The following is a 57,671-nucleotide window of genomic DNA, read 5'->3' as shown; positions in this document are numbered from 1 at the left end:
GCTGACCGGCGAGCTGAAAAAGGATCTGCAGGAATACGGCCAGACCCGCCACGGCAATCCGCTGCATGCGCTCAAGGACAAACGCGTGTTGCTGCTGGCGCTGTTCTATCTGCCGGTGACCCTGAGCATTTATGGCCTTGGCCTGTGGCTGCCGACCCTGATCAAACAGTTCGGCGGCAGCGATCTGGTGACCGGTTTCGTGTCGTCGGTGCCATACATCTTCGGCATCGTCGGCCTGTTGATCGTGCCACGCAGTTCCGACCGCATGAATGATCGCTACGGGCATCTGGCGGTGCTCTATGTGCTGGGCGCCATCGGCCTGTTCCTCAGTGCCTGGCTTTCGTTGCCGGTGGCGCAATTGGCGGCGTTGTGTCTGGTGGCGTTCGCGCTGTTTTCCTGCACGGCGGTGTTCTGGACCTTGCCAGGGCGCTTCTTCGCCGGTGCCAGTGCGGCGGCGGGTATTGCCTTGATCAACTCGGTGGGCAACCTCGGCGGCTACATCGGCCCGTTCGTGATCGGCGCGTTGAAGGAATACACCGGCAACCTCGCTTCGGGCCTGTACTTCCTGTCCGGGGTGATGGTGTTCGGGCTGGTTCTGACGGGCATCGTCTATCGCTTGCTGGAGCGCAAACACGTATTGCCGGTTGATCAGTTCGCCGCCAGTGCTCGCGGTGCGACCCGCACCTGATATCGATCCAGGATTTGTCTTAACAGGAGAACATCATGCATCTGGTTCAATTCGAATTGAGTAACGGCGAGCGCCGCGTCGGGGTGGTCGAGGACGGTCTGGTGCGTGAAGTGCAGGATGCGCGCACGGTGCGCGATCTGGCACTGGCGGCGATCGAGGCTGGCGGCACGCTGGCGCAACAGGTGCAGACCCTCGGTCTCGGCATCAGCCACGATTACGCCGAGCTGTTGGCCAAGCTGCGCATCCTGCCGCCGCTGGATCACCCGGACCCAGCGCACCTGCTGGTCAGCGGCACCGGCCTCACGCACCTCGGTAGCGCGTCGGCCCGAGACAAGATGCACCAACAGGCCGGCGACGAAGCGGCGATGACCGACACCATGCGCATCTTCAAGTGGGGCGTGGAGGGTGGCAAACCGGCGGCGGGGCAGGCCGGGGTGCAACCGGAATGGTTCTACAAGGGTGACGGCAGCATCGTTGTGCGCCCCGGTCAGCCGTTCCCGCTACCGCCATTTGCCGAAGACGCCGGCGAGGAGCCTGAGATGGCCGGCCTCTACATCATCGGTCACGACGGCAAGCCGTATCGCCTCGGTTTCGCGGTGGGCAACGAGTTCTCCGATCACGTCATGGAGCGCAAGAACTACCTGTACCTGGCCCACTCGAAATTGCGCAGTTGCAGCTACGGCCCGGAGCTGCGCGTGGGTGAATTGCCGCAGCACCTGGCCGGTACCAGCCGCATCCTGCGCGACGGCGAAGTGCTGTGGCAGAACGAGTTCCTCAGCGGCGAGGCCAACATGTGCCACAGCCTGGCGAACCTTGAATACCACCACTTCAAGTACAGCCAGTTCCTGCATCCCGGTGACGTGCATATCCACTTTTTCGGCACGGCGACCCTGTCGTTCGCCGATGGCATCCGCACTCAGCCGGGCGATGTGTTCGAGATCAGCCAGGCCGAATTCGGCGCGCCGCTGGTCAATGGCATCGCCCCGGTTGAAGCCGTTTTCCAACCGGACAGCATCGGCACCCTTTAAGGAGATCCCATGACTCAGATTCTCGGTCACAACTACATCGGCGGGCGTCGCAGCGCGGCGGGCAACGTCAAGCTGCAAAGCGTCGACGCCACCTCGGGCGAAACACTGCCCCACGATTTCATTCAGGCTACGGAAGGGGAAGTGGATGCGGCCGCCAAAGCGGCTGCTGCTGCGTATCCCGCCTATCGCAGCCTGAGCGCCGAACGCCGCGCGCAGTTTCTCGATGCGATTGCCGATGAGCTGGATGCGCTGGGCGATGATTTCGTCGCCGTGGTTTGTCGCGAAACAGCGTTGCCTGCCGGGCGGATTCAGGGTGAACGCGGACGCACCAGTGGCCAGATGCGGCTGTTCGCCAAAGTGCTGCGACGCGGTGATTTTTACGGTGCGCGCATCGACCTGCCGCTGCCGGATCGTCAGCCGCTGCCGCGCCCCGATCTGCGTCAATACCGCATCGGCCTCGGGCCTGTGGCGGTGTTCGGTGCCAGTAACTTTCCGCTGGCATTCTCCACCGCAGGCGGCGACACCGCGTCGGCGCTGGCCGCCGGCTGCCCGGTGGTGTTCAAGGCTCACAGCGGCCACATGGCCACGGCCGAACTTGTGGCCGATGCGGTGATTCGGGCGGCAGAAAAAACCGCGATGCCGGCCGGTGTGTTCAACATGATCTACGGCGGCGGAGTCGGCGAGTGGCTGGTCAAGCATCCGGCGATTCAGGCCGTGGGCTTCACTGGTTCGCTGCGAGGTGGACGGGCACTGTGTGACATGGCCGCAGCGCGTGCGCAACCGATCCCGGTGTTCGCCGAGATGTCGAGCATCAACCCGGTAATCGTTCTGCCCCAGGCCCTGACAGTTCGTTCGGAAACTGTTGCCCGTGATCTGACCGCGTCGGTGGTGCAGGGCTGCGGTCAGTTCTGTACCAACCCGGGTTTGGTGATCGGCATTCGCTCGCCGCAGTTCACGGCATTCATTGAGCAGGTCGCGGCGTTGATCGGCGACCAACCGACGCAAACGATGCTCAATGCCGGCACCCTCGGCAGCTACGGCAAAGGTCTGGAAAAACTGTTGGCGCATGCCGGCATCGAGCATCTGGCCGGTAATCCGCAGCAGGGCAGTCAGGCGCGGCCGCAGCTGTTCAAGGCTGATGCCAGCCTGTTGATCGACGGCGATGAAGTGCTTCAGGAAGAAGTGTTCGGCCCGACCACAGTGATCGTTGAAGTGGCGGATCAGGCGCAACTGAGCGCGGCGCTGCACGGCCTGCATGGACAACTCACCGCGACGATCATCGGCGAGCCGGCGGACTTCGTGCAGTTCCCGGAACTGACGCCGTTGCTGGAACAGAAGGTCGGGCGGATCCTGCTCAACGGTTACCCGACCGGTGTCGAAGTGTGTGACTCGATGGTCCACGGCGGGCCGTATCCGGCGACGTCCGATGCTCGCGGCACCTCGGTCGGCACCCTGGCGATCGACCGTTTCCTACGCCCGGTGTGCTTCCAGAACTATCCCGACAGCCTGCTGCCGGAACCGCTGAAAAATGCCAACCCGCTGCGCATTCAGCGGCTGGTGGATGGCAAACCCTCGCGCGAGGCTCTCTAAGCCGGGCCGTCGGGCCTTGTGTGGGCAAGCTCCCCTAAGGCCCGGCGGTCACATTGAGCTATCATTGCCACTTTCCCCCTGAAAGACATGATTGCCATGACTGCCGTAACCGACACCCTTCTCAACGCCCTCGAACACTGCGGTATGGTCGAAATCGACGGCCTGCACGCCTTCGAATTCGCCCTCGATGAAGACGACAATCTGCACATCGAGTGCATCGATGGCCGAACGGCCAGGCATTGGGAGTTCACGCCGGCTCAGGTTGAAGCGGCGACGTTTGACCAGGACCTGCAGAGCTGGTTGATCGTCGGTTTTGCCAGCGACACCAAAACCGTCGGCGAACACCGTCTGATCTGCCTCGGCGATGTACTCAGCAGCGCCGACGACGAGGATGAAGCCGAATGAACATGCGTAAATTCTGGCCATTGTTGATTGCCGGCAGCGTCGGTGCGATGGGCCTTTCCAGCGCGTCAGCCGAGAGCTTCCAGTTGCTGGTCGGCTCCTACACCGCCGGCACCAGCCAGGGCCTCTACCGGATGAACTTCGACAGCGCCACCGGCCAGATCGATGCCAAGCCGCTGCAAGTGATCAAGAGCGAAAACCCGTCGTGGCTGACCCTGTCCAAGGATCAGCACCGGGTGTTCGTGGTCAATGAAAACGGCCCTGGCCAGAAAGACCCGGTCGGTCGCGTCAGCAGCTATTCCATCGATCCGAAAACTCATGCGCTGACCCTGATCAATCAGGTCCAGAGCCTGGGCAACGAGCCGACCCATTCGAGCCTCAGCGGCGACGCCAGCCATCTGTTCGTCAGCAACTATTCCGTGGTCGAAGATCCGGGCGGCACCCTCGCGGTGTTGCCGGTCGGCAGCGACGGCAAACTCAAACCGGTGGTGCAGATGAGCGCTCACCCGGCGAGTCGGGTCAACCCTGAACGTCAGGCCTCGAACCATGTGCACTCGACGATTTCCTCGCCGGACGGTCGTTATGTGTTCTCCAACGACCTGGGCGCAGACAAAGTCTTTGTCTACCAATTCGACCCGAAAGCCAATCCGGACCTGCCGCTGACCCCGGCGAAAACCGCTTCGGTGCAACTGCCAGCGGGTAGCGGGCCGCGTCATCTGCTGTTCAGCGCTGACGGCAAGCATGCCTGGCTGACCATGGAAATGAGCGCGCAGGTTGCGGTGTTCGACTACAACGACGGCGTGCTGACCCAGACGCAAATGGTCGACCTGGCGGCCGGCCAGCCGACCTCGGACAAAGCCGCTGCGGCGCTGCACGCGTCTGCCGATGGCAAATTCCTCTACGTCAGCAACCGTGGCACCGCCAATCAGCTGCTGGTGTTCGCCATCGACCCGGCCACCGGCCAGCTCAAGGAGCTGCAACGGCGTTCGGTGGAAGGCGATCACCCGCGCGAGTTCAGCCTCGATCCGAGCGGTAAATTCCTGCTGATCGCCAACCAGAAGAGCAACCAGATTGTTGTGGTTGAACGCGACGGCAAGACCGGTCTGCTCGGCAAAACCGTGCAAAAACTGCCGATGGACGCCCCGAGCGACCTCAAGTTTCTGCTGCGTCAATAAGCCGCAGGCCCCGGTCTACGGGGCCTGAAGCTTTGTATTAATCCTGCTGATAACAGGTAATGGTGCAAAGCATTTCAAGCGAGCGACCCTCGAGCGTTAAGTTTGCTTCACGGCCCAACCGGGCAAGCAAGCCAACCGAACACGAGGGTTACCGCCATGAACTTCAATCTCTTCTCGATCATCGCCGCTTCCGCCATCTCCGCCACCGTTGCTCTGCCAGCCAGCGCCAACGTTGAAATCAGCGACAAAAAATCCCACACCCAGAGCTACACCCAGAAATACCTGCAACAGAGCGCCAACTTCTACGCCGCCCTGGATCACAAAGCTCAACACTGAAATTTCCGTCACGTCCTGGAACTGCCCAAGGCTGCGATCCTTTGATCTTGTTTATCAAAAGCAAAATCAAAAGATCGCAGCCTTGGGCAGTTTTTTGCGTGCGCACCGACAGGTAATAGGTATTTTCAAACGGCGGGATAGACCGGCTAAATAATCAACGAAGCTGATGGTTACTATGCCAAACCCTGAGTGGTTACCCCGGCTTTTTTGATTGATTCTGTGGGCGTCGAAACATTGTCCACGGAGCACACATCATGGCCAGTTCAATCATCACTTCCGCCAAACGCGGCGCCTACCTGGCCATCGGTCTGTACCTGGTCATGGTGCTGTTCGTCAGCCTCTCGTCCCAATCGCAGCACAGCTTCGATACACCGATCCAGATCGCGCATCCCGGCGTCCAGTTCGAACTCCGCTCGCAAAGCGCAGCGGTGGATTCAGTTGAACTCGCGGGAGCCGTCGGAGCATGAAAGGCTACAGATTCTGGATCATCGCCGGTCTGGCGATCATGACCAACGGCACGTCTCTTCTGGGATTCGGTCAGGGCTCGGTCGGCGGTCTGGCCCGGGCCATAGAGGCCAACCACACCATCGCCCACAACATCGAACGCGCCAATGCGTTGGGGCTGCTGGCCGGCAATCCACCCGTGAAAACCTCGGCCGAGTTCTTCGGGCCGTTCGAGGTGGATTGCTCGGCGATAGGGATGTGCGAAGTGTTGGCGTAAGCGCTTACTTTTTCATGATGGCGGTGAACAGATCTGATTCCAGGAACCGCTGCAACCAACCCTGCAACCGCACGTAAGGTGTCTGAGCAAACCATTCGCGATCGACATGGGCGAACTGGCGAACGAAGGGCAGCAGCGCGATATCGGCCAGGCAAGGATGATCGCTCAACAAGTAGTCGCGGCCTTCGAGCAACTCATCCAGCTTCTGCAGGAACAACGCACCTTCGGCGCGATAAACCTCCATCGGTTGTTCCGGATAACGCTCGGCGTACTTGTAGCGATTCAGGTGCACCTTGAACACTTGATCGTTGGTTTCGATCAACTCGGCAATCCGTGAGTCCCCACCCAGCAACCAGCCCTGCGGATCGTTCTGCGCCAGTGCCCAGCGCATGATCTCCAGACTCTCATCGATTACCTGACCCTCCGCATCCAGCACCGGCACCGTGCCCTTGGGCGAGATCGCCAGCATCTCGGCCGGTTTGGCCTTGAGGCTGACTTCGACGATCTCCACCGGCACGCCCGAATAACGCAGGGCCATCCGCGCGCGCATCGCATACGGGCAGCGGCGGAACGAATACAGCGTGTTCATTTCACCTCCAGTGTGCTCAAACCATTGCCCTGGCGCTGTACCTGAATCTGCACCGGAATCCGCTCATGCATTTCCTGCACGTGGGAAATCACCGCGACCTTGCGGCCCTGCGCCTGCAAGCCGTCGAGGGCGTCCATCGCCAGTTGCAGGGATTCCGGATCGAGGCTGCCGAAGCCTTCGTCGATGAACAGCGATTCGATTTTCAGCGTGCTCGACGCCATCGAGGCCAGGCCCAGTGCAAGCGCCAGCGACACCAGGAAGGTTTCGCCGCCGGACAGCGAATGCACCGAACGCAGTTCGTCGCCCATTTCGGTGTCCATCACCAGCAGGCCGAGCATGCTGCCGCCACGTTTCAGGCGATAGCGCTTGACCAGTTGCCGCAGCTGCACGTTGGCGTGATGCACCAGCAGGTCGAGGTTGTAGGCCTGGGCGATCTTGCGGAAGGTGTCACCGGTGGCCGAGCCGATCAAGGCATTGAGTCGCGCCCAGCGCTGATACTCGGCATAGGCGTCGGCGATCTGCTGCGACAGCGCGGAATTGGCGTTTTGCCGGCGCTGATCTTCGACTTGCTCGGCACGCAGCTCGGCGCAGAGCTGTTCGCTCGCGCTGCACTGGTTCTGTACGTCGGCGAGGGCGACAGTGAGTTGTTCGGCTTCGAGGTTGCCGTTGTGCTGCGCCTGATGTTCGAGCAACTGGCGATCACGTTCCTGCAACAGCACTTTGGCGTGTTCCAGGGCTTTTTCGTTGCGCTGCAAACGCTCGCGCAACTCGCCGACCTGCGCGTCGTCGACCCGCAACAGATCTTCGAGGCCGCCGTCATCCAGTTCCGGATGGCGAGCACGCCAGTCGGCAATCTTGCCGGCCAGATCGCGCTCTTCGGTTTCCAGCGCCTGCCAACGCTCCTGCTGCGCTTTGAGTTCGGCGGCGATTTGCACGAGTTGCGTGTGCACGCCTTGCAGTGCCTGAGTCGTGGTGGATTTGGCGTTGCGTGCCTGTTCTACCGCCAGTTCAAGCTGCTGCTGCCAGTGTTCGGCGCAGTTGTGATCGCCCAGCAATTGCGTCAGTTTCTCTTGGCTGGCCTGTTGCTGAGCGGTCAGCGCGTTGAGTTGCTGTTCAGCGTTTTGCAGTTGCTGCACGCGGCTTTGCTGACGATCCTGTTCCTTCTCAAGCGTCTGCTGGCGTTGTTGTTGCTCAGCCAGTTCTTCCTTTTGCTGATCGACTTGCGCCAGTCGCTCGGCGATCTGCCGGTCAAGCTGCATGAAGGTCGCGGCCGGCTCGGCGCGCAGGGCTTCGTGAGTCTCGGAGGGCAGCAGCGTGGCGAAGGCTGCGAGCTCTTCGTCCAGACGCTGCCGGTCAGCGCTCAGCTCGCGCTGTTGATTGCTCAGGTGCTGCGCCGCTTGCTGGTGTGCGGTTTCGGCGTGACGCAATTGCTGGGTCAGGCGCGCCGCATCCTGTTGCAAGGTGAGCAGGGCCGCCTGACGCTGTTCGTCCTGGGTGATGCTCTGGTTCAGTTGATCGTTCTGGCGAGCGAGCCAGGCAGCGCGTTTGTCGCTGTCCTGATTCAGCAACTGAGCTGCCAGCGGATGAGCCTCGATGCTCGGCGTCAGCGTTTGCTGTTGTGCCGCCAGTTGTTCCTGCTGTTGCAGCAACTCTTTCTGTTGGGCAATCACACCACCGACGTTGGTACGCAGCTCGCTGAGTTTTTCCTTCAGTTGATCGACCGCTTGCTGCGCGCTGGCCTGCTCGCTTTCATCGTGACGACCGAGGCTTTGCAGCAGAGCTTCCGGCTGGTGATAGGGGTGTTCGTTGCTGCCGCAAACCGGGCACGGCTGGTCGTCCTGCAATTGCGCACGCAGCTCTTCGACACTGGCACTGCGGGCCAGGCGCTGGCGTTCGAGCAGTTCGCGGGTGACGTTAAGGGTTTGTTCGGCAACGGTCAGTTCGGATTTGGTTTTCACCCCGTCCTGGGTCAGGCGCTCGCGCTCCTGTTGCGCATCGAGCTGACGCTGTTGCAGCTCGGCACCACGTTTGTCCAGATCCTGCTGACTGGCCCAAAGGCGTGTCAGGTCTTCGACGGCGCGCAGTTGCTTGCGGTTGTCCTGCAACAGCGTGCCGAGGATGCCGATCTGCTCGGCGACGGCGTCCGGCTCGGCGCCGGCCTCCTTGAACAGCACTTCAAGCTGCTGCTTTTGCGTGGCCAGCTCTTCGGTGGCGCGGGCGGCGTTCTGTTCGAGATTCGCCAGTTCGCTCTCGCCCTTGTTCAACCGGTTGCCGATCAGCATCAGTTGCTGCAAGCGGTCGCGGTAGGCATTCCAGGCTTCGCTCAACGGTGCCAGATGAGCACTTTGCTCAAGATCGGTGGCAATACGTTGCAAGCGTTCGGCGACCATTTTCTGTTGGTCGAGCAGGGTCTGGATTGCGCTCTGGCCCTGAGTGCAGGCCTGTTCGGCGCTCTGCTTCGCTTCGGCGCCGGAGGCGACTTCCCTGGCGAGGCGGGCGAGGGTGCTTTGTTCATCGAAGGCCTGACGCAACAGCGGCGCGCTTTCGCTCTGTTGCGTCTGTGCCTGGGTCAGGGCGATTTGTGCGGCACTGAGGTCTTGCTCAAGTTGAGTCTGGCGTTCAGTCAGCTCGCCTTGTTGCTGGGTGTGTGCGCTGATTTGCGCCGCCAATGGCGTCAGTAGTGAATCGATCTCAGCCTTGCGGGCGAACTGATGCCGTTGCGGGGCGAGTTGTTCCAGACGTGTCAATCGCAGGCGTTCGCCGGCCAGCGTTTCGCGCTCGTGTTCGGCGCTCTGCAGTTGCTCGGCGGCCGCCTGCTGCGCGTCCTGCAACAGGTGCAGATCCTTGAGCCAGGTGTGTTGTTGCTCAAGCTGTTTGAGCTGGGCCTGCTGCAACTTCAGTTGCTGCTGGGCGGCGTTGAAGCGTTCGTCGAGTTCGGCGCGAGCCTCGGGCGGCAGCGGGGTCACGCCGGTGGCTTGATCCTGCAACTGTTTGTGGGCTTCGCGCGCCTCTTTGGTCTTGTCGAATGCGCGCCGGCCGAGGCGGGTGTAGAGCGCCGTATCGGTGAGTTTTTCCAGCAGTTCGCTGCGGTCGTTGTCATCGGCCTTGAGGAACGCACTGAACTCGCTCTGGGCCAGCAGCACGGCGCGGGTGAACTGTTCGAAATTCAGGCCCAGTGCTGCTTCGAGCTGAACCTTGTATTCGCCTTTCTGGCTGGCGAGCAGTTGATCCTGATCGATGTCGCGCAGGCTCTGACGGCTGGCCTGCAACTTGCCGCCGGCCTTTTCCCGGGCGCGGTTGGCTTCCCAGCGAGCGCGATAACGGCGGCCATCGACGCCGACAAAATCCACTTCGGCAAAACCTTCACCCGTGCCGCGCCGCAGCAGTGTGCGTGGGTCGCCAGTGGCGATTTCGCCGTCGGCGTCCGGCACCTTGGCGTCACGGCTGGTGTTGTTCAAACGCGGCACAGAGCCAAACAACGCCAGGCACAGGGCATCGAGCAAGGTACTTTTGCCGGCACCGGTCGGGCCGGTGATGGCGAACAGACCGGCGCTGGCCAGCGGTTCGGCGGTGAAGTCGATCTCGAACGGGCCGGCCAGCGAAGCAAGGTTCTTCAAACGAATGGCGAGAATCTTCATGGCTGCTCGCCCTCCATTTGTACGTCTTGCAGCAGTTCGGCGAAGTCCTTGAGGGTTTGCTCATCGACCTCGTTGCCGTAATTGTCGAGCCAGGCGCGGCTGAACAATTCCTGCGGGGTGAGTTGGTCCAGTTCGATCAGCGCGCTGCTGTCTTCTGTGCCGTCAGCGCCACGGTTGCCCGCGTACTCCGCCGCGATCCGCACCAGTCGCACGGCTTTGCCTTGCAGGGCGCTTTCGACTTGATGGCGCAAGTCTGGCTGTGGCTCATCGAGTCGGACTCGGACTTCCAGCCACGGCTGGCGCTGGGTTTCGGCCAGCAGGTCGATGTTCGGCAGGTCGGCCAGTTGCAGCAGGATTTCCGCCAACGGCGCAGGGCCGAGACGTTGCAGATTGACGGAGCGGGGAATCAGCATTGACTCGACGCTGACCAGGGTTTCGCCGTCCAGAACGACGTCGAGCACCTGATGCTGATAACTGATTTCCGAAAACGACAACGGGATCGGCGAGCCGCTGTAGCGAATCCGTTCTTCACCGTTGACCTTCTGCGGCTTGTGCAAATGACCGAGGGCGACATAGCTGATGCTCGACCCGAACAGGCTGGCCGGCAGGGCTTCGGCGTTGCCGATGATCAGACTGCGTTCGGAGTCTTCCGACACCGACCCACCGGCCATGTGCGCATGACTGATGGCGACCAGTGCCTGGCCCGACTGGCGCTTGGCGTTGGCCGCTTCGATCAGCCATTCATGCACCTGGCCAATACCGCGCAGATAGTTGTCACCCAGATGCGCGCCGGTCACTTCGGCAGGCCGCAGGAACGGCAGCGCGAGGCACCACGCGGCGATCTCGCCGGACGCATTCGGCAGCGGCAGCAACAAGCGTTCCGCATCGAGCTGGCCGTCGTCGAGCCACAATACCCGACCCAACGCATGGGTGCGCAAACGCCGCATCAAGGGCGCGGGCAACTCGATCCGCGAGCCGGAATCGTGGTTGCCGGCGATCATCACGATAGTCAGCAACGGCTGCTGCTCGTGGGCGCTGACGATGAAGTCGTAGAGGCGTTCCTGGGCTTTGACCGGCGGGTTCACCGTGTCGAAGATGTCGCCGGCGATCAGCAGCACGTCCGGCTGCACCAGCTTCAATTGGCGCAGCAGCCACTCGAGGAAGCATGCATGCTCGAAATCGCGCTCCTGGCCGTGCAGGTTTTGCCCAAGGTGCCAGTCGGAGGTGTGAAACAGACGCAAGGCAAACTCCGCAACAGAAATAGATGATGGCCGCGTGCAATGGAATGGCGGCTGGAAAGAGAGGGAGTTTACTGGCAAAAGGTCTGGAATGCAGAAAGGGCAGACAAATCGCAGACGCGGGCCGCTCAGACTTCAGCGGCCAACGTCTGCGATGTGTACAGCCTGCCTCGGGGTAGCGGGTTTCGTCGGGCGATTGTGCTTGAACGGTTATTTGCGCAGTAGCACGGCGCCTGCCAGCGAGGCCGCGAGGGCAAGCACGGCCCCCGCCAGAAATGCCATGGAATAGCCGCTGCTCAATGCCTCAAGCGGCGCCAGACCGCTCTCCACAAGATGGTCACGATGGTATGCGGCGAGGCTGCTGATGAAGGCCAGGCCTAACGCGCCTCCCATCATGAAGGATGTATTGACGATGCCCGAGGCGAGACCCGACTCGCTGGGGGGGGCATCGTTCATGGCGGCGACGAGGACCGGATTGAAAGCCATCCCTGCACCCAATCCGAGCAAGAGCATCCCAGGCAAGACGTCCATCAGAAAATCACCGTTGACCGGTGCTCGCGACAGCAGGAGCAGCCCTGCTGCGGCCAGAGCGAGACCCACTACCAACGGGGGCTTGATACCGTAGCGGATGATCAGTCGGGAGGACAGGCTCAACGAACACACGGCCATCACGAGGTTGGCGGGCAAAAACGCCAATCCTACTTCGAGCGGGCTATAGCCCAATACCTGCTGCAGGTACAGAGCGCAAAGAAAAAACCAGGCGAACATCGACGTTGCCCACAGCACGCCGATCAGATTGGCCGTGCTCAGGTTTCGCAGCCGGAACAGCCGTAGCGGCACCAGCGGTTCTTTCACGCGAGTCTCTATGACCAGGAACAGCACGAAGGACAAGGCCGCCAGCGCCAGTAACCCGAGGGTTTGCACAGATCCCCAGCCAACGTGATTGCCATTCATGATCGAATACACCGCCAGCATCAGTGCGGCGATGATGGTGATGGCGCCGCCGACATCGAGCGAAGCTCTGCTGATGTTTTCGGCTGGCGGCAGCAACCTCAGGGTTAAGCCAAGGACGATAACGCCCAAAGGCAGATTGACCAGGAAAATCGAGTGCCAGTCATAAGTGTTGGTCAGCACGCCGCCCAGTAATACGCCGATGCTGCCGCCGCCGGCACACACAAAGCTGTAGGCGCCGATGGCTTTCGCGCGCTCGATCGGGTCGGTGAACAAATGAATGATCAGTGACAGCGCCGTGGCTGTGACCAATGCACCACCGAGGCCCTGAAAACCCCGTGCCGCCACCAGTGTCCATTGCGTCGAGGCCATGCCGCAGGCCAGCGATGCCAGAGTGAAGACCGTGACCCCGGTAATAAACAGATTGCGCTGTCCGTACAAGTCGCCCAGACGACCGCCCAGCAACAGGAAACCGCCGAACGTCAGCAAGTACGCATTGACGATCCAGGCCAGCGAAACATCGCTGAAGCCCAGTTGCAATTTTATCGAGGGTAACGCGACGTTAACGATGGTGGTGTCGAGCACAATCATCAACGTGGCCAGGCAAATAATCATTAAGGCTTGCCAGCGTTTCTCGCGATAAGCCTCCTGCGCAAGGCTCAAGGGAAGTGAGCGAGTGCTTATATCATCCATAAAAAATATCCATGTAATAAGTTGCTTGAGTAAACGATCCCGGAAGTGCCGTATTTATGGGGCGAAGTAGGATTTCAGTGAAGGTTTTTTCACGCCGTCGGCACGATATTTAAACAGGTATCACGGGCGCAAAATGTGATTTCGCAGTGAATGTAGCCCAATATTTGATATTTGCAAGTCGGGTTGCTTCATTCGCTTTTGGTGATGTAGGCTCTTCGTCAATAGTTGATGGCAGTGCCGCAGTCGAGTATCAGTTGTTTGTCGTAACATATTGTATTTGTGTATGTTTTTAGAGTTTATGGACTGGGCGTTTAATTAAGCGCCGAAATAGTGGCCGGGAGGGCCGATATACAATGCACAGGCTCGCAAGTTGCTATGAAGAGCTTATATTCGAGCGCATCGAGAATAATCGGGCCGATCCCGGTTGCATGCTGTCATATGGCTTCTTGCTTCATGGCGATATAGTGGCAACTGTGTTGAGTGATGCACTGAGTACTTTGATGCGTCGCCATTATCCGGTGGCTTTGAGTACATTCGTGAGAAGAGCCTACGGTGTTCATGTTTATCCGGCTGCCATGCCGGAAAACGTCCTGGAATATGTAGAAAGTCCTCCCCTGAGTGATACGGGTGTTGTCTGCAATCTGGCCGCTTCGCTCCCGGACAACCGACTGTTTCGCTTCACGCTGACCCGGCATTCGGAGCATCTCCACCATCTGCGTTTGACGTTCAGCCATCTGATCTTCGATGGGCAGTGCTATCGGATATTTTGCACCCTGCTGTCCCGCCTTTACGGACAAACGCATGTGCAGTCCGAATCGGTCTCTGAGATTCAAAGTCCGCGCAGTCGTGCAGGTGAGGCGGTGCCCCCAGAGTCGGTCGACTCTCTGGCGTTCTGGAAAGATCGGCTGAGCCGGTATCCACTGGGTCAGGCACTGCCATTCCTCAAGGCGGGGCATCGCGGCGAATCGTCTTTTGTGACGGTGAAGCGCTCGCTGAACGGCCCGAACTATGCGGCGCTCCGGAACGTTGTCGTCGAATCTAACAGTACGTTGTTCAGGTTGATCGTGGCTGCGACGGCCATCACCGTTGCGCGTTACAGCAATGATCAGGATCTTGACGGGGTCAGCATTGCGCACACCCTCGACACTCGGCAAGAGCCCACAGTGCCAGGGTGCTTCACCAGCCTTGTGCCCCTGTGGATTCCCCATCATCCGGATTGGTCGCCTCGCCAGTACCTCAACCATGTGGATCAGGAGCGTCGAGCTGTCAGGCCGCATCAGCAACTGGCGCCGCAGCGGTTGTTGGGCCTGGCTGAGGAACGGCTCAACCGCAATCGTCCGGTCTTGAACGTTGTGGTCAATCAGTCAGAAGGGCTGTTGCCCAGTGTCTGCCCTGAGCTGGAAGCGCTCAGGGTCGAACTGGTTGAACGGCCGACCACCGGCGGGCCCTACGACCTGGCGGTGAATTTCCATCACGAGGCTGATGAACTGGCCCTCAGTGTCGATATGCCTCGCAGTCTTGCCACGCCAGCGCTGGTCAACGAGTGGGCCGATAATCTGCTGCAAGTGTTGAATCGATTTGTCAGTGATGGCGACACCGCGATCGATGCCATCGATTTCAGCCAGCCTCTGCGGCCGGCTGTCTGTGGTGATGTGCAGGCATTGACCGAGGCCGACAGCGTGGTCGCACGCTTTCAAGAGCAGGTGCAACGGCGTCCGGAAAAAATCGCCGTTCAGGCGCCGCAACAGGTGCTGACGTACGCACAAATGTTCGATCAGGCGCAGCATCTGGCCCGACAGATTCAGGCGCTCGTGCAGGAAGACTCCCTGCGGTACGGTATCGGTCTGATGCTGGGACGCTCTTCGTGGCTACCGGTGTCGATGCTTGCTGCACTGAATCTGCAGGTGCCGTTTATTCCGCTGGACAGCGCGTTGCCGGCACAGCGACTGGACGCCGTCCTCACGACAACGCGAATGGCCGTGGTGCTCAGTGACGGACAGGCCGATGTTGCCGGCCTGCGTGCCCGTCATCCAGACGTGCGGGTGATCGAGCTGCCTTGCACTGCCGCGATATCGCCACGTGACAGTCAGGAACCGCTGCGGCAAATGGGTTGTGATCAGGCCTACATTCTGTTCACTTCGGGTTCGACCGGTGTGCCCAAGGGGGTCGCCCCGACCCGAGACAATCTGGCGAATTTTCTCTTGGCCATGACGTTCGAGCCGGGGTTCTGTGAGGACGATCATTTCCTGGCATTGACGCCCATCAGTTTCGATATCTCGATTCTCGAACTGCTGTTGCCACTGGTCGTCGGCGCCACACTGGAAATTGTAGAGGATAAGGTCCGGCGCTCGGCACCCGCTCTCTCGCAGTACATCAATGAGTCTGCGGCCACGGTTGTCCAGGCCACGCCGGCGTCCTGGCGTTTGCTCAAGAATGCTCGCTGGTCCTGCCCCCGCCCGTTGACGATTGTCTGCGGCGGCGAAGCGCTGACGCCTGATATCGCTCGGTTCCTGCTGCGCGACAGGCACCTGTTGTACAACGTGTATGGCCCTACAGAGGCTACGATCTGGGCGTCTTGCGCACGAATTGACGATCCGCAGGTGATTCACCTCGGTCGCCCGCTACTGAACAATCGTTTCTACGTCGTTGACGAGCATTTACAAACCGTCGCCAGTGGCCAGGCCGGGGAGCTGCTGATCAGTGGCGCCAACGTCGCGCCAGGTTATTTGAATGTCGATAGCCAAAGCGCATTCATCGATGTACCCGGTATACAGGGCAAGGTCTACCGTACCGGGGACCGGGTCAGGCATTTCGGCGAGGGCCAGCTGACCTATTTGGGGCGTGCCGACAGTCAGCTCAAACTCAACGGCCATCGAATCGAAATTGAAGAAATCAATGTGCGTCTCGCCGCACTGCTCGGGCCGATGGAGGTGTTCACCGTCGTGCGCACGGGTACTGTTCCCCACTTATGCAGTTTTTATTGGTCGGGGCAGGGCGATGCCGTGGATGAGTCGAGCGTCCTGTCGGAACTGAAGAAAGCCCTGCCGCTTTACATGATTCCGTCTGCCTTGTTGCCCCTGGAAGCGATCCCGCTGACCTCGAGTGGCAAGGTCGATTTGCGCCGTCTGGCCAGCGAGCCGCTGATGCAACTGAGCGCCAAAGCCATTGGCGCGAGCACACCCTTGGCAACTCCGGAGCCCGCAGTTGTGGCGTTTGCGGACAGCGAGGCCAGTGTTCGCGCAATTATCCTGTCGTGTTTGGGGGTGGACGTTCATGACCGCCACTTACCTCTGGGCTGGCTGGGGTTGAACTCGATTTCCTACAATCTGCTGTCTCAGGCGCTGTCCGATGAGCTCGGCGTGCGCATTGCCCCGCATCGCTTCTATGCACTCAACACGCTGGCGGCCATCAGCGCAGAACTGTCGAATCGTTCGCCGCTCGACGCTGATGCCGACAGCCAGCAGGCGCAGGCGAAACCGCAACCGGACTCTTCGACGGAGCAGGACGGGCAGGTCGCGATCATCGGGTATTCCGTGCTGATGCCGGAAGATCTTGAAGCCCCCGCGTTCTGGCAGGCGTTGCTGGACAATCGAAACCTGATCTCCAGTACCTTGCGTCCCGGTTTCACCGCGCCTTTGCAGGGCGGCTTTCTGAAGAACATCAAGACGTTCGATGCCCGACTGTTTTCCATCTCGCCGCTGGAAGCCAATTACATGGATCCGCGTCAGCGACTGCTTTTGCAGACGACCTGGCGTACGCTCGAAGACGCCGGCTATGCGCCGCAAACCCTGGCCGGCACTCGAACCGGTTGCTACATTGCAGGCACGGGCGCCGACTACGCGACCCTGCAAGCGAAGTTTTCGACGCCATCCAACCCGTACACGCTGCCCGGCAACTCGTTGAGTATTCTGGCCAATCGCCTGTCGAGTTTCTTTGATTGGCGCGGTCCGTCGTTCACCCTTGATACCGCCTGCTCGGGTTCATTGAGTGCACTGGTCAAGGCGTGTCAGGATCTGGCTTCGGGCGTGTGCGACGTCGCTCTTGCGGGTGGTATCAACCTGATTGCCGATGAGCAGATTTCCCTGGGGCTGCAGGCCGGCAACTTCATGTCGCCACGCTTTCGTTGTGCCAGTTTCGATGAGTCTGCTGATGGCTACGTCCGTGCAGAAGGTGTCGGCTGCTTCTTGCTCAAACCCTTGCGTCAGGCGCAACAGGATGGCGATGCCATTCATGGCGTTATCCTGGCGCATGGCGAAAATCATGGCGGCCGGGCCAACTCCCTGACGGCACCCAACCCGGCCGCTCAAGCGGCACTGTTGACACGCGTCTACAGTCCTGCGCTTGCCGCGCAAGTCAGCTACATCGAGACCCACGGCACTGGCACGCTGCTGGGCGATCCTATCGAAATCGATGCGCTCAAGAGTGCGTGGCGCGAACTGTGTCCGAACCAGCCGCCGCAATCGGTCTGGCTAGGGGCGGTGAAATCCAATATCGGTCATCTGGAACCAGCCGCCGGAGCTGCCTCGCTGGCCAAAGTGCTGCTGGCCATGCAGCACGGCACGCTGACGGCAAACCATCATTTCAATCGTCTGAATCCACTGATCGATCTTGAGCAGTCACCGTTCTCGATCCTCAGTCAGACACGGCCATGGCCATCGCCGCAGGTTGCGGGTATCAGCTCTTTCGGTTTCGGGGGGGCCAATGCTCACCTGGTGGTCGGCCAGGCGCCTCGCCGTGAGCCTTGTGCCAATCTTCACGCCAGTTATCTGGTGACGTTGTCGGCGGCGAGCGACAAAGCCTTGCAAGCCATGCGGGAACAGCTCGGAGACTTTTTGTATCGCACGACGCAGTCCGATCCTTCGCTGCTTGGCCTGGAGCAGGTCGCTTACACATGCAATAACGGTCGTGCTCAGGCGGAGTACCGATTGGCTTGGGTGGCCAGCAGCCTTGCCGATCTGGTGCAGCAGATGGCACTGCCGTCGGCCTCATGGCGCGCCACCGCGCAAGCCAATGAGAACATTGCTGCCTCGCTGCCGGCAGATCTGCCTCGGCATGAAAGGTTGTCCGCCCTGCGTGAGTGCTTCTTGCAGGGTGAGACACTGGATTGGGCAAGCGTGCATCAGGGCGAAAGCGGCCAGCGGGTACACCTGCCGACGTATCGCTTCGACGAGCGCGAGTACTGGTTTGACCAGGTCCGACCTCAGCGTGCCGCACAGGGATCGCTCGGATGATGGGGGCGGGTATTTTTGCACCGTTCATTCAGCAGATTGGCAATCACAGAGCGACGCTCTGTGTGCCGCCTCATCATCCGTGTTTTTCCGATCATCAGGTGCGATCGTTGCCGGTGTTGCCCGGTGTGAGCTACCTGGAACTGGTCCTGAACACCGCGACGATGCTCTTTCCGCACTTCAGGGCAAACACGCTTGAGGACTGCCTGTGGCTCAGACCGTTTCTTGGCAACGTCGCGTCGCCTCGGCTCAATATCGAGTTCACGCCTGCCGGCAATCAGCGCCTGACATTTACTGTTGCTGACCAGGATCACACCTATGCCCTCGGCTGCCTTTGCAGCGAGACCGCCGTCACGCAAGTGCCTGCGCAGGGGCAGCGCATTCGCGAGCAACTGGTACTGAACTCAAGTCGCCATTTCGACCATCAGCAGGTGTACGCAGAGTTCAGTGGCATGGGCATCGATTACGGCCCGTTCTTCAAAAAGATCAGCCATGTGTGCATCCATGAACAACAGTCGCTGGCGTTGCTTTCAAGGCAGGCCGGCGCCGGGTTCTGTTTCAGTAATCTGCTGGACTGCGCGTTTCAATCGGGCATGGCGATTTCCATCGGTATCGAGCGGGGCAGCCTGATGCCGTTCTCGCTGGGCACGCTGGTACTGCATGCGCCCATCGACTTCAGTCACACGAATGAATACTGGGTCACTACCCAGAAACATACTGAGTTCCGAACCGATATCTGTGTGCTCAGCCATGACGGCAGACCACTGATTTCGGTTCGCGACCTGGGCGTCAAGCCGTCTCTTCTGTAAAGCGCAGATCATATTCATATGGAGGTGAAACATGAGCCAGCCCGTTCTTCCGTTCTCCCAGGTTGCATCATTGGTGTACGCACCGAAGTGGCAGTGTTCGAAGCTTCAGCTCGACACTCGCCCCTGCATCGAACGTGACATTCTGGTCGTGGTGCCAGCCGCACAGACCGCGACCTTCGATGCGCTCAAACAGTGGTTGCCCGAGGCGCAGTCGATATTGCTCACGGCTGAAAACGTCGAGCGGGCAGGGTGGATGGTCGAGAGCGGTGCGGTTTCGCGCATTGTCTTCATGTCGGTTACGCCCTGGCGCGACGGTATCGATGATCACGCGATAAAACTCTTTCTGCAGATGAACAAACGGTTGGCCGGTCTGGCGCATCTGCGGCTGGATATCATGACGGTCAAGTCGATCGTGTCACCGGCTGCCGAAGCACCGACCCATCCGGTTGACAGTGTCTACATAGGTCTGGGGCAAACGGCGGCCAAGGAATTCAGTGGCTGGGACGTGCGTTGTTTCTCCCTGGCGGCGTTCACTGCGGAGCATTTTCGGGCGGCGTTACAGGGGCACTTTCCGGTCGAGAGCGGGCAACCGGTCAGTCTTGATCACCAGCAATGGTGGACACCGACACTGGTCGCGCATCCGTTGACGCCGGTCGACTCGGCCAAGGGGTTCAAACAGGGAGGCACCTACCTGATATTCGGCGCCGCGGGTGGTCTGGGCAGCATGCTCGCCCACTACCTGGCCAGTCGTTATCAGGCTCGTCTGATTCTCGTCGGTCGTCGCGCCAACGCCGATGAGCTGCTCGCGAATCTGCGTCCCCTGGCCGCCAGTGTGGTGTATGAGCGGGTCGACCTGACTGATGCGGCCGCCGTCACGGCACTGTTGGCGCGTCACCCGCAAATAGACGGGATCATTCACTCGGCGCTGCTGCTCGATGATGCGGTGCTGAGCAACATGACCGAGCAGGCGTTAATGCGTGTGCTGGAGCCGAAGTTGCACGGCATGGTCAATTTGCTCAATGCGGTACGTGGTCGTGACTTCGATTTTGTCCTGCTGTTTTCCTCGATCCAGTCCTACATTGCCAACGCCGGCCAGGCCAACTACACCGCAGCCTGTGTCAGCAAGGACGCACTGGGGGGGCTGTTGCGCGATGTGCTGATGGTGAACACCAAAGTCATCAACTGGGGTTATTGGGGTTCAATCGGCATTGTGGCGTCGCCCCTTTATCGTGAGCGGATGCAAAAATTGCAGATCGGCTCGATCGAAGCGCCGGAGGGCCTGGCGATCATCGAAGCGTTGCTGCACAGTGCCGTGCCTCAGATCAGCGTGGTCAAAGCGTCAGCGCAAGCCTTGCAGCGGTTACGCATCACCCCTCATCCCGACGTCGCGACCGCGTCCCCGGCGAGCGATTCGCTTGCGCTGCTGACGGCCATCGTCCCGGCGTTTGACCCCCACAGCGAGGCTGTGCGGCGCAATATCGGCTTGTCCCTCGGGTTGCAAAACTACGCCCGAGCACGTCTGGCGCAGACCACCATTCCAGCGGTTACGGTGCCTCGGCACGCCAAACTGGTGGCCGCCATCAAAGCCATCGCGCCCAGTGACGGCCCCACGCGTGAACAATTGCTCAGTGAATTTCCGCAAAGTGCCGGGCATGTCACATTGCTTGACGCTTGCCTGGCGCGCTATCCACAAATACTCAGCGGCGAAATCGACCCTTTGACGGTGCTGTTTCCCGAAGGCAGCTTTGCGCTGGTCGAGCCGGTGTACCGTGACAATCCGCTGGCGGACTATTTCAACAATGTCGTGGCGCAGGTCGTCGACAGGTTTGTCCGGCAGCAAGCTCGTCCCTTGCAGTTGCTTGAAGTGGGCGCGGGTACGGGCAGTACCTGTCAGTTTGTACTTCCGGTGCTGCGCGGGAGCGAGGCTACTTACACGTTTACTGACCTCTCACATGCCTTTTTGAACAAGGCACGCGCACGCTTTTCCGACTACGGATTCGTACGGTACGAACTGTGCGATATCGCCCGGCCGCCCACCAACGACCAGCGCTATGACGTGATTATTGCGACGAACGTCATCCATGCGACTGCCGATCTTCCGGCGACGCTGGCCAACGTACGTGATCGGCTGGCGCCAGGCGGCATCTTTATTCTCAACGAAATTACCTCCTGCCAGGACTACGCCACACTGACGTTTGGCCTGACCGAAGGCTGGTGGTTGAGTGTTGATCCTTACCGGATTCCCAACAGCCCGCTGGTGGCTGCCGCGACCTGGCAGTCCTTGCTGCGCGAGGCCGGCTTCAGCGCAACGATGGGTCATGGCACCGAAGATCAGCAGGTGCTCGTTGCCAGACTGGAACCCGCCGGCGTGGCGTCTGCTCCGGTGGCCGGCGCCGCTCCGAGCGTTGACGTCGGCGGTGATTCGCGCACGAAGGTCGAGCGCTGGGTTCGTCGGGTGATTGCTGATGTGCTGCACGCCTACGAAGACGAAATCGATGTGAACCAGCCTTTCAACGAATACGGCGTCGATTCGTTGATTGCAATGGAGTTGCTCAAGCCCTTCAAGGAAAGCCTGGGTTACTTGCCGGCCACCGTGTTGTTCGAACATCCGACTATCTCGCGTCTGACAGAGCACTTTCTGACGGAGTTCGGTGAGCAGGTGCAGCGCGCGGCCGGCACCCCGCCGGATCCTGCCATTGGCACGGAGCAAGCGCCCGCTGTCGTCATGCCGACAGCACCCGCGCTGGCAGCCTCATCGCAACCGGCCAGGGCGTTCTTGCGCCAGGTGATCGCCCAGACAATGTTGATGGACCCCGACGAATTGGAAGACGCGGTGCCGTTCAAGGAATACGGCATTGATTCGATCATTTCTCTGGAGTTGCTCAAACCGTTGCGAGAGCGGTTTGGTTATTTGCCGGCGACATTGCTGTTCGAGTATCCGACAGTCGAGCGGTTGGCGACCTACCTTGAGCAACACTACCCCGATGCCGTCGTGCCGCAGGTAACGGTGCCTGCATCGATGACAACGGATGTGCCGGGCGAGCCGGTTCAGCCCGCTGCCTCGGGTGACGGCATGGACGCCGCGTTGCAGGCACGCGCCGATGACCTGGCGGTCGTCGGTGTGGCGGGGCAGTTTCCCGATGCCGACGATGTGCAGGAGTTCTGGGCGAATCTGCTGGCCGGGCGGCAATGCACCGCCACAGTTCCTGCGCAACGCTGGCCACTGAAAGGCTTCGAGAACCCACGCAGTCCGCTTGAAGGCGGGAGTTACACCTCGGCAGGCGGATTTGTGCGGGATGTTGATGCGTTCGACTATTCGTTTTTCGGTATCACCCCGCTCGAAGCTCAGCGCATGGATCCGCAGGAGCGCCTGTTTCTGCAGAACGCTTATCAGACGTTCGCCGATGCGGGTTATCGGCGCGCAGATCTCAAAGGCAGTGAGACTGGCGTTTTTGTCGGGGTGATGAATGGTGGTTATGCCTGGCATCGTCCTGAAGACCCGAAAGACCCGATGCCAACGTCGCTGTTCTGGTCAATTGCCAATCGTGTTTCCTACCTGTTCGATCTCAAGGGACCGAGCATGGCCATCGACACGGCCTGTTCGGCTTCGCTGACCGCGCTGCACCTGGCCTGCCAGGCTGTGCGCAATGGCGATTGCAGTCAGGCACTCGTCGGTGGGGTCAACTTGATCGTCAACCCGCGTCATTACGAGCAGCTCTGCAGCCTGCACATGCTTTCGCGCTCAGGCACCTGCAGCCCGTTCGGCTCAGAAGCGGATGGTTTCGTCGACGGTGAGGGCGTCTGCTCGATTCTGATCAAACCCTATGCCGAAGCGATCCACGCCAATGACCGTATCTATGGGGTGATCCGCGGTACTGCGATCAATGCCGGTGGCCAATCCAACGGATACTCGGCGCCCAATCCACAAGCGCAGTCGCGGGTCGTCGACAAGGCACTTGAACGTGCCGGGCTGACGGCGGCCGATATCGATTTTGTCGAAGCGCATGGCACCGGTACCGAGTTGGGTGATCCGATCGAGATCCGAGGTCTGAGCAGCGTGTTCAACGGACTCACACCGGGTTCGGTCGCCATCGGTTCGGTAAAGGGCAATGTCGGGCACCTGGAGTCGGCGGCGGGGATGACCGGCGTCATCAAGGTACTCAAACAATTGCAGGCTCGCACGTTGGCACCCTCGATCAACGCGCAGCAGATCAACCCACTGTTGAACCTCGCCAGCACGCCGTTTTATCTGGTTCAGCAACCCAAGGTCCTGTCAGCGAACGGCACCCTGTACGGTTCGGTCAGCTCGTTTGGCGCGGGCGGGGCGAATGCCCACGCGGTGTTGCAATCGGTGCCGGCACCGGTGACCCAACCCGCTGGCGAGGTGAACATCGCGCTGTTGTCGGCGCGTACCGAGGCGGGTTTGCAACGGCAAATCGATGCGCTGCACGACTGGCTGGAGCAACACGATCCGGCGCTCGGTGCGCTCAGCTACACCTTGTGTTGTGCACGGGAACACTTCGCCCACCGCGAAGGTTACGTGTTCTCCAGCAAGGCGCAGTTATTGAGCCTGCTGCGTGAAGACCTGCAGCAGCGTGCGTCGGCACATACCGCCCCGGTCGATCCCGCTTCGATTGCTGTGCCGGGCGATTCCGCGTCGTTGACGGCGGCGCAGGCGGCGGAACGGGTGCAGGCATTCAAGGCGGGCCAGGACATTGCGTGGTCGGCATTCTTTGCGCGGCGCGAGGTCATCTCGTTGCCCGGTTATCCGTTCGAGAAAACCCGGTCGTGGGTCAAGTCGAGTCAAAGTGCGTTCCATCATGCCAATGATCTGGTGCGTCAACATTCGATTCTCGGCACCGAAATCGCACCGGCGGCATGGGCGCTTGCACGTTGCCTGGAGAGTCGCCGCGACATGAGCCTGAAGGCCGTGACCTGGCGCAGTGTCATACGTGATCTGGATGATGTGCTGCTGGACATCAACGGCGAGCGCTTCGAGTTGCGCTCACTGGATCACGCACAGATTTACTGTGAAGGCCTGCTGCAACCGGCAGTCGAACCTTCACGGCTGAACTGGCCGGCTGCCGACACCTCGACGACCTTTCTGGAACACCAGCGGATTTACCGGCAGTTCACTGATCTGGGTTATTGCTACGGCGAAGATCTGCGGCCTCTGCGATGGGCAAAGGTAGGGTCGAGCAGTGCCAGGACATTGATTGATGTGGGGCGTGACTGGGGTTATCGGATCTCGCCGGCCCTGATCGACGGCGGCTTGCAAACCGCAATTTTGATCCCGCAATTGCAGGGGCTGGGTGCAAATGAACTGCTGGTGCCGTACCACTTGGGCGAGTTTCAGGTGTTGCGTATTCCGCAGCATGAAGCGGTGTTCTGTCATTGCGTGATGCGCCCGGCGCAGCCCGGTGATCGTTCGGTCACTTTCGATTTGCTGTTTAGCGATGGCCAGGGCAATCCACTGATTGTCATGCGCGAGTTGACGTCGGTGGTGGTGCATGAAAACGCGTTGAAAACCGTGCGTCCTGCCGGCGTCGAGCGTGATTTTTCGGCGGTTCACCGGCCGTCCCGGATCGTCGCCTTCGACCTCGATTAAGAGAGGAACGCTCATGTTGGTAGGTATGTTTCCCGGCCAGGGATCACAGTTTCCTGGTATGGGGCGAGAGTTATTCGCCCGCTATACGCTGCAATGCGAAATCGCCGACGAGATTCTCGGTTATTCGATCACTGCGCTGTGCAAGGGCGATGATGCCGCCCGGATGAACTCGACGGCCTATACCCAACCGGCGATTTTCTTCGTCAGTTGTCTGGCCTGGCTTGACCGTCAACAGCAGGGCGGCGACTTGCCGCAGTTACTGATCGGGCACAGCCTGGGCTTGTATGCCGCACTGTTCGGTGCCGGGGCTTTCGACCTGGCAACCGGCCTGCGCCTGGTGGCCAAGCGAGGCGAGTTGATGGCGGCGGTGCAGGGCGGGGCAATGGCGGCGATCATCGGCGACAACGTCGAGCGTTTGCCTGAGCTGCTGCTTGAACATCAGTTTCATCAAATTGATGTCGCCAACTACAACAGTCCGGTGCAGGCCGTGATCAGCGGCAAGGCCGAGGACATCGACGCGGCGTGCAAAGCGCTGGAACAGCATGACTTGCGATGTGTGCGCCTTCCCGTCAGCGGGGCGTTCCATTCCCGTTACATGGAGCCGGCCCGGTTGAACTATGTCGCGTTCCTGCAACAGCAGACGCTGGGTTCTCCCGGTGCACAGGTAGTTTCCAGCACCAGCGGCGAACGCCTCGGCCAGACGCATTTACTAGAAGAAATGGCCCTGCAACTGGTGCGTCCGGTGCGTTGGACCCAAAGCATTCGCGCCTTGTGTTCACGCTATGACGATATTGCCTTCGAGGAAATAGGACCGGGCCAGGTCTTGACCCGTTTGAACGCGCAATTGCTTGCGCACCACTGAACAGCGCTTGAAGACACGGATGAGGTCGATATGAAACGCGAAAGGATTGCGATTATTGGCGGCGGTGCCGCAGGTACGACGGCCGCCTGGCAGTTGCACACGCTACATGATGTCACTCTGTTCGAGGCCGGCCCGCGATTGGGAGGGCATGCCTATACCCACCATTTCAATGTCGGTGAGGACACGTTGCACGTCGACATGGGGGTCGAATATTTCAACGAACGCCTGGCCCCGAACCTGTTCGCGATGTTGCAGCAGTTGGGCATCGAGACCTACATCGCGCCCATGTCGTTTCGCGCAGCATTTCCCGGGGTCGACAATGCCTGGAGCAACCTGCACGGCCGCGGGCACCTGCGCGAGGAACTGGCTGATGAGATCGACCGCTTTCATCTGGACATGACCCAGGTGCTCAGCGACGGAGATCCGCGCTACAAGAAACTCAACATCGGACAGTTTCTCGCCGAGCGCAACTACTCCGAAACCTTTAAACAGCAGGCATTGCTGCCCCTGTTGACGACGTTTTCCGGATGCAACGCACCCTCGCTGGAATACACGCTCATGTACGTCGCGGTTTCGTTCAACATGAGCCTGTTGTCGTTTTTCACGCCGGGTGTCTGGCGCAAGGCCAAGGGCGGCATCGACGGCTATCTGCGCCTTCTGGGCGAGATATTGGGGGCGCGCGTACGCCTTGCCTGCCCGATACGGCAAGTACGCAAGGAGGCCGGTCGTGGCTGGCGGGTGGAGACAGAACAAGGCGACATTGAACATTTCGACAGTGTGATCTTTGCTACGCACGCCGATGTCACCCTCAAGTTGCTCGAAGCACCAAGTGCCGAACAACGGGACATTCTTTCGCGTTTTGACTATGTGCCGACTCGCAGTGTGCTGCACACCGATGAACAACTGCTGGTCGAAGGCGGGCGGGGTGAGTACTGCGAGTTTTCCCGACCTGCCGGTCTCGAGGGCGCGGATCATGGGCAGCTGACGCGTATCAACAATGCTCTGGCGCCCTATGCCCATGTGCGTGAGCCGGTGTTGGTGACATTCGACCCCAAACAGGCCATCTGCCCCGAACGGCAAGTGTGTGAACAGCACTGGAAATTGCCGAAGCTGCGTCCGGTCGACTTCTACCAGAAGTCGCGCTATCGCCGCATTCAGGGGCTGGGGAAACTCTGGTACTGCGGCACCGACACCTCACTGACCGGTCACGAAGGGGCGGTGGTGTCGGGGTTGGTCATTGCCCACCGGCTGGGTGCCGACCATCCCTTTGCCGACAATAATCTGGCCGCCATTCAGTTCAATGTCATCAAGGATCTGATGGGGGTGCACCGCCCCTCCGAGCGCTTCAAGGCGACACTGACCAACATGCTGTTCGCGGCCGCCAAGGGCACCTCGCTGCACAAGAGCCAGTCTCACAAATTCATCAAGGACGTCATCGTTTAAGCCGACTCAGCGGTTTCGCGAGCACATCATCTGACAGGGAGTTTCATTATGTTGATCCAGGCCGACAACGTCTGCGTGGTTATTTTCAATATGCAACTGGAAATGATTCCGTTGCTGCATGAAGGCACGCAAGTGCTGAACAACTGCTGCTGGCTCGCCGATGTGGCACAGACCCTCCAGGTGCCGACGCTGATTATCGAGCACAGCAAACTCGGCGCATCGTCCCAGGCATTGAAAGAGGTGGCGGGCAGCGCCTCTTATCTTGAAAAGACCTGGTTCGACTGCAGCTCGCATGACTCGATTGCCCATCCACTTGAGGCTGCCGGCAGGCGCCAGGTGGTGCTGGCCGGGGCGGAGTCGCATGTGTGCCTTCTGCAGTCGGCACTGGGCCTGCGCGAATCAGGTTATGAGGTCAGTGTGATGGCGGATGCGTGCAGTGCGCGCAATCTTTTCGACCACCAGCACGCGCTGGCCAATTTCGCGCAGGCAGGCATACGCGTGCTGACCCGGGAAATGTTCTTCTTCGAATGCATCCGTCACTCCACGCGGCCCGACTACATCGAGCTGGCAATGAAATATCTGGACGGGCGATACATCCGCTAAACGAACAGAAGGATTGCCAGCACACCGGCTTCGATGGTTACCGAGAGATTTTTTTATATGGATATTTTCAAGCGTCATTTCGTCCCGAAACCGATTGCTTCCGGGTCGGTTGCAGCGTTGCGCGGCAGTGTCCTGCTGACCGACAGCGATGAGTTCGCGCGCTGGGGCAGCACCGCTGGGCTGGCGGTCATTCAGACTGACATCGAACGCCTGGCCGCACCGGATGAACTGGAAAAACTCCTCTCACGCCTCGACGCTGGCCGTGCGCACACGGTTCTTTGCGCATTGTCCGGGGAGTGCCCGCCCGCCGTTGAGCAATACTCGGCAGTCAGCCAATGCACTCAGGTTTTTCTGGCGCTGCTCAAGGGTTTGATCAAGCAGTCCAGAGCCATCACGCTGGTCGGGCTGCGCCGTCACGATGCGCTGGCCGCGAGTGTGCTTGACGGTCTGGGGTTGTCGGCATGCCAGGAAACCACTCGCCTGCAATATACCTCTCTGATCGTTGAGGGCGCGTTGACCTCGACGTTGGCCCAAGCCATTGCCACAGTGTTGCAGCAGCCAGGTGTTCGCTACCGTTTCGACGGGCACACGCTGGCGTGTGAGCACCTTGAGCCGGTGGATTATCGACTTGCGGCGAGCGCTGAATCCGCCTTGCGCACCAACGCTTGCTACGTGGTCACGGGTGGCGGTGGCGGTGTCGGTCGGTTGTTGTGTCGATGGCTGTCTCGCGAGTACCGGGCCAAGGTCTGTGTGGTTGGCCGTTCGCCGGTGGATGACGAGCGACGCGCGATGCTTGTAGCACACGGAGTAACCTCTTATGTGCAGGCCGATGTAGCGGACCGCCAGTCACTGGCGGGCGCTCTGCAACATTTCAAGGATCGTTATGGCGCCATTGACGGGGTTTTTCACTTGGCGGGCACGACGGCTGATCGCCTGCTGATCAATAAAAATCCGGCTGATGTCGAGCGAGTGCTGTTACCCAAGATTGCCGGCAGTCTGAATCTTTGGGCACTGGACTCACTGATACAGCCAGGTTTTGTCTGTCACTTCAGTTCCCTCAGTGGACTGGTGGGTAATGTCGGTCAGGCTGACTACGCCGCTGCGAACGGTTTTATCGATGAGCTGACCGATTTTGTCAGTCGTCAGGCACCCGGCGGCCATGCGCGCTGGCAATCGATCAACTGGGGGTTGTGGGCTTCCGAAGGCATGCAAATGGCCGAAGGCAGCAGTGAGTTACTGCCCTTGTCGGACGAGCAGGGGCTGGCGGCATTGCGCGGCATTCTCGATCAGAGCGCGCCACGGCTGGTGGCCTTCGCTGGCAGTCGCGCCGTACTGGGCGCACTGAACCCATCAAATGACGGACAAACTGTCACCGACGCAGTGGCCGCCGCGCAGCTGCCGGCGCAAGCTCAGGTCAGTGAGTGGCTGGGTTCACTGGTTCATACCTTCAGTGGTTTGCGCGATGTTTCGCAGGACGCATCGCTGGTGGCGCTGGGGGTGACATCGTCCGCGCTGATCAGCATTGTCTCGGCGGTAGAGCAGCGGCTGAGCGCCACTGGCGTCGCAGTTTCCCTGAGCAAGGCGCTGATTTTCGATTACTCATCGATCGGCGCATTGACGGACTATTTGCTGGCTACCCAGCCCGGAGCGCTGGCCGCAGCGTTTACCAGTGAAAGGGTGCAGACATTGACGCCCGTACCCGCCGTTGAGGCGATTGCGTCCGTGCCTGGCGCACAGGCCAGCCTTGAGGCGCGCCTGACACAGTGGGTTCAAGAGCTGGTTCAGCGCTTCAGCGGCCTGTCCGATCCGGCAGTGGACGACAATCTGCTGGAGCGTGGCCTGGACTCGGTGACCAGTATCAATATCGCCACCGAACTGGCACGACGTCTGTCGAGCCAAACCCCGGTCAACATCAGCAAGACACTGTTGTTTGAATACTCAAGCATCGGCCAGATCGTACGTTTTCTCACAGAGCGCTTTGCGGTGCAGGTGGCTGCCGTGCTGGAGACTGCCGTGAGGCAAACGGCAGCAGAGATCAAGCCGGCTGACGTGACGGCGAAGGTGACGATCAATGCCGGGGTCGATGCTGCGTCCGATACCAGCGTTCACTATCGCCCTGACGATATTGCGATTATCGGCGTGGCAGGCGAGTTTCCCGGCGCGGACAATCTGGCCCAGTTGTGGGCGTTGCTGGAGTCCGGGTCGGAGGCGATCACTGTCATTCCCCCCGAGCGCTGGGACTGGCAGCGCGACTACTGCGCTGACCCCAAACAAGCGGGCACCAGCTATGGCCGTCATGGCGGGTTTCTGCGCCGGGCCAAACAGTTCGATCCAGGCTTCTTTTCCATCACGCCGATTGAGGCCGCGCGTCTGGATCCTCAGGAACGGCGGCTGCTGGAAATGGCCTACCATGCGCTGGAAGACGCCGGGCACTTTGCCTTTGCGCTGGAGAGCACGGGCGTCTTTACGGCGGCAATGTTCGGCCATTATCAAAACCTCAACGCTGCCAGTGCGGTGACGAGCAGTTCTTTCGCCTCGATCGCCAACCGCATTTCCTACACGTTCAATCTTCAAGGGCCGAGCCTGTGTGTCGATACCATGTGTTCGGGGTCGCTGACGGCCCTGCATCTGGCCATCAACAGTTTGCGCAGTGGCGAATGCACTCAGGCGTTGGTCGGTGCGGTCAATATCATGCCGCATCCGGGCAAGTTCAAATTGCTCTCGGCGGGGCGTTTCCTGAGTCCCAGTGGGCGCTGCCACAGTTTTGGTATTGAAGCCGACGGTTATGTGCCGGGCGAGGGCGCCATTGCCCTGATACTCAAACCGCTGGCCCACGCACAAGCCAATGACGACCGAATTCACGGCGTCATTCGTGCCAGTGCGCTGAATAGTGGCGGACGCTCCAGCGGTTTTACCGTGCCCTCGGCTAGAGCGCAGGAGCAAGTGATTCGTCAGGCGTTGAGCAAGTCGGGCGTGGAGGCCAACCAGATCGATTACGTGGAAGCCCACGGCACCGGCACTCGGCTGGGCGATCCCATCGAGATCAATGCGCTAAGCGCAGCCTATGGCACACGGCAAGGCGAGCGGCGCTGCATCGGTTCGATCAAGAGCAATATCGGGCACCTTGAATCGGCTGCCGGGTTGGCTGGACTGGTGAAAATCCTGTTGCAGTTCCAGCATCAGGTGCGGGTGCCGACGCTTAACTGTGAAATCGAAAATCCCTGGCTGAATCTCGCCGAGACAGACTTTCGCCTGCCGCGCACCCGCGAAGTCTGGAGCGCCCAGGCACCGCTGCTGGCCGGGCTGAGTTCGTTCGGTGCCGGGGGGAGCAATGCGCATGTCATCGTTCAGCAGTACATCGCGGCGCCACCCGCGCCGGAGCCGCACGCTGAGTATCTGTTGCCCGTTTCAGCGCGTACACCCTCGGCACTAAAGGCCCGGATCAACGACCTGCACGCCTGGCTCAAGGAGCACCCGCAAGCCAGCCTCGCGGCGATTGCCTATACCTTGGGCGTTGCGCGTGAACATTTTGGCCACCGTCACTGTTTTGTTGCCGAGAACCTGGCGAGCTTCAACCGACAGCTGGCGGATGTCGCGGCCGACAAGCCTGTTGCTGCTCAGTCGCAGTCCGTGTTGCAACCGCTTCAGGCGTCTTATCTGGCGGGTGGGACACTCAATTTCGCAGCGTTGCATGATCGCCGCAGGCTGGTGTCGTTGCCTCATTATCCGTTTGAAGAACAGTCGTACTGGGATGACCAACTCTTCATCCCGGGGCCGACGGTCACGGCTGTGCAGGCCTCTGGCCGCGAGCACACTGGCGCGCTGGAAAAAGTCTCGGAGCCTGTGTGTTTTCAAACCGTCTGGGAGCCGCAAGCGGTTCATCCATCGACCGGCGCGCAAGGGCAGGGCGTCATTGTTTTTTGCAGTCCGTCGCAAGCTCGTGCGTTGGTCGGGCAACCGCACACCGTGGTGGTGACGCCCGGCGACAGCCTGCACCTGGATGAGCACTTCGCCCAGGTGCGCAGTGATTCGATCGACGATTGTCGGCAAGTCCTGCAGCGCTACGCCTCGAGCGACAGGGTGCGGCGGCCATGGCTGATCAACCTGGTTCACAGTAGTGCCGAGGACATGCAAGCTGCATGGGCGGGCTGGCAGTTCACGCTGGCCAAGGCGATCAGTGCTGAAGGGGCGGGCTACCGGATGGCCTTTGTCCACGAAGAACGTCTGGATACCTGGCCGATGCCCGCCGCCGGTGCCGTGAACCGATTGTTTCGCGTGTTGCAGATGGAGCAGCCTGAATTCCAGTTGCTGTCGATGACCGTCGCTGCGCACGATTTTGAACGTGTCCCGGAACTGCTGGTGTCAGTGCGGGGGGAACTGGCCAATGCCGTCGATGGCTTCAATGCCACTCGGCATGGGGCCGGTGAGCGTTGGCAGTCCCGCGTTCGTGAAGTGCCATGGCCGGTGGCGGCCGGCAGCCGTTTTCGCCACCAGGGCGTCTACCTGATCACCGGCGGTCTGGGCCTTATCGGGCTGGCGGTCGCGGCGCGCTTGATCCAGCAGTTCGACGCCAGGGTTGTACTGGTCGGTCGCAGCCCCGCCGGGGACGTTGAGCGCGACAAGCTGGCCGGGTTGGCGGCACCGGCAAACGTTGAGTACATCAGCGCCGACATTAGCGATAGCGCTGCCGTGAATGATCTGGTCAGATCGGTCATTGCCAGGCACGGTGCGTTGCACGGCGTGTTGCATGCTGCCGGCATCACTCGCGACGGGCTGTTGCGCAATAAACAACTGGAAGATTTCCAGAAAGTGATTGCGGTGAAGCTCAACGGCACGCGTAATCTCGATCATGCGACTGCCGATGTAGCGCTGGACTTCTTCGTGTTGTTTTCCTCTGTGTCCGGGTTGTTCGGCAATGTCGGCCAGGCCGACTACGCCGTGGCCAATCATTATCTGGACCTGTTCGCTGGCGGCCGTCAGCGGCAAGTCGCGCAGGGGCATCGGCGTGGTTTGAGCCTGTCGGTGAACTGGCCTTTGTGGCTTGAGGAACACCGTGACGACGCGTCGGATCGCGCTGCCCTGGGTCGCTACCTGCAAGACAACTACGGCATGCAACCGTTGACCCCGGCCGTCGGCGTCGATCTGTTGGTGCGGCTGATTGATGGCGTGGACGCGAGCATGACGCAGATTGCTCCGTTCATGGGTGACAGCGAGAAGATCCGTCGCAGTATTGCTCCCGACCGACTGCACAGCCACTCGGCGCCGCAAGCCGGCGCAGCGACCAACGCTGAAACAACCCGTGAATCGGCAACGCCTGAGGCACTGAAGTTGCGGCTCAAGGTGCTGTTGAGTGCGTTGACCGGATTGCTCACCGCAAACATCGATGATCATTGCAGTTTTGGTGACCTGGGATTGAACTCGGTCATGTTGCAGCAACTGGCGCAAGACATTGAGGCGCAGTTCAACGTGCCGATGGCACCCAATACCCTGTTTACCTACAACTCGGTCGCGCAGTTGATCGAATACCTTCATGAGCGCGGTGCGCAGGCGACTGCGGTTTCGCCATCGGTGCCAGGGGTTCCGTCAGCTTCGGCAACGCTGACAATGCCGGCTGACGCTACAGATGCCCATGACCAGCGGATTGCGATCATCGGCATGGACGGCCGCTTGCCCGGCGGCGATGACATCGCCGGATTCTGGCAGGGACTGATCGCCAACCGCAGTGCAATCCAGGCAGTACGTCGCTGGCCAGACAAAGACTGTCACGCCGGAATCATTGCCGATATCGAGCATTTCGACGCGCGTTTTTTCGGTATATCGGCGCGTGAGGCAATGCTGATGGACCCGCAACACCGACTGTTTTTGCAAGCGTGCTACAACACGTTGCTCGATGCCGGTTACGCGCCGTCCTCGCTGAAGCGGGTGGGGGTTTTTGCGGGGGTCCAGTTCACGGATTACCAGACGTTGCTGCAGCGTTCGGGGCAAAGCTTTCACCCCTTTGCCGCCACCGGGAACGCCCACGCCATGTTGGCTAACCGGGTGTCCTACCTGTTCGATTTCGAAGGGCCGAGCCAATCGATCGATACGGCCTGTTCGAGTGCGTTGGTGGCGGTGAACCGCGCGGTCATGTCGCTGCAACGTGGGGAGTGCGATTACGCGCTGGCCGGTGCAGTCAGCTTGTTGATCGACAGCGACATGACCGAAGCGGCGCAGAGTATGGGCGTGCTCTCGCCAAACTTTCGTTGCGCCACTTTCGATAGCGAAGCCGATGGTTACGTACGTGCGGAGGGGGTTGGCAGTCTGTTGCTCAAGCGCCTGGCCGATGCTCGGCGCGACGGTGACAGCATCCATGCGGTGATTGAAGCCGCCGAGGAGAATCACGGCGGGCGGGGTCACTCACTGACGGCGCCGAACCCCAACGCACAAAAACGCTTGTTGCTGGCGGCCTATACCCCGGAGCTGGCGGCGCGCGTCAGTTACATCGAGACCCATGGCACGGGCACCCGCCTGGGCGATCCAGTGGAAATCGATGCCTTGAAGGGCGCCTGGCGCACGCTGGCGCCGGACCAGAAAAACACGGTGTTGCTCGGCTCGGTCAAGTCCAATGTCGGTCACCTGGAGCCCGCCGCTGCCATTGCATCCTTGTTCAAAGTGATTCTGGCCTTCAAGCACCGAATGCTGCCGGCCAATTTGCATCTGCGCACACTCAATCCCTACATCGACTTCGAGCATTCGCCATTCAAAGTGCTGGATCGCAATACGCCCTGGGAGGGGCAGGAACGCGTCGCCGGAATCAGTTCGTTCGGTTTCGGCGGCACCAATGCTCATGTGGTGCTGAGCGAACCGCCGGCCTCCACCACACCGCAGGCATCGAGCCATGAGGAACATCTGGTCGTCTTGTCTGCCCGCAGTCGCGACTCGTTGCTTGCCATGAAGGACGCCTTGCTGCGGCACCTTGAATCGCCCTTGGTTCAGTCCCGGGCTCTGGCCGACATTGCATTTACCCTGGGGGTCGGGCGTGAGCATTTTGAATACCGCCTGGCCTGGAACGTTCGTACCGTCGATGCGTTGCTGCAGGCTTTGCGCGCAGAACTGCCCCCGGATATTCGCCAGGTCGGACGCGACAGCCAAGGCGCCGACCTCGATCAGCAAGGGGCGGACCTGCGCGAACGCTATTTGCAGGGTGGGCAGGTGCCCTGGCAGACCCTGTATCCGCAGGCTGGTCGCCTGCATTTGCCGGGTTATGCCTTCGATACGCGCCAGTATTGGTTTGACGATGAAGTACAGGTTCAGCCGGGCAATCGCTGAAATCAAAGGAGCAGAACAATGCACACGGACGAAACGAACAACATGACAACGCAGATCAAACCGCCACCGGGCGAGAAAGTGGTGATTGTCGCGGCGGCCTGCCGTTTGCCCGGCAGCGAGTCCTTGTCGGCCTATTGGCAGAACCTGATGGTCGGCCGGCGTTGTGTTGCACCGGTCACGCGTTGGGAGTCTCTGCGCGGGGCGGCAGTTCATGGTGGCCTGCTGGAACAGGTGGACGCGTTCGATGCGGGTTTTTTTCGTATCTCGCCCAACGAGGCGCGTTGCATGGACCCGCAACAACGACTGTTGATGGAGACCGTGCAACATCTTCTGGATGACGGCGGCGTACCGCTGCAAACCTTGCGTGACTTGCAGTGCGGCGTGTTTTGCACCGGCCTGCCCGGTGACTACAAGTTTTTGCTGGCACAGGAGCCTGAAGCGGCGTTCAGCAGCCACAGCTTTCTGGGTAATGCGGCTTCGTCGCTGGCGGGAAGGGTGTCGTATTTCTACGATTTTCATGGCCCTTCGGTGACGCTGGATACTGCCTGTTCATCGTCACTGACAGCCTTGCAGATCGCCGTGGCCCAGTTGCGTGCCGGTGAATGCGAGGCTGCTCTGGTAGCGGGGGTTTCGGTGTTCGCCACCCCGGAGGTGTTCGAGTTTGCCCAACGCTCGAACATGTTGTCGATGAGCGGGCATTGCGATGCCTTCGGTGATCAGGCCGACGGTTTCGTTCCCTCTGAAGGTGTCGCGGCAATCATGTTGATGAACGCCGACAAGGCTAGCGAACTGGGTCTGGAGGTGCTGGCAAGCATCGAGGCGATCAGCCTCAACCACGACGGCATGAGTAACGGCATGATGGCGCCTAACAGCCAGGCACAAGCGGCGCTGATCGCCGGTTGTTACCAACGTTACGGCATCGATGTGGGACGTATCGGCTACGTCGAGGCTCACGGGACCGGTACACAGTTGGGGGATTCGATAGAAGTGGCCGGGCTGGTCAACGGCTTCCGCGCTCAGCAGCAACCTTATGACGCTTACCTGGGCGCTTCGAAAAGCGTCGTTGGCCACACACTGGTGTGCTCCGGACTGGCCAGCGTGATCAAGACGCTGATGATCTTTCGTCACGAGACTATTCCGGGCCAGTCTCTGGCGGGGTCCCTCAACAGCGCTTTGCAGCTTGATCGGTTCAAAGTCAGTGAACAGGCAGTGCCCTGGCCGTCCGACAAGGACTATGCCTGTGTCAGTGCATTCGGATTTACCGGCAGTAATGCTCATCTGGTGCTCGGCAAGCCTGTGCCGCGCCCGATTGACTCGCAGCACAGTGCCGGCCCTTGGGCGTTTTTGTTCAGCGCGCAATCTTCCGCCAGCCTGCAAGCGCGTGTTCGTCAGATGCTCAGCGTTGTCGACGGTCTGGCCGACGATCAAATGGCCGCGCTCAGTGTGGCGCTTGGTAAAGGAAGCCAAGTCTATCGTCTGCGTCTGGCTGTCACGGCTTCGACGCGTGCATCTTTGACGATGCGACTGCAGCAATGGCTGGCGACACCGGTAGAGCCACTCGACGTCGGTCGCTACAGGGGCGAAGCCTTGGGCGACCCGGTGCTCGAGGAGCGTTTGCAGCGTTGGTTGGCGGGCCACGATCTGGCGCTGTACAGCAACGCGCAAGCGGCTCGTTACCCACGCATCGAGCTGCCCGGTTATCCGTTTGATCGAAAATCCTACTGGGTCGGGACCGAGCTGATAGCCGCGCAGGCAGCCGTTGCCAGGCCGGATTCGCCACGAGGCAATGTTTTGCAGGCGCTGAAAAGTGATCTGGCGCGTTTGCTCGGATTCGATGAGGCCGACATTGATACCAACCGCTCGCTGCGCGATTACGGTGTCGATTCGATTTCGTTGATTGAGTTGTTGGGTCGAATGGGTGCCGGTGCCAGCCGGATGCAGCCTCACGACGTCTTCGATTTTCCATCCATTGCCGCGCTTGCCGAGGCCGTTGAGAGATTGCAAACCGAATCGACTGTCGCGCTCGGCAGGGACGTCGACAGGCCGATGGGTCGCACGCCGATGACCTGGACACAAACTGGACAAGGGCGGGCGATTTTACTGCTGCCACCGCTGAACATGAGCGCGCAGGCCTGGATGCAGCAAGTCAACGTCCTGACGCGCCAGGGTTTCGCCCTGCACATCCCGTCCTATCCCGGTCATCAGGGCACCCCGCTGGATGAAGGCCGGTTCAGTCTGGAAGGGCTGGTGCTGGAGATCGAGGCTTACATCAATCAACAACTTGGCGGCCGTGCGGTGCCGGTAGTGGGCTGGTCGTTGGGAGGCTGTCTCGCCCTGGCGCTTGGTCAACGCGCCCCGGCAATCGTCGAGTCAATGATCCTGATCAGCACCGCTGCACGTTTTGGCGATGATATTTTCGGCAAGACTATCGAATTGAATGCTGAGCTCAAAGCCCATGCCGACTACCTGGACATCTTGCTCGAACCTCGGCAAAACATTGCCGAGCAAGTGGGGGCCGGCGCATCGATGAGTACGCTGAGTCACTATTATCAGATGCTCGGAGCACTCGATTTCAGCGCGCAACTGCCGAGCATTGATGTGCGGACGTTGATCGTTCACGGTCAGCAGGATGTCGTGATCGACCGAACGGATGTGGAATTGCTGCAGCGTTTGCCGGATGCCCGCCTGGAAGTATTTGCCGATCAGGGGCATTTCATTCCGCTGACCGCTGCGCGACGTTTCAATGAGCTTCTGTTCGACTTTGTACAGGCTCGGCAACATTGAATAGTCGGACCCCAACCCGGCAGGAACCGGGGCCGTGCGTTCTGGGCGGTTTCCTCAGCGAAATCGAAGCGCTGGACCTGGGCATGGCGGCAGTCACGGCGGTGTCGGGGCGGTTTGATCTGCAGCGTTTCAATCGCGGTTTGTACGCCTGCGCGGGTATTGATTGTCCGCCAGCCATTGCCCGGGCGGTCACTGGCCGTCAGGCCGAATACCTGGCCGGACGTTGGTTGAGCCAGCATCTGTGGGCCAGGCGCAATCTCGCGCCGGTGCAGGTGGGTTCGGGGCCGCATCGTCAGCCGATATGGCCGAGCGGCTGGATCGGCTCCATCAGCCACACATCGTCTATTGCGGTCAGCTGTCTGGCTAGGACTTGCGAGGTCGGGTTGCTCGGTCTGGACTCGGAGCCGTGGCTGGCACCTGAGGTCGCCGACAGAATCAGCGCAACGATCGTCGACCGTCAGGAAGCCCGTTACCTTGCGACGCAGGGGACTTTCGAGCAGATGTTGACCCTGGCTTTTTCAGCCAAGGAAAGCCTGTTCAAGGCCCTGTTTCCGCAGGTTGGCCGGTATTTTGATTTCGATGCGGCGCGCCTCGTCGAGATACATTGGCCCACCGGGCACCTGGTGTTGAGGGTGACACAAGAGCTGTCGGCGTCGATCCGGGCCGGTATGCTCTTTGAAGGCCATTTTCAAATAGGGGCCGATGCCGTGTTTACGGTCATCGCCCATCCGCCGGGTGTTGTTGCGCATCATCAGGGAGCGGCGCGTTGCCCCTCGGGTCGATTATTCAAGGAAGCGTCATGACTCAACGGTTACTGCAACTTGATCAAGTGTCGTTCAACCTGCCCGACGGGCGCGTGCTGTTCGATCACTTGAACCACACCTTCAGTTCCAGGGCCACGGGCATCGTGGGTGCCAATGGGTGTGGCAAGTCCTTGCTCGGCCGGCTCCTCACGGGTGAACAACAGCCCACCAGTGGCATCGTTCGCCGTGAAGGGCCGGTGTACGCGGTGGCGCAATTACTTGAACCCGAGCGCTTTCCCACCGTCGCCGCGCTGGCCGGGGTCGCGCCGGTTCTGGCGGCGCTGGGGCGCATTGCCCAAGGCAGCGTCGATGACGCCGACTACGCACTGGCGTTCGACCAATGGGATTGTGCCACTCGCCTTGAGGCAGAGTTGCAGCAGATCGGCCTCGGTCATTTGGGTGCCGACTCTCGCACCGACACGCTCAGCGGTGGCGAGCGGCAGCGGGTGGCACTGATGGGCGCGTGGTTATCAAGGGCCGACTGGCTGATTCTGGATGAGCCCAGCAACCACTTGGACATCGATCAGCAGCACAAGCTCGCGCAGCAGATCGAGCGCTGGCCCAACGGGTTGATCCTGATCAGCCACGACCGCAGTCTTCTGGATCACGTCGACGAAATTGTCGAGCTTTCGCCCTTGGGGCTGGCGGTGTATGGCGGCAACTACAGTCATTACTCAGCGACGCGCGAGCAAGAACAGCAGGCGTTTCAGTCGGCATTGCAAGGCGAGCGGGCACAGGCCCGGCGTGAGCAACGTGAGATGGTCGTGCAGATGGAGCGTCAACAACGACGCAATGCTCGCGGCGACCGTCAGGCGCGTGACGGCAACCAGACCAAAATCATTACCAATGCGCAAAAGGAGCGCAGCGAAAACAGTCAGGGCAAGTTACGCCTCACTCAGCAGTTGGCCCGCGAACAACAACAGCAACGTATCGCCGAGGCCCGGGCGCGCTGTGCCCCGGAGATCCAGCGCATGATGTTGTCACCGGAATGCTCGGTGCCCAGAGGCAAACTGATTGTGCAGTTGATCAATGTCGTTCTGCCTTTCGGCCACACGGAGCCTGTCAATCTGACGCTGACGGGACCGATGCGCATGGCGATTCTGGGCGCCAACGGCAGCGGTAAATCGACCCTGTTGCAGGTCATCGCCGGGAAACTTGCCGCGCGTGCGGGGGAGGTTGTGCGCAGTTGTCATGTCGGCTGGCTGGATCAACATGCCGGACTGCAGCATCCCGAACGTACGGCGGTGCAATGGCTTTACGAAAGTAATCCGCAGCTGCCCGAAGCCGAAGCGCGGACGCGGTTGGCGCAGATGGGGATTGATGCGGATCGGGCGAAGGTCAAAACCTGTCAGTTGAGCGGCGGCGAGCGTCTGAAAATTGCCCTGGCCGCAGAGTTGTATGCGCTACGGCCACCACAATTGCTGTTGCTGGATGAGCCTGACAACCATCTGGACTTGCCCAGCAAAATCGCCCTCGAACAGATGCTTGATCAATACACCGGCGCGTTGATTGTCGTTTCCCACGACAGTGCTTTTTTACAGGCGATACATCTGGATGCCGAATTCTATCTCGGCAGCGAACCGGCTTATTTGGGGTAAAGCGGCGGCAAGCCGCTGTCACCCACCGGATCCTGTACCCGTTCAGCGGTTGGAATTGCGCGGATTGCCCGCCAAAGATCCTCACCCTGCCAATGCTGCCCGGTCTCGCTGTACAGCGCGCCGTTCAAACCGTCGAGCGCATCCGACAGCGGCACAAAACGCGCCGCCATATCCGCCAGGGTCTCCGGCTGCTGACGGGCCCACGCGTCGAGGGCCTGGCGGGTGGCGTGGGGGTCGTTGGCCTGGCTGGCGCGTTTGATGTCGTCGAGCAGGGTGCGCGGGCTCGGGCCGGTTTGCGCGGCGCGCAGGATCGCCGGTTGCCAGCGGGCACGCCACCACAGGCCGAAGCCGAGCAGGGTGGTACAGGCCAGAATCAGTGTGCTGAGTTTCCACCACCACAGCGCTTCACTGTCGGCGCCGCTGAGTGGTTGTGCGCTGCCCGCCGGGGTGTCGACTTGCAGGCTCGGGTTGTTCACCACTTGCAGAGTGCGCGCCGGCAGGCTGGTGTGTTCCAGGTGATCTTCGAAGGTGTTCCACCACACCACGTCCACGGTCGGCAGTTCGATCGAACCACTGCGACTCGGCACCAGCGCTTCGCGTTCTTCACGGCTGCCGATCAGACCGCGTTCGCTGCTCTGGTTGTTGAGCACCGGTTGATCCGGGTAGCGACGCAAGCCATTGGCCTCGGTGGCGGGCAGGGCGGGCAGTTGTGAGCTGGCGAGGCCTTCGACCTTGAGCGTCAGGCTGCGAGTCAGGGAATCGCCGACCTGCGTGTGATCCGGCTCCGGGTTCCAGCTCTCGCTCAGGCTCAGGCTGCGGGCCGGCAGCCATGGCGCATCGCTCGGATAAGTGATCGGTTTGGGTTTGACGGTCAGCGGGATTTCCGAGGACGCGACGCGCAGCAACTTGCCGGTTTTCGGCCCTTGGGCGGTGGGATCTTTTGCCGGCTGGGTGTCGACCAATGTGGCGCTGAAGGTCTGCGGGGTGATGGTCAGCAAACCACTGTGCTGCGGATAGATCGCATAGCGCATCTCGATCACGCCATGCCGAACACCGTTGATGTCTTTTTCGTAGGTGCGCGTGTCGCCCAGTTGCTCGATGCGCGCGTCGGCGATCTGCAACGGGGTCACGCTGCTGTCGTCGTACAGCGAAACCGAATGGTAGATGCGCAGGGTCAGGACGGCCTGGGCCTGCACGTAGACGCTGGACTGGTCGAGGCTGGACTCGATGAACACCGGGTCGAGCGCATTCTTTTCTTCGTGAACGTCGCTTTCGACCACCTGCACGGTGATCGGCTGGCTCTCGGTTTCGCCGAGTTTCAACGGCGGAATTTCCACGCTGCCGTTCTGTTTCGGCAACAGCGTGATGATCCAGCGGGTGGTGGCGCGGTTCTCGTTGTTGAGGGTGTTCAACTGGTTGACCTGGCGCGTGCCACGCACCTCGAACAACGGTTCCAGCGGGGTCAGATCAGGTTTGCCGAACTGCGTGACATCGTTGGATTCGAGGGTGAGTTCGACCGTCTCGCCGGAGTTCAGGCGACTGCGATCCACACTGGCCGTCAGCCCGGCCGCCTGGGCGGTGGCCGTGCAGATCAGCAGGGGCAGCAAGAGAGCGGTGAAACGGGTCATCGAGTGTTTTCCTGATCCTGATGTTGTTGCTGTTCGTACCAGAATTTGCGTCGCAGCAGTTCGCCCGGGTCATCCGGGATTTTGCCCAGCCACTGTTCCAGTGCCTGGCGTTGCTCGCCTTCGACGTTGTCTTCGCTGGGGCGCAGCGTCGGGCTGGTGTTCTGTTCTTCGTCCGGCGCGCTGTTGGGCACTTCGTTGGGGCCTGGCTGCGGCGGGGTGGTCGGTGGTGGTTCGCTGGCCGACTCCGCGGGCTGGGCTTCGCTTGGCGCATCATTCTTGACCGCCGGTGGCGGTGCAGTGGCGGGCGGTGGTTCGTCGCCCGGCACGTTCTGCTGCGTCGGTTGCTTCTCGGGCTCGGTCGGCGGCGGCGTGTTTTTCTGCTTGAGCAGGTTTTCCACCAGCGCCTTGTTGGTCAGCGCCGGACGCAAATCCGGCTGCAACTCCAGAGCCTGTTCGTAGGCATCGATCGCCGCTTCCAGCTCACCGCTTTTCGCCAATGCGTTGCCACGATTGTAGTGGGCGCGGGCATCGCTGCCTTCGGCGAAACGCTGGGCGGCGCCACTGTAGTCGCCAGCCTCGTACAACGCCAGCCCTTGCCACTGATGATCTTCGAAGTGTTTCGCCGCTTCGGCAGGACGCTTCTGCTTGAGCAGGTGCAAACCCTGTTGATCGGGGCGCAGCCACAGGTCTTCGAAATCAAAAGCGTAGCTCGGCTGTGGCAGGCAAAACAGCAGCGGCAGGCAGAACAACCAGCCACGCCGCCCGGCACACGCGGCAAGCAGCAACAGCGGCAACAGCAGCCAGTAACCCTGATCGGCCCAGGTATCGAGGCGCAGGGTCTGGCCGTCGTTGCGCAGGCTACGCGGGCCATTGAGCAGTCCAAGGCTGCCCAGATCCGACTCATCCAGCCGTGCGCTGTGGTACTCGCCGCCCACCGAATTGAGGAAGGCGCCGAGACCTGGGCTATCAAGTTGCGGCACGCGGATCGCACCTTGTGCGTCCTTGAGGAAACTGCCGTCTTCCTGAGCAATCGGCGCGCCCTCGGCGGTGCCGATACCAAGCATCAGCAGTTGCGCCGATTGCCCGCTCAACGCATGGCGAATGCCTTGGCGTTCCTCATCGGACAGCGAAGAGCCGATCAGCAGGATGCGTCCCTGACCCAGTGAGCCTTGCTCCAGCAAGGCCAGCGCCTTGCTCACAGCAAGATCGGCGCGATGACCGCTCTCTGGCATCAGCGACGGCTTGAGGGCGTCGAGCAGATTGCGGCTGGTCGCCAGGTCATCCGACAGCGGCACCAATGTATGAGCGCTGCCCGCGTAAACCACAATGGCGGTCTGCGCATCGCTGCGCGCCTTCAACAGATCGAACAGCTTGCGCCGGGCTTGCTCCAGACGCGTCGGCGGCGAGTCGGTGGCGAGCATTTCCGGGGTCAGCTCCAGCACAACTACTAGCGGATCCGCCGGTTTCTGGCTGGTCTGTTCGACGCGCTCCCAGCTCGGCCCGAGCAGCGCCAGGATCGTCAGCAACCACGCAACGCCCAACGCAACCCACGGCAGTTTGCTGTCGCGACCGCTGCCGCCACTGAGCAATGCGGCATGGAACGCTGGCGGCAGAATCATCTGCCAGCGCCCGGCGCGTTTCTGCCGGTGCCAGAGCTGCCAGATCAACCAGCCGAGCAGCGGCAACAACAGTAACCACCAGGGACGGAACCAGTGCGGCCAGAGGGCGATCATCGGCGCCTCCGCAGACGCAAACGCTTGAGGCGCGCGCGCCAGTCAGGCAGGGGGCTTTGCAGATACAGCTCCTTGGTGAACAGCCGTTGCAACGGGTTGTCCGGCCACAATTCACGGGTAACCAGCAACATGCTCAACAGCAACGCCAATGCCAGTGGCCATTGATACAACGCCTGGGCCGGGCGTGCCTGGGTCGGTTGCTGGGCCACGGGTTCCAGTTGGTCGAGGGTGCCCTTGATCGCTTGCAGTTCCTTACCGTCGCGGGCGCGGAAGTAGCGGCCGCCGGTAGCGTCGGCAATCGCCTTGAGTGCCGGCTCGTCGAGATCGAGGGTCGGATTGCCGCCGAGCAGTGCCGTGGCGCCACTTTCTTCGGGGTCGGCACCGATGCCGATCGGATAGATCTTCACGCCTTCGTTGGCGGCCAGTCGTGCGGCGGTCAGCGGATCGATTTCGCCGCCGTTGTTGGCGCCGTCGGTGACCAGAATCAGCACGCGGCTCTGCGCCGGGCGCATGCGCAGACGTTTCAGTGCCAGACCGATGGCGTCGCCAATGGCGGTGTTCTTGCCGGCGATGCCGATCCGCGCTTCGTCGAGCCACACGCGCACGGTGCGCCGGTCAAACGTCAGCGGTGCTTGCAGGTAAGCCTGGCTGCCGAACAGGATCAAACCGACCCGGTCGCCGTCGCGGCTTTCCAGAAAGTCACCGAGCAAATGCTGAACCAGCGACAGGCGACTGACGTCCTCGTCATTCCATTGCATGTCGGGGAAGTCCATCGAGCCGGACACGTCCACCGCCACCAGCAGGTCACGACCGCTCGCAGCAATCGGCAACGGTTCGCCCAGCCATTGCGGGCGGGCGGCAGCGATCAGCAGAAACAGCCACAACAACATGAACGGCGCTTGCTGGCGCCAGGCGGGCAGATTGGCGCGGGCACGGCGGCGTGCGAGGCCTTCCAGGTCACCGAGGAAACTCACCTTCAACGCCGGCTCGCCGCTGTCCGCGACCGGCAGCACAAGGCGCATCAGCCACGGCAGTGGCAACAGCACAAAGATCCACGGCCAGGCGAACTCAAACATGCTTGCGGATCCAGGTGTCGACGGCTTGCGTCAGACCGGCGATGGCCTTGTCGTCGAGTTTGCACTCGGGTTTGTAGGCGCCCTCGACCAACACCATCCAGCGGGTCAGGCCGGCCGCGGGGCAGCGGTTGTCGAGAAACGCCAGCCATTTGCGCCCGTTGAGAGTGTGACTCTGGCTGTAGGGATAGTGGTTGCGGCACAGGCGTTTGAGCAGGCCGTTGAGTTGTTGCAGCCACGCGCCGGCTGGGGCGCCGTCGTAAGGTTTGACCATTTGCGCCAGCTCGGCGAGCGCGGCGATGCGCACCGGATCGAGCGGCAGTTCAGCGCGCACGATGGGTTTCTTCTTGATCGGAATGAAACGGCGCAGACGCCACAGCACGACGCCGATCAGCGGCAGCAACAGAAGCAGCAGCCACCAGCCCGGCGCCGGCGGCCAGAAGGCAATCGGTGGCGGGGAAATCAGCGGTTGCAGTTGTTCGAGGCCGTTCATCGAACTTTCCCCGGGCGCTGCGGGTTGAGGAACTCGCGCATCTGCTCGACCATTTCGCTTTGGGTGCTCAATGGCATCAGCAACACCCGCAGTTTCTGCGCGAGCAGTTCCCAGCGGGCGATGCGTGCTTCAGCCTGGGCGCGATAGGTCTGGCGCAGGTCGAAGTTGAGGGTGTCGAGTTCCAGTTGCGCGCCGCGTTCAGCGAATCTCAGCAGCCCGGCAGCGGGCAGGGCGTGATCCAGTGGATCGGACAGCGGCAGCATCAGCAGGTCGCAATGACGCGACAGCAGGCTCAATTGCTGCTCGGCACTGTCGGTCAGTGCGCGCTCGTCACAGATCACGATCACCAGACTGCCAGGGCGCAGCACTTCACGAGCCCGGCGCAACGCCACGCCAAACGCATCGCGATCCGGCTCCCGCTCGCTGTGCAGCGACTGATTGACCTTCACCAGCCGGTTGAGCAGTTGCAGCAGGCTCTGCTTGCTGCGGCGCGGCTTGATTTCGTAATGCTCGTTGTCGCCGAACACCAGCCCGCCGACCCGGTCGTTGTGACCCAGCGCGGCCCAGCCGATCAGCGCTGCAGCCTGCGCTGCGAGCACCGACTTGAACATCAGTCCGGAGCCAAAGAACAGCCGTGTGCTTTGCTCGACCATGATGAAAATCGGCCGCTCGCGCTCTTCATGGAACAGCTTGGTGTGCGGCTCCTGAGTCCGCGCGGTCACGCGCCAGTCGATGGTGCGCACGTCGTCGCCGGCCTGATAGACCCGCACCTGATCGAAGTCCACGCCACGGCCACGAAATTTCGAGTGGTGCAGGCCGATCAGCGGGCTGCGCTGGCTCGGCGTGGAAAACAGCTGCACTTCGCGCACGCGGTGACGCATCTCGATCAGCTCGGCGAGGCTGACGCGAATACCCGGTTCGGACGGCAGAGAGGCGTTCATCGGGGTCAAGCGACGGCTACGACGTCGAGAATCCGTTGCACCACCCGATCCTGGTCGATGCCGGCGGCTTCGGCCTCGAACGACAGAATGATGCGGTGACGCAACACGTCGAACAGCACAGCCTGGATGTCTTCCGGACTGACGAAGTCGCGACCGGCCAGCCAGGCGTGGGCGCGGGCACAGCGGTCGAGGGCGATCGAGCCACGGGGGCTGGCGCCGTAGGCAATCCATTCGGCCATTTCCGGGTCGAACTTGGCCGGGTTGCGCGTGGCCATGACCAGTTGCACGAGGTATTCCTCCACGGCGTCCGCCATGTACAGACCGAGGATTTCCTTACGTGCGGCGAAGATCGCCTGCTGGCTGACCCGACGTTCGGGCTTGGTTTCGCCGTTCAGGGCTTCGCCCCGGGCCTGTTGCAGGATCCGGCGTTCGACGGCCGCGTCCGGAAAACCGATTTTTACGTGCATCAGGAACCGGTCGAGCTGCGCTTCGGGCAGCGGGTAGGTGCCTTCCTGCTCGATCGGGTTCTGCGTGGCCATCACCAGGAACAGCGGCGACAGCTCATAGGTGCTGCGCCCGACACTGACCTGACGTTCGGCCATCGCTTCAAGCAAGGCCGATTGGACCTTGGCCGGGGCACGGTTGATTTCGTCCGCCAGCACCAGGTTGTGGAAAATCGGGCCTTGCTGGAACACGAAACTGCCGGTTTCCGGGCGATAGATCTCGGTGCCGGTGATGTCGGCGGGCAGCAGGTCCGGGGTGAACTGAATGCGATGGAACTGGGCTTCGATGCCCTCGGCGAGCTCTTTGATCGCTTTGGTCTTGGCCAGACCCGGAGCGCCCTCGACCAGCATGTGGCCGTCGGCGAGCAGGGCGATGAGCAAGCGCTCGATGAGTTTTTCCTGGCCGAGAATCTGCGTTGAAAGAAAGGTTCGCAGCGCCAGCAGCGCTTCACGATGTTCCATCGATGACTGTTCCTGGAAAGGGTGGCCACAGGCGTTCGGATAACGCCAGGGCTGGGGGCGTTACTTTAATCCATCGCAGGGGGTGGCGACTAACGGCATTTTGCGCAAAGTGCGGGAAATGACCGGGGCAATTGTTGGAATTTTGTAGGGCGGGGGAGATGCGGTGTTCTTTGAGGCCCTTTCGCTTGCGAAAGGGCCGGCCCAGACGCCATCAAATCTGGCTGATAAAGGTGCCAGTACCGTCAAGAATGTTCTTCAGGGTTTCCTCGACCTCGGCCAGATCCACCATGTCCGGGTTGTAGGTGATTTCCAGCACATCATCGCCATTCAACGCATCGGCATCCGCCGCCGCGATTTCGATTTTCAGCAGGGTCTTGGTCAAGGTGACTTTCACGCCATCGAGGGTGGACGGCTCGCCATCCAGCGTGATCTCCAGCTCATCCTCGTCCGGATAGCGGCTCATCAGAAACATGTCGCCCTTGTCGCTGTGGCAGCAGAGCATGGCCATGTTGTCTTCTTCGTCGTCGCACGGGTTGACGATCAAAAGGGCGGTGGTCATTTGCATGGGAAATTCCTGCCTCGGCGGGCTCGGTGGTCGCAATAAAGCGCGATTCTGCCAGTCCTCGGGAATTTCTGCTCGCCTGAGTGTCAGAGGATGTGTCGTGAACGCGACGCAGGTCAATGGTCATTTCTGGCACGCATGTACCGTAAAACCGGGGATTCAGACCGGCGTTCTGCCCCATGAATGCTAGTGTTTACCGATGCGCCTGCCTTGGTTTACGTGCCAATGACCGAATATGTCGCAGCACCGCAAGCAGACACATTGTCGCACCCATTAAGCTGCGCAACGGATGAGCACCCGTAAAGACATTGTCGGCAGCCCGGACAGTCGTTTTTGCAGATGCCCATTCATGGAAGGTGAATGTGACCTGAGTGTCTCGTCCAGCTTCACCCACCTGTCACCCTGTTTCCTCTGCCCGAGATTCAGGAACAGGGCGACAGAACGCCCCGAAAGGGGTTTTGTACGCGACGCTTTCCATCAATAACAAGCCCAAGCGGAGTACCACAGATGGCGTTCTTCACCGCAGCCAGCAAAGCCGACTTCCAGCACCAACTGCAAGCGGCACTGGCGCAGCACATCAGTGAACAGGCACTGCCACAAGTGGCGCTGTTCTCTGAACAATTCTTCGGCATCATTTCCCTGGACGAGCTGACTCAACGTCGCCTCTCCGACCTCGCTGGCTGTACTCTTTCTGCGTGGCGCCTGCTTGAGCGCTTCGATCACGCGCAACCGCAAGTGCGCGTCTACAACCCCGATTACGAACGTCACGGCTGGCAGTCGACCCACACCGCGGTCGAAGTGCTGCACCACGACCTGCCATTCCTGGTGGACTCGGTGCGTACCGAGCTGAACCGCCGCGGCTACAGCATCCACACCCTGCAGACCACCGTGCTCAGCGTGCGTCGTGGCAGCAAGGGCGAATTGCTGGAAATCCTGCCTAAAGGTTCGACCGGCGAAGGCGTACAACACGAATCGCTGATGTACCTGGAAATCGACCGCTGCGCCAACGCGGCCGAACTGAATGTGTTGACCAAGGAACTGGAACAGGTCCTGGGTGAAGTCCGCGTCGCGGTTGCCGATTTCGAGCCGATGAAGGCCAAGGTGCAGGAAATCCTCACCAAGCTCGATAACAGCGCATTCGCCGTCGAAGCCGACGAGAAGACCGAAATCAAGAGCTTCCTGGAATGGCTGGTGGGCAACCACTTCACCTTCCTCGGCTACGAAGAGTTCACCGTTGTCGATCAGGCCGATGGCGGCCATATCGAATACGACCAGAACTCCTTCCTCGGCCTGACCCGGATGCTGCGCACCGGTCTGACCAACGAAGACCGACACATCGAAGACTACGCCGTGAACTACCTGCGCGAACCGACGCTGCTGTCGTTCGCCAAGGCTGCGCACCCGAGCCGCGTCCACCGTCCGGCTTACCCGGACTACGTGTCGATCCGCGAAATCGATGCCGACGGCAAAGTCATCAAGGAACACCGCTTCATGGGCCTGTACACCTCGTCGGTGTATGGCGAAAGCGTACGTGTCATCCCGTACATCCGCCGCAAGGTCGAAGAGATCGAGCGCCGTTCCGGCTTCCAGTCCAAGGCTCACCTGGGCAAGGAACTGGCACAGGTTCTGGAAGTGCTGCCGCGTGACGACCTGTTCCAGACCCCGGTCGACGAACTGTTCAGCACCGTGATGTCGATCGTGCAGATCCAGGAACGCAACAAGATCCGCGTGTTCCTGCGCAAAGACCCGTACGGTCGTTTCTGCTACTGCCTGGCCTACGTGCCGCGCGACATCTACTCCACCGAAGTTCGTCAGAAAATCCAGCAAGTGCTGATGGAGCGCCTAAAGGCGACCGACTGCGAGTTCTGGACCTTCTTCTCCGAGTCCGTGCTGGCCCGCGTGCAACTGATCCTGCGCGTAGACCCGAAAAACCGCATCGACATCGACCCGCTGCAACTGGAAAACGAAGTGATCCAGGCCTGCCGCAGCTGGCAGGACGACTACGCCGCCCTGACCGTTGAAACCTTCGGCGAAGCCAACGGCACCAACGTGCTGGCCGATTTCCCGAAAGGCTTCCCGGCCGGTTACCGCGAGCGTTTCGCTGCGCACTCGGCCGTGGTCGACATGCAGCACCTGCTCAACCTGAGCGAGAAGAAGCCGCTGGCCATGAGCTTCTACCAGCCGCTGGCTTCCGGCCCGCGCGAGCTGCACTGCAAGCTGTATCACGCCGATACCCCGCTGGCCCTGTCCGACGTGCTGCCGATTCTGGAAAACCTCGGCCTGCGCGTGCTGGGCGAGTTCCCGTATCGCCTGCGTCACAACAACGGCCGCGAGTTCTGGATCCACGACTTCGCGTTCACTGCCGCTGAAGGCATGGACCTGGACATCCAGCAGCTCAATGACACCCTGCAGGACGCGTTCGTCCACATCGTGCGCGGCGACGCCGAAAACGATGCGTTCAACCGTCTGGTGCTGACCGCCGGCCTGCCATGGCGCGACGTCGCGCTGCTGCGTGCCTACGCTCGCTACCTGAAGCAGATTCGTCTGGGCTTCGACCTCGGTTACATCGCCAGCACCCTGAACAACCACACCGACATCGCTCGCGAACTGACCCGGTTGTTCAAAACCCGTTTCTACCTGGCCCGCAAGCTGGGCAGCGATGATCTGGACGACAAGCAACTGCGTCTGGAACAAGCGATCCTGACCGCGCTGGACGACGTTCAAGTCCTCAACGAAGACCGCATCCTGCGTCGTTACCTGGACCTGATCAAAGCGACCCTGCGTACCAACTTCTACCAGACCGACGCCAACGGCCAGAACAAGTCGTACTTCAGCTTCAAGTTCAACCCGCACTTGATCCCTGAGCTGCCGAAGCCTGTTCCGAAGTTCGAAATCTTCGTTTACTCGCCACGCGTCGAAGGCGTACACCTGCGCTTCGGCAACGTCGCTCGTGGCGGCCTGCGCTGGTCCGACCGTGAAGAAGACTTCCGTACCGAAGTCCTCGGCCTGGTAAAAGCCCAGCAAGTGAAGAACTCGGTCATCGTGCCGGTGGGTGCGAAGGGCGGCTTCCTGCCGCGTCGCCTGCCACTGGGCGGCAGCCGTGACGAGATCGCGGCCGAGGGCATCGCCTGCTACCGCATCTTCATTTCGGGTCTGTTGGACATCACCGACAACCTGAAGGACGGCAAGCTGGTACCGCCGGCCAACGTCGTGCGTCATGACGACGATGACCCGTACCTGGTGGTCGCGGCGGACAAGGGCACTGCAACCTTCTCCGACATCGCCAACGGCATCGCCATCGACTACGGCTTCTGGCTGGGTGACGCGTTCGCGTCCGGTGGTTCGGCCGGTTACGACCACAAGAAAATGGGCATCACCGCCAAGGGCGCGTGGGTTGGCGTACAGCGCCACTTCCGCGAGCGCGGCATCAATGTCCAGGAAGACAGCATCACTGTGGTCGGCGTGGGCGACATGGCCGGTGACGTGTTCGGCAACGGCTTGCTGATGTCCGACAAGCTGCAACTGGTTGCCGCATTCAACCACATGCACATCTTTATCGACCCGAACCCGAACCCGGCCACCAGCTTCGTCGAGCGTCAGCGCATGTTCGACCTGCCGCGTTCGGCATGGTCCGACTACGACACCAGCATCATGTCCGAAGGCGGCGGTATCTTCTCGCGCAGCGCGAAGAGCATTGCCATCTCCCCGCAGATGCAGGAACGCTTCGACATCAAGGCCGACAAACTGACCCCGACCGAACTGCTGAACGCCTTGCTCAAGGCGCCGGTGGATCTGCTGTGGAACGGCGGTATCGGTACTTACGTGAAAGCCAGCACCGAAAGCCACGCCGATGTCGGCGACAAGGCCAACGATGCGCTGCGTGTGAACGGCAACGAACTGCGCTGCAAAGTCGTGGGCGAGGGCGGTAACCTCGGCATGACCCAACTGGGTCGTGTGGAATTCGGTCTCAATGGCGGCGGTTCCAACACCGACTTCATCGACAACGCCGGTGGCGTGGACTGCTCCGACCACGAAGTGAACATCAAGATCCTGCTGAACGAAGTGGTGCAGGCCGGCGACATGACCGGCAAGCAACGCGACCAGTTGCTGGCGAGCATGACCGACGAAGTCGGTGGTCTGGTGCTGGGCAACAACTACAAGCAGACTCAGGCCCTGTCCCTGGCGGCCCGCCGTGCTTATGCGCGCATCGCCGAGTACAAGCGTCTGATGAGCGACCTGGAAGGCCGTGGCAAGCTGGATCGTGCCATCGAGTTCCTGCCGACCGAAGAGCAACTGGCTGAACGCGTTGCCGAAGGCCACGGTCTGACCCGTCCTGAACTGTCGGTGCTGATCTCGTACAGCAAGATCGACCTCAAGGAGCAGTTGCTGGGCTCCCTGGTGCCGGACGACGATTACCTGACCCGTGACATGGAAACCGCGTTCCCGCCGACCCTGGTCAGCAAGTTCGCCGAAGCCATGCGCCGTCACCGTCTGAAGCGCGAAATCGTCAGCACCCAGATCGCCAACGATCTGGTCAACCACATGGGCATCACCTTCGTTCAGCGACTCAAAGAGTCCACCGGCATGACCCCGGCGAACGTGGCTGGCGCTTACGTGATCGTGCGTGACATTTTCCACCTCCCGCACTGGTTCCGTCAGATCGAAGCGCTGGACTACCAGGTCTCCGCTGACGTGCAACTGGAGCTGATGGACGAGCTGATGCGTCTGGGCCGTCGCGCTACGCGCTGGTTCCTGCGTGCCCGTCGCAACGAGCAGAACGCTGCCCGTGACGTCGCGCATTTCGGTCCGCACCTGAAGGAGCTGGGCCTGAAGCTGGACGAGCTGCTGAGCGGCGAAATCCGCGAAAACTGGCAGGCGCGTTATCAGGCTTACGTCGCAGCCGGTGTACCGGAACTGTTGGCGCGTATGGTGGCGGGGACTACCCACCTCTACACGCTGCTGCCGATCATCGAAGCGGCCGACGTGACCGGTCAGGACCCAGCCGAAGTGGCCAAGGCGTACTTCGCCGTGGGCAGCGCGCTGGACATCACCTGGTACATTTCGCAGATCAGCGCCTTGCCGGTTGAAAACAACTGGCAGGCCCTGGCCCGTGAAGCGTTCCGCGACGACGTCGACTGGCAGCAACGCGCGATCACCATCGCCGTTCTGCAAGCGGGCGGCGGTGATCTGGACGTGGAAGCGCGTCTGGCACTGTGGATGGCGCAACACGACGCGATGATCCAGCGCTGGCGCGCCATGCTGGTGGAAATCCGTGCCGCCAGCGGCACCGACTACGCCATGTACGCGGTGGCCAACCGTGAGCTGAACGACGTGGCGTTGAGCGGTCAGGCAGTTGTGCCTGCTGCGGCGACTGCGGAGCTTGAGCTTGCTTGAGTAAGCGCTGAATGAAAAAGCCCCTGCATTGTGAGATGCGGGGGCTTTTTTTGCCTGATGGTTTTCTCGTTATTGCAAGTTATGTCCTTGTTTGTTATCAAGCATCGACACTTTATCTGCCGGCCTGGTCAGTAAATTACTGAGCGACTGGTCAAACTTCTGCAATGCCCGAACCTGAACTTCCTGTTGCTGATTAATATCCGCAACAATCTCCTCTGAACGCTTGAAGTCCGCCCAGACCGGCGTCAACTCTTTCGCCTCGGACCCCTTGGCCGTCCCGATGTAGTTCAACTTCCCGTCATAAAAGTCCGCACTCACATCCGCCTTGATGTCCGAACTGCGCGAGGTAATCAATTGGCTGTGAGTGTCGACGATCGCCACCACATCCGGGTTGGCCGCACGCAGGCTCTGCATGTCCGGGTACACCGTGACCGAGCCGAATTGGCGTTGCAGCGAGGCTTTTACCCAGTCCACGGCCATGTCCGGTTTCGAAGTGGCGACGTAGGCGTCATGGATCGGCTGCACCAATAAACCCTGGCCGAAACCGGTGCCGGCGTTGGCCTGATAGTCGCGCAGGTATTCGCGGTTGGTCTGGGTGCTCGGGCTGTAGACGACGCCCAGCGAGACACCGGGACCGCTTTTGACCTGGGCGGCGCTGCTGCGGCCGACCGGTTGGGTGAACAGCGTGTCGAGGGAAGAAACCGCTTTTGGAGCGGTGGGAACGGAACAGGCGGACAACGCTAAAACTGATATCGCCAAGGTACTGGCAAAGGCAAGTTTCATGGTGAGTCTCCCGTGAAGCAACTTCAGTCGGAAAGTCAGAGGTGTCGGGGTTGATTAAATGGAACCGGCGACAGTTGCCTCAGACTACTCCCGCGAAACTGAAAACAACCTGACAATTTGCTGAATGACTGTCATGCAATAGTTTTATTGGCTGTAAGCGTTTTTGATTAATTGCCGCGGGAAATAAAAAAGGCGCCAATCAACGATTTGCGCCTTTTATTTATGGCTGGTTAAACAACCATCAGTTTTTCAATGGGATCAGCACTTGCTCGTCCGGCGACAGCACCATGAACACCAGCAACTTGGCTGGCTTGGTTTTGCTGGCGTTTTTCGACACCAGATGTTCGGAGCCGGCCGGCTCGTACCAGAACTGGCCTTTCTTGTAGGTGACTGCTTGTTCGCCCTTGACCTGGGAAGTCACTTCGCCTTCGAGTACATAGGCCATGGCCGTGCCGTCGTGTTTGTGGGCGATGGAGGACTGGCCGGGTTTGTAGTCGACTTCAATCATCATGGCTTTTTTGCCCGGGACATTTTTCAGCATCTGGTCCTGCAATACCGAGATTTTCTCGGAGGCATCGTGGGCCAGAACTGGAACGGAGATGCTCAGGGCAAGCGCGGCGGCGAAGCAGTGCAGGAGTTTCATGGCGGGTCACCTGTGAAGTGGGGGAGTCGGTCTTCACAGTAGTCCGCGTGCCGGTCTAATCAAACGGCCAATATTCGGGAAGATCGGGTGACCAATCCTGATTACCCGCACACCAGAAAAACCACAGCCTTCGGCAGCCTCGCGGGTTTCCCCGAGGCTGCCGAAGGCTGCAATTTTCTGGAGTTTCAAACGATAGGAAACGAGTTGAAATCGACGCTGTTGGCCAGCCGACTGTCGATCAGATCGATAAACCCCTGCGCCTCTGGCCGGTTGAAATGCGCCTGCATCGCCGCTTCCGACTGCCAATGGGCACTGACCGTCCAGCGGTGGCTGTCGTCGGGGCAGCGGTCGACCATATAGGAATCGCAGCCCGGTGTTTCGCGCAGGGTTTCGACGATCTTCTGCAACTGCTTGCCCAGCTCCTCGGAGCGGCCGGCCGCAGCCTGCACCTGTACGGTGTTGATCACTTCGTTGGACATTGCTCACACTCCTGAATCAGGCCGGACGAATCCTGCTCATTGAGGGATAACGCCTGTGCAGAATAGGCCTGCACCCCCGGATCACCAATAACCAATCGGCGGGTAATCCGTTAGACCAATCTATCAGGCGACCTGTTGCAGAATGTCGCGCAGGCGATCCAGCGCGATATCGATGTCCAGCGTCTCGATGGCGCCGAAGCCGAAGTACATCCCGCTTCTGGCCGGCTGCTGGTAATAGAAGCCGTCGATGGCGTACAAGCCGACTTCGACCTTTTTCGCCAGTTCGATCACCAGCGGCAAGTCGATCGGCACCCGGCAGAACACCGCCATATGAAAGCCCGCGCTCGCCGGCACGGCCTCCAGCCACGGCGCGAGGTCAGTGGCCATGCGCGCCAGGATCCGCTCGCGGCGCTGGGCATAAACGGTGTGGCAACGGCGGATGTGCTTGAGCAGGCAGCCCTCGGCGATGAACTTGGCCAGCGCCCATTGCGGCAGGGTGGAGGCGTGCAGGTCGGTGAGCTGCTTGGCGCGGATCACCGCTTCGAGGATCGCCGGCGGCAGGATTGCGTAGCCGAGGCGCAGCTCCGGCAGCAGGGTCTTGGAGAAGGTGCCGACGTAAGCCACGATGCCGCGCTGATCGAGGTTGTGCAGCGAATCGGTCGGCCGGCCCTCGTAGCGGAACTCGCTGTCATAGTCGTCCTCGATGATGATCGCGCCGAGTTCATGGGCCCGGGCCAGCAATGCCTCGCGCCGCGCATGGCTCATCGGCATGCCCAGCGGGAACTGGTGCGACGGCGTCACGTAGATCAACCGGGTGCCGTCGGGAATGAGCTCGACCTGAATCCCTTCCGCATCCACCGGCACCCCGACCACGGTGGCGCCATGGGTGCCAAACAGCAGCCGTGCCGGCGGATAACCCGGATCTTCCATCGCCACCAGACTGCCGGGGCGCAACAGCACCCGGGCGATCAGGTCCAGCGCCTGCTGCGCGCCGTTGCACACCACGATGTCTTCGTCCTGGCAGTTCACGCCACGGGAAAACGCGATGTGCCGGGCAATCGCATTGCGCAGCGCCGGCAAGCCTTCCGCCACGCTGTAAAAACCCTTGGAACCCGCCATTTGCCGCATGGCGTGGGACACACAGCGGCGCCAGTCATCGTGGGGAAACTGGCCCTTGCTGGTGGCGCCGCCGATGAAGTCGTAGCGCAGCGAGCCTTCCAGCGTCGGATGGCGCAGGAATACCGGCAGGTTGCACCAGCTCTCGATCACCTCGGAACTGGCCAGTTCGGAATGGCTTTGCTTGCGCTGGACCGGCGTCGAGCGGGCGTTGACGTAGGTGCCTTTGCCGATGACGCCAGTGAGGAAATTTTCGTAAGTCAGCTGCGCGTAGGTGTCGGAAATGGTCTTGCGCGAAATCCCCAGTTGCTCGGCGAGCAAGCGGCTGGGCGGCAGTTGCGTGCCGGCGGCCAGACGCCCGGATTCAATGGCGCCACGCAGTTGTTGGTACAACTGACCGGCCAGATCCTTGCGGCCGTTGATCACGACATGAAGTTCCATACCGACGAGGCTCCTGGGGGCGAATGAGGCGGATTGTGCGCCCGCCAGATTACTCCCGAATGCACGCGGGGCAGAAGTTGCGTGGAGCAAAAACCGGAAATTGGTCAAGGATCAGTGGTCTGCCGGTTTTCCGTTGAATTGGGGCTGTAACCCTGACGCACCAGCGCTTACCGTGAAATCACTCTTCTGCTGCCCGAGGCCCGCCCATGTCCCCGCGTCTGGATTACTACAGCGCTTCACCCAAAGCCATGAAAGCGATGATTGCCCTGGAAGCGCTGACCAGCAGCCTGAGCATCGAGGCGCCGTTGCTGCACCTGATCAAGATCCGCGCCTCGCAACTCAACGGCTGCGCATTCTGCACCGACATGCATTCGGTGGAAGCGCGGCGGGCAGGGGAGACGGATCGGCGGCTGTACGCCATCGCGGTCTGGCGCGACAGCGGCTTCTTCAACCTGCGCGAGCGGGCCGCACTGGCCTGGACCGAGGCGGTGACGCTGCTGGCGGATAGCCGGGTGCCTGACGATGTTTATCAGCAGGCGCGGGAACAGTTCAACGAGACGGAACTGGTGGACCTGACCATGGCCGTCAGCACCATCAACAGCTGGAATCGCCTGGCGGTGAGTTTTCGGCAGATCCCCAGCGATTGATCACGAGCCATCTCCCAAGCCCCCCACACGGTGATCGTTCCCACGCTCCGCGTGGGAATGCCTCTAGGGACGCTCCGCGTCCAGTGACGCAGAGCGTCACGGGCTGCATTCCCACGCAGAGCGTGGGAACGATCTACGAAACTAATTCGGTGGCCGCTGCGGTTTCACCGACGTGCCAAACGTATTGCCCATCCGCGTACTGGTAGCCGCCGGCGTCGCCAGCCCCACCTGATTCGGCGGACGCTTGTTGACCGGCACATTCATCGCTTCCTGATTCTTCTGCGCAGCCGCCGCGCCGTCGGGGTTGTTGCCCATCTGCTGGCTCAGGCAGTCGTAATTCGGCGCCTTGTAACCGCCCACGGTTACCTCTACGCAACCCACTGCCTGCTCGGCATGCACGCCGCCCGACAGCGTCAACAACAGCCCGCTCAGCGCCAATGTCCACAGTGATTTCATGCTGGCCTCCTGGCCGGCCCGAAGGGGCCGCTCTAGCTCAAGAGTCTAGTGCAACGGCGGCGCCGATCCCGTGATGGTTTTTTTGCAGTGGCCGTCACACCAGATTCATAAACAGCCCTCAGGATGACGGTTTTCAGGGGTGCATCAGTCGTGCAGCGAGGCCGTGCCAGGGACGAATTTGCGCGCTCAGCGCTCATGCGCCAGCTCTGTCTGGGGCTGCTG

38 protein-coding genes (2 of these 38 running past the window's edge) are annotated in these 57,671 nt (G+C 60.8%); 21 read left to right on the top strand and 17 right to left on the bottom strand.

The genetic code is table 11. The features are described 5' to 3' along the window. The 8 genes from AC1RME_RS08095 to AC1RME_RS08060 all read left to right on the top strand — a co-directional run. Positions 1–688 carry the 3' portion of an MFS transporter gene (locus AC1RME_RS08095; protein ID WP_096820057.1) on the top strand. Its footprint begins 635 nt before the window's first position, so only the last 688 of its 1,323 coding nucleotides appear in the window; the start codon falls outside the window, past its left edge; its stop codon occupies positions 686–688. 35 nt (positions 689–723) lie between these two features. Next, positions 724–1,716 carry an AraD1 family protein gene (gene araD1, locus AC1RME_RS08090; RefSeq protein ID WP_493072397.1) on the top strand — a complete coding sequence of 331 codons (993 nt, stop codon included), beginning with the start codon at positions 724–726 and terminating at the stop codon, positions 1,714–1,716. Between the two features lie 9 nt (positions 1,717–1,725). Then, positions 1,726–3,306 carry an aldehyde dehydrogenase (NADP(+)) gene (locus tag AC1RME_RS08085; RefSeq protein WP_096820055.1) on the top strand — a complete coding sequence of 527 codons (1,581 nt, stop codon included), beginning with the start codon at positions 1,726–1,728 and terminating at the stop codon, positions 3,304–3,306. 96 nt (positions 3,307–3,402) lie between these two features. Beyond that, positions 3,403–3,711 carry a DUF5629 family protein gene (locus tag AC1RME_RS08080; protein WP_096820229.1) on the top strand — a complete coding sequence of 103 codons (309 nt, stop codon included), beginning with the start codon at positions 3,403–3,405 and terminating at the stop codon, positions 3,709–3,711. Next, positions 3,708–4,883 carry a lactonase family protein gene (locus AC1RME_RS08075; RefSeq protein WP_096820054.1) on the top strand — a complete coding sequence of 392 codons (1,176 nt, stop codon included), beginning with the start codon at positions 3,708–3,710 and terminating at the stop codon, positions 4,881–4,883. Before AC1RME_RS08080 ends, AC1RME_RS08075 begins: the two co-directional genes overlap by 4 nt. Before the next feature lie 156 nt (positions 4,884–5,039). Beyond that, positions 5,040–5,219 carry a hypothetical protein gene (locus AC1RME_RS08070; protein ID WP_011334602.1) on the top strand — a complete coding sequence of 60 codons (180 nt, stop codon included), beginning with the start codon at positions 5,040–5,042 and terminating at the stop codon, positions 5,217–5,219. A 254-nt stretch (positions 5,220–5,473) separates the two neighbouring features. Beyond that, positions 5,474–5,686 carry a hypothetical protein gene (locus tag AC1RME_RS08065; RefSeq protein WP_096820053.1) on the top strand — a complete coding sequence of 71 codons (213 nt, stop codon included), beginning with the start codon at positions 5,474–5,476 and terminating at the stop codon, positions 5,684–5,686. Next, positions 5,683–5,940: a hypothetical protein gene (locus AC1RME_RS08060; protein ID WP_096820052.1), complete on the top strand. Its 258-nt coding sequence runs from the start codon at positions 5,683–5,685 to the stop codon at positions 5,938–5,940. The genes AC1RME_RS08065 and AC1RME_RS08060 overlap by 4 nt, the downstream gene beginning before the upstream one ends. A 4-nt stretch (positions 5,941–5,944) precedes the next feature. Here AC1RME_RS08060 and AC1RME_RS08055 read toward each other — a convergent pair whose 3' ends face one another. From AC1RME_RS08055 to AC1RME_RS08035, 5 genes are all read right to left on the bottom strand, one after another. After that, positions 5,945–6,529: a glutathione S-transferase gene (locus AC1RME_RS08055; protein ID WP_096820051.1), complete on the bottom strand. Its 585-nt coding sequence runs from the start codon at positions 6,527–6,529 to the stop codon at positions 5,945–5,947. Next, on the bottom strand, positions 6,526–10,167 hold the full coding sequence (locus AC1RME_RS08050) for an AAA family ATPase (protein ID WP_096820050.1): 3,642 nt from the start codon (positions 10,165–10,167) through the stop codon (positions 6,526–6,528). The genes AC1RME_RS08055 and AC1RME_RS08050 overlap by 4 nt, the downstream gene beginning before the upstream one ends. Further along, a complete protein-coding gene (locus AC1RME_RS08045) occupies positions 10,164–11,408 on the bottom strand; it encodes an exonuclease SbcCD subunit D C-terminal domain-containing protein (RefSeq protein WP_096820049.1) in 1,245 nt (414 codons plus the stop codon). Before AC1RME_RS08045 ends, AC1RME_RS08050 begins: the two co-directional genes overlap by 4 nt. A 207-nt stretch (positions 11,409–11,615) precedes the next feature. After that, positions 11,616–13,049: an MFS transporter gene (locus AC1RME_RS08040; RefSeq protein WP_096820048.1), complete on the bottom strand. Its 1,434-nt coding sequence runs from the start codon at positions 13,047–13,049 to the stop codon at positions 11,616–11,618. Positions 13,050–13,483: 434 nt separating this feature from the next. Then, positions 13,484–13,852, bottom strand: a complete 369-nt coding sequence (locus tag AC1RME_RS08035) for a hypothetical protein (RefSeq protein ID WP_255261916.1) — start codon at positions 13,850–13,852, stop codon at positions 13,484–13,486. On the opposite strand from AC1RME_RS08035, the gene AC1RME_RS08030 reads away from it, so the two are divergent. From AC1RME_RS08030 to AC1RME_RS07985, 10 genes are all read left to right on the top strand, one after another. After that, a complete protein-coding gene (locus AC1RME_RS08030; protein ID WP_493091137.1) occupies positions 13,733–18,280 on the top strand; it encodes an AMP-binding protein in 4,548 nt (1,515 codons plus the stop codon). The two genes, AC1RME_RS08035 and AC1RME_RS08030, sit on opposite strands and share 120 nt — an antisense overlap. Continuing rightward, complete coding sequence (locus tag AC1RME_RS08025; RefSeq protein ID WP_096820046.1) at positions 18,277–19,086, top strand: polyketide synthase dehydratase domain-containing protein; 810 nt, start codon at positions 18,277–18,279, stop codon at positions 19,084–19,086. The genes AC1RME_RS08030 and AC1RME_RS08025 overlap by 4 nt, the downstream gene beginning before the upstream one ends. Before the next feature lie 31 nt (positions 19,087–19,117). Next, positions 19,118–24,694: an SDR family NAD(P)-dependent oxidoreductase gene (locus tag AC1RME_RS08020; RefSeq protein WP_096820045.1), complete on the top strand. Its 5,577-nt coding sequence runs from the start codon at positions 19,118–19,120 to the stop codon at positions 24,692–24,694. Between the two features lie 13 nt (positions 24,695–24,707). Further along, positions 24,708–25,556, top strand: coding sequence for an ACP S-malonyltransferase (locus AC1RME_RS08015; RefSeq protein WP_096820044.1), 849 nt, complete (start codon positions 24,708–24,710; stop codon positions 25,554–25,556). Positions 25,557–25,586: 30 nt separating this feature from the next. Further along, positions 25,587–26,999, top strand: coding sequence for an FAD-dependent oxidoreductase (locus tag AC1RME_RS08010; protein ID WP_096820043.1), 1,413 nt, complete (start codon positions 25,587–25,589; stop codon positions 26,997–26,999). 48 nt (positions 27,000–27,047) lie between these two features. Beyond that, entirely contained in the window at positions 27,048–27,602 is a 555-nt protein-coding gene (locus AC1RME_RS08005; protein ID WP_096820042.1) for an isochorismatase family protein, read from the top strand. 57 nt (positions 27,603–27,659) lie between these two features. Continuing rightward, entirely contained in the window at positions 27,660–34,910 is a 7,251-nt protein-coding gene (locus AC1RME_RS08000) for an SDR family NAD(P)-dependent oxidoreductase (protein WP_176504832.1), read from the top strand. Between the two features lie 18 nt (positions 34,911–34,928). Then, positions 34,929–37,694 (top strand): alpha/beta fold hydrolase, encoded by a 2,766-nt coding sequence (locus AC1RME_RS07995; RefSeq protein ID WP_096820040.1) that lies wholly within the window; start codon positions 34,929–34,931, stop codon positions 37,692–37,694. 83 nt (positions 37,695–37,777) lie between these two features. Next, positions 37,778–38,497: a 4'-phosphopantetheinyl transferase family protein gene (locus AC1RME_RS07990; protein ID WP_493090943.1), complete on the top strand. Its 720-nt coding sequence runs from the start codon at positions 37,778–37,780 to the stop codon at positions 38,495–38,497. Further along, positions 38,494–40,095 (top strand): ABC-F family ATP-binding cassette domain-containing protein, encoded by a 1,602-nt coding sequence (locus AC1RME_RS07985; RefSeq protein WP_096820038.1) that lies wholly within the window; start codon positions 38,494–38,496, stop codon positions 40,093–40,095. The genes AC1RME_RS07990 and AC1RME_RS07985 overlap by 4 nt, the downstream gene beginning before the upstream one ends. Here AC1RME_RS07985 and AC1RME_RS07980 read toward each other — a convergent pair. The 7 genes from AC1RME_RS07980 to AC1RME_RS07950 all read right to left on the bottom strand — a co-directional run bounded on the left by AC1RME_RS07980 (position 40,083) and on the right by AC1RME_RS07950 (position 47,493). Beyond that, the gene (locus AC1RME_RS07980) at positions 40,083–41,723 is read right to left on the bottom strand and encodes a BatD family protein (protein WP_096820037.1); all 1,641 of its coding nucleotides are present in this window, start codon (positions 41,721–41,723) and stop codon (positions 40,083–40,085) included. The genes AC1RME_RS07985 and AC1RME_RS07980 overlap by 13 nt on opposite strands. Further along, complete coding sequence (locus AC1RME_RS07975) at positions 41,720–43,456, bottom strand: tetratricopeptide repeat protein (RefSeq protein ID WP_096820036.1); 1,737 nt, start codon at positions 43,454–43,456, stop codon at positions 41,720–41,722. The genes AC1RME_RS07980 and AC1RME_RS07975 overlap by 4 nt, the downstream gene beginning before the upstream one ends. Then, positions 43,453–44,532, bottom strand: a complete 1,080-nt coding sequence (locus tag AC1RME_RS07970; RefSeq protein ID WP_096820035.1) for a vWA domain-containing protein — start codon at positions 44,530–44,532, stop codon at positions 43,453–43,455. The genes AC1RME_RS07975 and AC1RME_RS07970 overlap by 4 nt, the downstream gene beginning before the upstream one ends. Beyond that, a complete protein-coding gene (locus AC1RME_RS07965) occupies positions 44,525–45,022 on the bottom strand; it encodes a DUF4381 domain-containing protein (protein WP_096820034.1) in 498 nt (165 codons plus the stop codon). The genes AC1RME_RS07970 and AC1RME_RS07965 overlap by 8 nt, the downstream gene beginning before the upstream one ends. Further along, positions 45,019–45,963 (bottom strand): DUF58 domain-containing protein, encoded by a 945-nt coding sequence (locus tag AC1RME_RS07960; protein ID WP_096820033.1) that lies wholly within the window; start codon positions 45,961–45,963, stop codon positions 45,019–45,021. Before AC1RME_RS07960 ends, AC1RME_RS07965 begins: the two co-directional genes overlap by 4 nt. Before the next feature lie 5 nt (positions 45,964–45,968). Beyond that, entirely contained in the window at positions 45,969–46,928 is a 960-nt protein-coding gene (locus AC1RME_RS07955) for an AAA family ATPase (protein ID WP_007913915.1), read from the bottom strand. A 211-nt stretch (positions 46,929–47,139) separates the two neighbouring features. Further along, on the bottom strand, positions 47,140–47,493 hold the full coding sequence (locus tag AC1RME_RS07950; protein WP_096820032.1) for a hypothetical protein: 354 nt from the start codon (positions 47,491–47,493) through the stop codon (positions 47,140–47,142). Positions 47,494–47,997: 504 nt separating this feature from the next. On the opposite strand from AC1RME_RS07950, the gene AC1RME_RS07945 reads away from it, so the two are divergent. Continuing rightward, positions 47,998–52,884, top strand: a complete 4,887-nt coding sequence (locus tag AC1RME_RS07945) for an NAD-glutamate dehydrogenase (protein ID WP_096820031.1) — start codon at positions 47,998–48,000, stop codon at positions 52,882–52,884. A gap of 69 nt (positions 52,885–52,953) precedes the next feature. Here the strand turns inward: AC1RME_RS07945 and AC1RME_RS07940 are convergent, their stop codons facing one another. From AC1RME_RS07940 to pdxR, 4 genes are all read right to left on the bottom strand, one after another. Beyond that, positions 52,954–53,667, bottom strand: coding sequence for an ATPase (locus AC1RME_RS07940; protein WP_096820030.1), 714 nt, complete (start codon positions 53,665–53,667; stop codon positions 52,954–52,956). A 241-nt stretch (positions 53,668–53,908) separates the two neighbouring features. Further along, complete coding sequence (locus AC1RME_RS07935; protein WP_096820029.1) at positions 53,909–54,310, bottom strand: cupin domain-containing protein; 402 nt, start codon at positions 54,308–54,310, stop codon at positions 53,909–53,911. Positions 54,311–54,495: 185 nt separating this feature from the next. Further along, the gene (locus AC1RME_RS07930) at positions 54,496–54,789 is read right to left on the bottom strand and encodes a putative quinol monooxygenase (protein ID WP_096820028.1); all 294 of its coding nucleotides are present in this window, start codon (positions 54,787–54,789) and stop codon (positions 54,496–54,498) included. Between the two features lie 123 nt (positions 54,790–54,912). Then, positions 54,913–56,346, bottom strand: a complete 1,434-nt coding sequence (gene pdxR / locus AC1RME_RS07925) for a MocR-like pyridoxine biosynthesis transcription factor PdxR (RefSeq protein WP_096820027.1) — start codon at positions 56,344–56,346, stop codon at positions 54,913–54,915. Positions 56,347–56,552: 206 nt separating this feature from the next. Here pdxR and AC1RME_RS07920 point away from each other — a divergent pair, with 206 nt between their 5' ends. Next, positions 56,553–56,993: a carboxymuconolactone decarboxylase family protein gene (locus AC1RME_RS07920; protein ID WP_096820026.1), complete on the top strand. Its 441-nt coding sequence runs from the start codon at positions 56,553–56,555 to the stop codon at positions 56,991–56,993. A 141-nt stretch (positions 56,994–57,134) separates the two neighbouring features. Here AC1RME_RS07920 and AC1RME_RS07915 read toward each other — a convergent pair whose 3' ends face one another. Continuing rightward, the gene (locus AC1RME_RS07915) at positions 57,135–57,449 is read right to left on the bottom strand and encodes a hypothetical protein (RefSeq protein ID WP_025109823.1); all 315 of its coding nucleotides are present in this window, start codon (positions 57,447–57,449) and stop codon (positions 57,135–57,137) included. 195 nt (positions 57,450–57,644) lie between these two features. Here AC1RME_RS07915 and AC1RME_RS07910 point away from each other — a divergent pair, with 195 nt between their 5' ends. Further along, on the top strand, positions 57,645–57,671 hold the 5' end (the start) of the coding sequence (locus AC1RME_RS07910; RefSeq protein WP_176504831.1) for an STN domain-containing protein. Its footprint extends 648 nt past the window's final position; the window shows 27 of its 675 coding nt (coding positions 1–27); its start codon is at positions 57,645–57,647; its stop codon lies off the right edge, out of view.

This window comes from Pseudomonas sp. GW822-FHT03F08, assembly GCF_058801265.1.
The sequence above is the reverse complement of the archived record's forward strand: the minus strand, read 5'-3'. Positions and strand labels throughout refer to the sequence as shown.

Bases quoted from the DNA above. Each gene is read 5' to 3' on its own strand.
- AC1RME_RS07980 (WP_096820037.1), bottom strand. From the start codon at position 41,723: ATGACCCGTTTCACCGCTCTCTTGCTGCCCCTGCTGATCTGCACGGCC.
- AC1RME_RS08075 (WP_096820054.1), top strand. From the start codon at position 3,708: ATGAACATGCGTAAATTCTGGCCATTGTTGATTGCCGGCAGCGTCGGT.
- AC1RME_RS07985 (WP_096820038.1), top strand. From the start codon at position 38,494: ATGACTCAACGGTTACTGCAACTTGATCAAGTGTCGTTCAACCTGCCC.
- pdxR (WP_096820027.1), bottom strand. From the start codon at position 56,346: ATGGAACTTCATGTCGTGATCAACGGCCGCAAGGATCTGGCCGGTCAG.
- AC1RME_RS08035 (WP_255261916.1), bottom strand. From the start codon at position 13,852: ATGCGTTTGTCCGTAAAGGCGGGACAGCAGGGTGCAAAATATCCGATA.
- AC1RME_RS08040 (WP_096820048.1), bottom strand. From the start codon at position 13,049: ATGGATGATATAAGCACTCGCTCACTTCCCTTGAGCCTTGCGCAGGAG.
- AC1RME_RS07940 (WP_096820030.1), bottom strand. From the start codon at position 53,667: ATGAAACTTGCCTTTGCCAGTACCTTGGCGATATCAGTTTTAGCGTTG.
- AC1RME_RS08005 (WP_096820042.1), top strand. From the start codon at position 27,048: ATGTTGATCCAGGCCGACAACGTCTGCGTGGTTATTTTCAATATGCAA.
- AC1RME_RS07950 (WP_096820032.1), bottom strand. From the start codon at position 47,493: ATGCAAATGACCACCGCCCTTTTGATCGTCAACCCGTGCGACGACGAA.
- AC1RME_RS07965 (WP_096820034.1), bottom strand. From the start codon at position 45,022: ATGAACGGCCTCGAACAACTGCAACCGCTGATTTCCCCGCCACCGATT.
- AC1RME_RS08070 (WP_011334602.1), top strand. From the start codon at position 5,040: ATGAACTTCAATCTCTTCTCGATCATCGCCGCTTCCGCCATCTCCGCC.
- AC1RME_RS08015 (WP_096820044.1), top strand. From the start codon at position 24,708: ATGTTGGTAGGTATGTTTCCCGGCCAGGGATCACAGTTTCCTGGTATG.
- AC1RME_RS07935 (WP_096820029.1), bottom strand. From the start codon at position 54,310: ATGAAACTCCTGCACTGCTTCGCCGCCGCGCTTGCCCTGAGCATCTCC.
- AC1RME_RS08080 (WP_096820229.1), top strand. From the start codon at position 3,403: ATGACTGCCGTAACCGACACCCTTCTCAACGCCCTCGAACACTGCGGT.
- AC1RME_RS07970 (WP_096820035.1), bottom strand. From the start codon at position 44,532: ATGTTTGAGTTCGCCTGGCCGTGGATCTTTGTGCTGTTGCCACTGCCG.
- AC1RME_RS08085 (WP_096820055.1), top strand. From the start codon at position 1,726: ATGACTCAGATTCTCGGTCACAACTACATCGGCGGGCGTCGCAGCGCG.
- AC1RME_RS08065 (WP_096820053.1), top strand. From the start codon at position 5,474: ATGGCCAGTTCAATCATCACTTCCGCCAAACGCGGCGCCTACCTGGCC.
- AC1RME_RS08050 (WP_096820050.1), bottom strand. From the start codon at position 10,167: ATGAAGATTCTCGCCATTCGTTTGAAGAACCTTGCTTCGCTGGCCGGC.
- AC1RME_RS08060 (WP_096820052.1), top strand. From the start codon at position 5,683: ATGAAAGGCTACAGATTCTGGATCATCGCCGGTCTGGCGATCATGACC.
- AC1RME_RS07990 (WP_493090943.1), top strand. From the start codon at position 37,778: ATGGCGGCAGTCACGGCGGTGTCGGGGCGGTTTGATCTGCAGCGTTTC.
- AC1RME_RS08010 (WP_096820043.1), top strand. From the start codon at position 25,587: ATGAAACGCGAAAGGATTGCGATTATTGGCGGCGGTGCCGCAGGTACG.
- AC1RME_RS08020 (WP_096820045.1), top strand. From the start codon at position 19,118: ATGAGCCAGCCCGTTCTTCCGTTCTCCCAGGTTGCATCATTGGTGTAC.
- AC1RME_RS07960 (WP_096820033.1), bottom strand. From the start codon at position 45,963: ATGAACGCCTCTCTGCCGTCCGAACCGGGTATTCGCGTCAGCCTCGCC.
- AC1RME_RS08000 (WP_176504832.1), top strand. From the start codon at position 27,660: ATGGATATTTTCAAGCGTCATTTCGTCCCGAAACCGATTGCTTCCGGG.
- AC1RME_RS07995 (WP_096820040.1), top strand. From the start codon at position 34,929: ATGCACACGGACGAAACGAACAACATGACAACGCAGATCAAACCGCCA.
- araD1 (WP_493072397.1), top strand. From the start codon at position 724: ATGCATCTGGTTCAATTCGAATTGAGTAACGGCGAGCGCCGCGTCGGG.
- AC1RME_RS07930 (WP_096820028.1), bottom strand. From the start codon at position 54,789: ATGTCCAACGAAGTGATCAACACCGTACAGGTGCAGGCTGCGGCCGGC.
- AC1RME_RS08055 (WP_096820051.1), bottom strand. From the start codon at position 6,529: ATGAACACGCTGTATTCGTTCCGCCGCTGCCCGTATGCGATGCGCGCG.
- AC1RME_RS07920 (WP_096820026.1), top strand. From the start codon at position 56,553: ATGTCCCCGCGTCTGGATTACTACAGCGCTTCACCCAAAGCCATGAAA.
- AC1RME_RS07955 (WP_007913915.1), bottom strand. From the start codon at position 46,928: ATGGAACATCGTGAAGCGCTGCTGGCGCTGCGAACCTTTCTTTCAACG.
- AC1RME_RS07975 (WP_096820036.1), bottom strand. From the start codon at position 43,456: ATGATCGCCCTCTGGCCGCACTGGTTCCGTCCCTGGTGGTTACTGTTG.
- AC1RME_RS07945 (WP_096820031.1), top strand. From the start codon at position 47,998: ATGGCGTTCTTCACCGCAGCCAGCAAAGCCGACTTCCAGCACCAACTG.
- AC1RME_RS08025 (WP_096820046.1), top strand. From the start codon at position 18,277: ATGATGGGGGCGGGTATTTTTGCACCGTTCATTCAGCAGATTGGCAAT.
- AC1RME_RS07915 (WP_025109823.1), bottom strand. From the start codon at position 57,449: ATGAAATCACTGTGGACATTGGCGCTGAGCGGGCTGTTGTTGACGCTG.